Here is a 55502-nt window from a genome sequence, read left to right as displayed (position 1 = left end):
ACCACCTCGGCGATCAGATCGCCGGCATGCACGCCGACGATGCCGCCGCCGACGACGCGCTTGCTGGCGGCATCGAAGATCAGCTTGCTGAAGCCCTCGCTGCGGTCGATGCCCAGCGCGCGCCCCGACGCCGCCCACGGGAAGCGCGCCACTTCGATGGCCAGATTCTTCTCCTTCGCCTCGCGCTCGCTCACGCCCACCCAGGCGATCTCGGGATCGGTGTAGGCCACCGATGGAATCACCCGCGCCAACCATGCGCGCTTCTCGCCGGCGGCGACCTCGGCGGCCAGCTTGGCCTCGTGCGTGGCTTTGTGCGCCAGCATCGGATTGCCGATGATGTCGCCGATGGCGAAGATGTGCGGCACGTTGCTGCGCATCTGCGCGTCCACGGCGATGTAGCCGCGCGCATCCACGGCGATGCCCGCCGCCTCGGCGCCGATGCGCTGGCCGTTGGGCACGCGTCCGACCGCCACCAGCACGCGATCGAACACATCGCGCGCAGGCTTGGATTCGCCCTCGAACACGACATGGATGCCGTCTTTCTTGGCCGAGGCCTGCGCGACTTTGGTCTGCAAGTGAATGCCGGCCAGACGCTTGCTCAAACGCTGCTGCAGCGGCTTGACCAGATCGGCATCGCAGCCCGGCATCAGTTGCTCGGCCAACTCGACCACGGTCACCGCGCTACCCAGCGCCGCGTACACGCAGGCCATCTCCAGACCGATGATGCCGCCGCCGACCACCAGCAGCGACCGGGGAATATCGGCCAGCGCCAACGCATCGGTGGAATCCATCACGCGTGCGTCGTCCCAGGGGAAACCCGGCAGTTTCAGCGCCTGCGAACCGGCCGCGACGATGGCCTGCGCAAAGCGCACGCGCTTGACACCCTCGGGCGTGGCCACGTCCAGCTCATGCGGCGCAACGAACGTACCGGTACCCTGCAGCACGCGCACCTTGCGCTGTCTGGCCATGCCGGCCAGCCCGCCGGTGAGCTTGCCGACCACGCCGTTCTTGAACGCGCGCAGCTTGTCCAGATCCAGTTTGGGCGCGCCGAAGCTGACGCCATGCGCCGCCATGGCTTCGGCCTCCGCGATCACCTCGGCGGTGTGCAGCAGCGCCTTGGACGGAATGCAGCCGACGTTGAGACACACGCCACCGAGATTCGGATAGCGCTCGACCAACACCACATCCATGCCCAGATCGGCGGCGCGGAACGCCGCGGTGTAACCACCGGGGCCGGCGCCCAGCACCAGCAGCGCGCATTCCATATCGGCTTTGCGGCCAGCGGATGCGGCGGCGGCAATGACTGCGGGCGCAGCGACGGGTGGGGATTCGGTCCCACGCACGCTCGCACCCTCACCCCTCTCCCCCCTCCCGGCGGGAGAGGGGAGAGACGCCGCGCTCTTGACTGGAGAGGGGAGTGGTGCGGCTTCTGTCGTTTCGATCAGCGCGATCAGCACGCCCTCGGACACCGCATCGCCCAGCTTGACCTTCAGTTCCTTCACCACGCCCGCGGCCGGAGCCGGCACCTCCATCGTCGCCTTGTCCGATTCCAGCGTCACCAGGCCCTGGTCCCTGGTCACCGTATCGCCGGGCTTTACCAGCAATTCGATCACCGGCACGTCGCGGTAGTTGCCGATATCCGGCACCTGGGCTTCAAGTAGGGTGGGCATGGTGAACTCCTCGAAATGAATGGGTGCGATGAATGCAGCAGCGCTCAACGCGCGGGCGGCGTATCGGCGGGCGGGGCTGCAACATGCGGCACGTCGCGGATGGCGTCGTTGCCGGCGTAAGCGGCGCCCGGCGCGGGCGCGGGCGCTGCAGGCACTGGCGACGCGGCCGGTACGACGCCCAGCAGTTCGGCGATGGCCGCGCGCGCCTGCTCGCCTTCGAGCCCGAACCAGCTGCGCATGCGCAAATCGCGCTGCGGCCATGACAGCTCCAGACCATGCCCGACCAGCGCCGTTTCCAGCGCCCAGTTGTAAGCCGCCAGCGCCGAGGACGGGCGCCGCGTGGCATCGGCATCGAGCCACACCACCAGTTCGAAATTGAGCGTGGAACTGCCGAAGCCGACTAGCCACACCTGCGGCGCATGCGCGCCTTGCAGGCTTTGCGTGAACGGCACCGCGGCGGCGGCCTCCAGCGCGGCCTTCTTCACCAGTTCCTTGGACGAGCCGTAAGCCACGCCAAACGGCACACGCAGGCGCCGCGTGGCTTCCTGCAGGGTCCAGTTGATCAGGCGCCCGCTGACAAATTCCGAGTTGGGCACGAGGATGTCGATGTCGTCGTTGGTGGTGATGCGCGTGGCGCGGATCTTGATGTCGCGCACGGTGCCATGCACGCCCGAGGCCAACTCGACGAAATCGCCCACCTTGAGGCTGCGATCAAACAGCAGGATCAGCCCGGAAATGAAATTGTTGAAGATCGCCTGCAGGCCGAAACCCAACCCGATGCCGATGCCGCCGGCGATCAGTGTCAACTTGCTGACCGGGATGCCGGCCGCGCCCAGCGCCAGCACCACGCCCAGCACCAGAATCGCGTAATGGCTGAGTCGCCCCAGCGTATACAACGCGGCCGGATTGGCGTGCGTGTAACGCGCGCCATAGCCGGCCAGCCCGCGCTGCACCAGCCACGAGGCCAATTTTGAAATCAGCAGGATCAGCAGCGCGCCCAGCAGCATGCCGACGCTGAGGCTGTAACCGCCGCGGCCGAGCGTGACCAGGCGGAAGTCGAGCCCATCCGCAAGCCGCGTCTGCAGCGTTTGCAGCAGCGTCTGCATGGACGCCGTGTGGCTCATGCCGGCGTCGCGTTCAGAGCAGCAGTCGGCGCAGGTCGCCCAGCGCGCGCGCGATGTGGGTGGTGAAGCGTGCCGCCGCGGCGCCGTCGATCACGCGATGGTCATAGCTCAGCGATAGCGGCAGCAGCAGCCGCGGCTCGAAGGCGTTGCCGTTCCACACCGGCCGCAGCGCGCTCTTGCTGACGCCGAGGATCGCCACTTCGGGCGCGTTGATGATCGGCGTGAACGCGGTGCCGCCGATGCCACCCAGCGAGCTGATCGAGAAACACCCGCCGGACATGTCCGCCGGGGTGAGCTTCTTGTCGCGCGCCTTGACCGAGATCGCGCCCAGTTCGCGCGCCAGCTCCAGCAGGCCCTTCTTGTCGCAGTCGCGCAGCACCGGCACCACCAGGCCATCTGGCGTGTCCACGGCGATGCCGATGTGGAAGTATTTTTTCAGCGTCAGCGTGTCGCCGGCCGCGTTGAGGGAGGCATTGAAGGTCGGGAAGGCCTGCAGCGCCGCCACCGCCGCCTTGATCAGGAACACCAGCGGCGTGATCTTGATGTCCTTGTGCTCGCCGCCGAGCTGTTTGCGGAAAGCTTCCATCGCGGTGATATCGGCCTCGTCATGCTGTGTGACGTGCGGGATCAGCGCCCAGTTGCGCGCCAGATTGGCGCCGGTGGCGCGCTTGATCTTGCCCAGCGGCTGCGCCTCGACGGCGCCGAACTTGGCGAAATCGATCTCCGGCCAGGGCAGCAGGTTGAGCCCGTTGCCGCCCGCGGGGCGCGCGCCACTCCCTGCGCTCAAGGCTTGCTTGACGAAAGCCTGCACGTCCTCGCGCACGATGCGCCCGCCCTTGCCGCTGCCCTTGACCTGGGCCAGATCCACGCCCAGCTCGCGTGCGAACAAACGCAGCGCCGGCGTGGCGTAGGGCACCTGATCGGGCATCACCGCGCTGCTGTCGAAGCGCACGGGCGGCGGCGCAGCGACAGTCGCGGCGGGACGCGGGGGTGGTGCGGCGGCTGGCGGTGTAGGCGTTGGCGCCGACACGGCGGCAATGAGCGGCGTTGCGGCGGCAGTCGGCTTGGGCGGCGCAGCAGCGGCCACGCTGTCGGCGGCCTCGATCAGCGCGATCAGCACGCCCTCGGACACCACATCACCCAGCTTGACCTTCAGCTCCTTCACCACGCCTGCGGCCGGCGCTGGAACCTCCATCGTTGCCTTGTCCGACTCCAGCGTCACCAGGCCTTGGTCCCTGGTCACCGTATCGCCGGGTTTCACCAGCAGCTCGATCACCGGCACATCGTGGTAATTGCCGATATCCGGCACCTGGGCTTCGATCAGCGAGGACATGCATGCTCCTGCATTCGGCAATGTGCAAGCGTTGATTGTCGCGCAACGCGCCACGCACGTCATGCCTCGCGCGCGCTTGCTGGCGAATGCAAGGGTCGCAGGTGCGGGCAAGTGGAGTGCCGGTCGATTCCACCAACGCGCGAGCGCAGGCTCGTCATGACTGCGGTTGCGCGGCACGCAGCCAGATGCATGCGATCACTGCGGCGACGGCAATCCATAATGAGATCAATGCACTGCGGGCCGGCAGCCCTGTCCATGCGCTGCAAGCAGACGCAGTGCGAACCCGGTTCTGGGAGAGTGACTGTGCGCGAACGCACCGATGCCCATCGCGCCATTGCTGTAAAAAACCGCGTACTGACTCTTGATGTTTGTTGCTTGGCCAGTTCTCAGGAGAACTCTTGATGAAGCGTTTGTACAAACTTGTCGTACTCGCCGTCGCAGCGCTGGCTCCGCTGTCGGCACTGGCCGCCGATGGCTATGTCAACGGTTACGTGAACCTGCGCGCCGGCCCCGATGTGCGCTACCCGCGCGTCGTCACGCTGCCGCCAGGCACACCGATCGCCGTTTTCGGCTGCACCAATGGCTGGAGCTGGTGCGATGTTCGGGGCGATGGCGCACGCGGCTGGATTTCCGCGAATTACGTCAGTTATCCCTACAACAACCGACGCGTCGTGCTCTCGACTTACGGTGGGCGCATCGGCATTCCGATCGTCAACTTCGTGCTGGATGCGTACTGGGGCAACCATTACCGCAACCGCTCCTGGTATCCGCAACGCGCACAATGGGCGCGGCCCGATTACCGGCGGCAGCCATCGCGTTATCGCCCCCAGCGGCAAGGCCATTACCTGCCGCAGGGCCGTCGCCATTACCATTACCCGCCGCCGCATCCGGGTCAGCGTCATGGCGGCCCGGGGCATGATCCCGGCGGCCCCGGGCATGGTCCCGGCGGGCACAAGCCACCACAACCGCACGGCGGTGGCGGTGGCTGAGCATCGCGAGGACAGCCGCGGTGGCCTGTGCTGCCGCGCGGTACCGCTAACTTCGCGCACGCAATGCGCTGACCCAGTGATCAACGTCTGGATCAGTCTGTGCGCGATGCCACCGGCGCGCGCCGGATCAGCAGTTCGCGCTGCGGGAACGGCATCGAGATACCCGCCACGTCCAGGGTTTCCTTCACCCGGCGCGGCAAGTCCTGTTGCAGCGGCCACCAGTCGGCGCGCTGTGCCCACGCCCACAAGGTGATATTGACCGAACTGTCGCCCAGCGCGGCGACATAAACCGTTGGCGCCGGATCGCTGAGCACGCGCGCATCCGCAGTCAGCATGTCGCGCAGCACCTGCAGCGCACGCTCGACATCATCGCCATAGCCGATCCCCACCTGCACCTCGGCACGGCGCGTGCCGCGGCGGTTGTAGTTGACGATGACATCGGCACCGACCTTGGCGTTCGGGATCACCGCCACGCGGTTGTCGGCCAGCACCAACGTGGTGTGCATCAGGCTGATCGCCTCGACGCTGCCGCTGTAGCCGCCGGCGTCCACCCAATCGCCGGTGCGAAACGGCCGGAACAGGATCAGCAGTACGCCCCAGGCGAGGTTCGACAGCGAGCCCTGCAAGGCCAGACCAATGGCCAGTCCCGCCGCGCCCACCGCCGTCACCAGCGAGGCCGTGGGCACGCCGAGGAAGCCCAGCACCGACACCGCGACCAGCACGATCAGCGCGCCGTACAGACTGTTGCGCAGGAATGGAATCAGCGTCGGCTCGACGCGCGCACGCTTGAGTGCGCGCCGCATCAGGTTGGCCGCGCGCGCCGCCAGCCACAGCCCCAGCGCGAACAGCACGACGCCCAGCAGCAGGCGCAGGCCCAGATGCACGCTGGCGTGCGAGAGATTTAGCAAGTCCAGTCGGCGCAACAATTCCTGCATCGCGATATGCCCCGGCAAAGGCCAAAAGCCTATCAGGATGCTGAAATCCGCTGCGCTGCATTTTCCAATATTGTTCATCCACCCCCGGCAGCAGCGACGCACTTCTCAACACCCTGACTGCAGCATCCCGCCGCGCGCGGCTATCACCATCACCGGGTGGCGCCCATCGCAGCCGGCAAGGTGCTGGCAGAACCTGTCGTACGCATTCAATTTTGCTGTCGCCATGACGCGTGCGCAGGCGAACGGCGATGGTCGCGATCAGAAAAGCGCCGCGCCCGCGTCAACCATTGTCGGGTTTCAGCCTGCCGTCACCGACGCCAGCGCCAGCATCCGCGCAACGCGAGTGTGCGCGTGCGCACGGACGCAGTGTGCGCGCCATCACCACGCTTCACGAACCTTTGCAAAGAGCCGCCGGAAAGAGCTTGCAGCGCACATTCAGCGCATTTGTGCGGGCGCAGCATGGGCTCATGAAAACACGTGCTCCCTCACGCGCAGGATTTTCCCGTCCCGCCATCCTCGTGGTGTTCATGCTGCTGGCCCTGGCCGCAGCACCGGCACCGCGCGCCGCGGAAACGCAGTTGAGCATCCGCATCACGCCGCGCGCCGCGGCGCTGATCGCCGCTCTGCAGCGCGGCATGACGCCAACCGTCGCGCTGGCCAGCCTGCCGGCGCCCGGTTCGAACATGGCCTTCGCGCAATCCTGCAATGCAGCCGGCGGCAACGCCGTCATCGCCAGCACGCCAGACCTCGAGCAACGCGTTTGCATGTAGGCGCGCGGCACTCACGCAGCGCCCCGTTCGACGGATTGCGCTGCAGCGCAATAAACTTAGCGCCTCCCCGTTACCCGAGTACTGCCCATGGGCCTGGATCTGGTTCCCGCCGGACGCGACGTGCCGCACGAAATCAACGTCATCATCGAAATTCCCAAGGACGCCGAACCGGTGAAGTACGAGGTGGACAAGGCCTCGGGCGCGATCTTCGTCGACCGCATCCTGTCCACGCCGATGCGTTACCCGTGCAACTACGGCTATGTGCCGCACACGCTGTACGACGATGGCGACCCGGTCGATGCGCTGGTGATCCTGCCGCTGCCGCTGGTGCCGGGCTCGGTGGTGCGCTGCCGCCCGGTGGGCGTGCTGCGCATGACCGACGAAGCCGGCAAGGACTACAAGATCGTCGCGGTGCCGACTGCCAAGGTGTTCGCCGGTTATGCGCAGGTCGAGGATATCGCGCAGGTGTCCGCACACTGGAAGGAGCGCATCGGCCATTTCTTCGAGCACTACAAGGATCTCGAGAAAGGCAAATGGGTGAAGCTGGACGGCTGGGACGGAGCCGTACAGGCGCGTGCTGAAGTCCTCGCATCAAAACAGCGCTACGACGCCGAACACGGCACCTGACGCCGCCGCGAGTCGGGCCGGTCAGTGTGGGGCGTGCCTGGCCCGCCCCCCGGCAACCTTCACGCCGGCCGGTACACCTCGCCGCCGCCGTCGAGAAACTCGGCGGATTTTTCCTGCATGCCCGCATCCAGCGCGGCGGCGGTGTCCATGCCGTGCTCGCGGGCGTAATCGCGCACGTCCTGGGTGATCTTCATCGAGCAGAACCTGGGTCCGCACATCGAGCAGAAATGCGCGGTCTTGTGCGCGTCCTTGGGCAGGGTTTCGTCGTGGAATTCCCTGGCCTTTTCCGGATCGAGGCCGAGGTTGAACTGGTCGTCCCAGCGGAACTCGAAACGCGCCTTGGACAGCGCGTTGTCGCGCGCCTGCGCGCCGGGGTGACCCTTGGCCAGGTCGGCAGCGTGCGCGGCGATCTTGTAGGTGACGATGCCGTCGCGCACGTCTTTCTTGTCCGGCAAACCGAGGTGTTCTTTTGGCGTGACGTAGCACAGCATGGCGGTGCCGTACCAACCAATCATGGCCGCGCCGATGGCGCTGGTGATGTGGTCGTAGCCGGGCGCGATGTCGGTAGTCAGCGGACCGAGGGTATAGAACGGCGCCTCGTCGCATTTCTCCAACTGGCGCTCCATGTTCTCCTTGATCAGCTGCATGGGCACGTGGCCGGGGCCCTCGATCATCACCTGCACGTCGTGCTTCCATGCCACTTGCGTGAGCTCGCCGAGGGTGTCGAGTTCGGCGAACTGGGCTTCGTCGTTGGCGTCGGCAATGCTGCCGGGGCGCAGGCCGTCGCCCAGGCTGAAGGCCACGTCGTAGGCCTTCATGATGTCGCAGATGTCCTCGAAATGGGCGTAGAGGAAGCTCTCCTTGTGATGCGCCAGGCACCACTTGGCCATGATGCTGCCGCCGCGCGAGACGATGCCGGTGACGCGTTTGGCCGACATCGGAATGAACGGCAAGCGCACGCCGGCGTGGATGGTGAAGTAGTCCACGCCCTGCTCGGCCTGCTCGATCAGAGTGTCGCGGAACAGATCCCAGGTGAGGTCTTCGGCCACGCCGCCGACTTTCTCCAGCGCCTGGTAGATCGGCACGGTGCCGATCGGCACCGGCGAATTGCGCAGGATCCATTCGCGGGTTTCGTGGATGTGCTTGCCGGTGGACAGATCCATCACCGTGTCCGCGCCCCAGCGGATCGCCCAGACCATCTTCTCCACTTCCTCGGCGATGGAGCTGGTCAGCGCCGAGTTGCCGATGTTGGCGTTGATCTTCACCAGGAAGTTACGGCCGATGATCATCGGCTCGGATTCCGGGTGGTTGATGTTGCTGGGAATGATGGCGCGGCCGCGCGCCACTTCAGCGCGCACGAATTCCGGCGTGATGCGCGACTGGATGCTGGCACCGAAACTCTGTCCCGGATGCTGCTTGAGCAGGCCCTTGTCGGCCAGCGATTCCAGACGCCGGTTTTCGCCCAACTCCGCAAGGAGTTGATTCTCACGAATCGCGATGAACTCCATCTCCGGGGTGACTTGCCCCAGGCGCGCGTAATGCATCTGGCTGACGTTGGCGCCGGATCTGGCGCGGCGCGGCAACGGCAGGTTGGGAAAGCGCATCGCGGCCAGCTCCACGGCCTGGGCGTGGCGGCGTGCGAAATCGGAGCTGCGCGCGCCCAGGCTTTCACTGTCAGCGCGCGATTCAATCCATGCCGCGCGCAGCGCCGGCAGGCCAGCGGTCAGATCAATGCGCGCAGCCGGGTCGGTGTATGGCCCCGAGGTGTCGTACAGCGCCAGCGGCGTGTTGACTTCGGCGCCGAACAGCGCCGGCGTATCGGCCAGTTGCACCTCGCGCATCGGCACGCGCAAATCGACACGACTACCCTGCACGTGGATCTTGCGCGATCCGGGAATCGGCGCGGTGACGGCGACGGAGAGCGCGGCGCCTGCGCTCAGCAATTCGGAGACTTGCGCGTTCATGGTTCGTCCTCGTGGGCTGGGACGAAGCGGCGGCACCGGCGTGGCCGGTGAAGCTCCCTACGCCGGTATGAGCCGGGTCAGGTTCGAAGGGTTTTTCTCAGCCGCACGCTCTGCGCGCGCGGCACCCCCGCTTCAACGATGTATTCAAGCACGAAGCACGGGCCGGCGCCCATGCCCGCAAAACTCAACGGGGCGCGTAAGCGCGCAGGAACACTTCCACGGCGGCTTCGGCGTTGCGGCGGATGTCGACTTCCTCGCACACGTTGGCGCACACGAACAGGCGCCGCAGCGGCAGATCACCACGCAGCAGCGCCAGAAACTGGCTCGCCGCCATGGGAATGTCCTTGATCTCAAGCTTGCCGGCCGTCACAGCCTGGGTCAGAAAATGCTCGATCTTCTGCTGCGCGCGGCCCGGACCCACCTCCCACACCAGCCGCCCCAGACGCGGGTCGCCATCGGCGCCGCAATCGCCGAGCACGGCGCGGAACAGCGCCGACAGCTCGGCATTGGCGAGTACGCGCGAATGCGCCAGCGCGATCGCGCTCAGCGCCACGCGCACATCGGCTCCGGCCTGGAAATCGAACACCTGTTCGGGCATCAGCTCGCCACAACAGGTTTGCGCGGCCTCGCGAAACAGGCTGTCCTTGTCGCCGAAGTGGCTGTACACGGTGAGCTTGGAAACCCCCGCCGCCTGCGCGATGGCATCCATGCTGGTGCCCTCGAAACCGGAGCGCGTGAACAGCTTCTGTGCCGCGGCCAGGATGGCGCCGCGCTTCTCCATGTCCTTGGGCCGACCCGGACCCAACGCCCGCGCGTGTGGGCGGACAGACGCGAGAGCTGGCGGGGATGGCTTCACATCGCGACTCATACGCTTTAGTATACTCCAAAGTATAGTATTAGGCCATCCGTCATGTCCATCGCCAGCATCGCCCCATGGAGTCATGCCTATCTGCGCGCGCAGCGCGCGCTTAGCGCATGGATCGAGGCCGAAGGCCGCGCCGCGCGACGCCTTGCTTTTGCGGCACGCAGCGCAATGATGGCACTCGCTGCGCGCGAACGCGCGCAGTTGGCGCGCTGGATGGCGTGGCTGTTGCGCAGCCGCGCACTCGCGGCGCGCGGACTGGAACAGCGTCTGCTGCGTCTGGATGCGCGTCTGGCGCGCGCGGTGTCGGTCGCGGCCGCGCGTCTGCCGGCGCTGCCCGCGGCGCTGACGCAGACCGCACGCAACGCGCGCCCGACACTTGTCAGCCGCGCCGGATGACCTCCGACACTGCACTCTCGCGCCTGCATGCGGCAAACTCGCGATTGTCCCGCATCGACGCAATGCCTATGCTTGCGCGCTTGACCTTTGCCCCGAGTCTGCCCCGATGACGCTGGATTTTGAATTGGCCCGCCAGAACATGGTCAGCAATCAGGTTCGCACGTGGGAAGTGCTGGATGCGCGCGTGCTCGATGTGCTGGCCGCGCTGCGTCGCGAAGATTTCGTGCCCGCGGCATATCGCGATATGGCCTTCGCCGACCTTGGGTTGCCGCTGGGTCACGGCGAGGTGATGATGAAACCCGTGGTCGAGGGCCGCATGCTGCAGGCGCTGGAACTGGCCGCTACCGACAACGTGCTGGAAATCGGCACCGGCAGCGGCTTCATCACCGCATGCCTGGCGCGACTGGCCGGCCACGTGACCAGCCTCGATATCCACGCCGAGTTCACCGCCACCGCGCGCGCGGCCCTGCGCGCTGCCGGCTGCGACAACGCCGAGGCGATCACCACCGAGGCGGTGCGCGAGTTCGCGCCGGCACAGCGCTACGACGCCATCGCCGTCACTGGCGCCGTGGCCACGCTGCCGCAGCGCTGGCTGGGCTGGCTCAAGCCCGGCGGGCGTCTGTTCGTGGTGCAAGGGCGCGCACCGGCCATGCAGGCCACGCTGCTGCGCGTCGCTGCCGGCACCACTGAAATCCTGTTCGAGACCGACCTGCCGTACTTGCAGCATGCCGCGCCTGTTCCGCGGTTCGTGCTCTGAGCCGCGCCGCCTGAACCACGAACTCAATCCCGACGCTCCCCTGACCCCAGGAATCCATCCATGAACCGCACTGCTTCGCCCACGCTGCTCGGCTGCGCCATCGCGCTGGCGTTGATGCCCGCCTTCGCGCATGCCGAGGATCTGCTGCAGGCCTACCAGCAGGCGCGCGCCAGCGACCCGGTGCTGGCCCAAGCCGAGGCCATCAAGCAGGCCACGCATGAAGGTATCGTGCAAGCGCGCGCGCTGCTGCTGCCGCAGTTGAATGCCAGCTACAGCTACTCGCAGTCGCACGGCACCAACAGCAGTTCGCAGCCGTTCAACACCAACGCCGGTTTCCAGATACTCAATTTCACCAGTTCCAACCAAAGCTACGGCACCACGCTGCAGGGCACATTGTCGCAAACGCTGTTCAACTTCTCCGACTGGGCCAACCTGAAAGCTGCCCACGCCAACGCGCGCAGCCAGGACGCCACCTACACTGCAGCCGAGCAGGATCTGTATCTGCGCGTGGCCACGGCCTATTTCGGCGCACTCGCCGCGCAAGACCAGTTGACCTATTCCGAAGCCAACGCCAAGGCGCTGAAGAGTCAGCTCGACCAAGCCAAGCAGCGCTTCCAGGTGGGGCTGGCCGCGATCACCGACGTCAACGCGGCCAAGGCGCAATACGACACCGCCGTGGCCACGGTGATCACGGCGCGCAATTCGCTGGATGATGCGCGCGAGGCGCTGACGCAAATCACCGGCAAGCCGGCCAACGATCTCAGGCCCCTGCGCGAACATATCCCCATGAATGCGCCCACGCCCGACAACCTCCAGTCCTGGGTGGACATGGCGCTGAGCGACAACCCCACGCTGCTGGCTTCCGAACAGCAGGTCCGCTCGGCCAGCGACAGCGTCAAGGCCGCCTATGGCGCGCACCTGCCCACGCTGTCCGCGCAGCTCAGCTACACGCGCAATCCGGGCTGGACTGATCAGAACTCGCGCCTCGGTGGCCTTGGTCGATATCACACCGACAGCCTCAGCCGTGACACCGCCATCGGCGTGGTGCTGAACATCCCCATCTTCAGCGGCTTTGCCACGCAGTCGCGCGTGCGCCAGGCCATTTACAACCGCGAAAGCGCACGGGACGTGCTCGAGCAGAACCGTCGTGCGCTGGTGCGCAGCACGCGCAACGCGTTCCATTCGGTGCTGTCCGGCATAGCCAGCGTCGAGGCCAACAAGGCCGCCGTGGTTTCGTCCAAGAGTTCGCTGGATGCCACCCAGGCTGGCTACGAGGTGGGCACGCAGACCATCGTCGATGTGCTGCTCGCGCAGCAGACGCTGTTCCTGTCGCAAAGCGCCTACTCGCAAGCGCGCTACACACTGCTGCTGAATCGCCTGTTGCTGGCCTACGATGGCGGCAAGCTGGGTTATCCGCAACTGCAGGAAATCAACGCGCTGCTGCAGTAACCGGCGCCGCGCGCGCGGACGCGGCCAACTCGCGTTCGATCGCGGTTTCGATTTCGGCCAGCGCTCCGCGTCCGCGCTCGATCACGCCCAACGCCGCCGCGCCCATGCGCGCGCGCGCCGGCGCATCCTGCAGCAAGGCCAGCACCGCATCACCCAGCGCCGCGGCTTGTGCGATTCGCCACGCCGCGCCGGATGCCAGCAGCGCCTCGGTGATGTCCTGAAAATTGAACGTGTGCGGCCCAACCAGCACCGGCACGCCCAGCGCAGCGGGTTCCAGCGCGTTGTGACCGCCGATCGGCGCCAGGCTGCCACCAACGAAAGCCAGATCGGCCGCCGCGTAATACGTCATCAACTCGCCCAGACTGTCCAGTACGAAGCACTGCGAACGCGACGCCGGTATGTCATCCGAGCTACGTGTGGCCACGCTGAAGCCCGTTGCGCGCGCCGCCTGCGCGACCGCGCGAAAGCGCTCGGGATGGCGCGGCGCGATCAGCAGCAGCGCCTCGGGCAGCGCGCGCAGCACGGCGGCGTGCGCATGCAGCACGGCCTGTTCCTCGGCCTCGTGCGTGCTGGCCGCGATCCATACCGGGCGTGCACTGCCCAGCGCGACACGCACCTGCGCGCCGGCGCCACGCACGCTATTGGCCACGGCCATGTCGAACTTCAGATTGCCGACCACGCGCACGCGCTCGGATCGCGCGCCCAGACGCCGGTAGCGTTCGGCATCCGCCTCGCTTTGCGCCAGTATCTGCACCACGGCCTCCAGCGCGGCGCTGATCAGGCGCACGCCGGGCAGGATGGCGAAGCCGCGCATCGAACGCTCCGACAGGCGCGCGTTGACGATCATCAGCGGCACCCGCTGGCGCCCCGCCGTGGTGTACAGATTCGGCCAGATCTCGGTTTCGGCGATCACCCCCAGGCGCGGTCGCGTGCGCGCGAAAAAACGCCGCACCACGCCGGGCAAGTCGTAGGGCAGGTAGGTGTGGTGCACGCGCTGGCCGAACAACTGACGCACGCGCGCCAAGCCGGTGGGCGTACCCGTGGTCAGGATCAGCGGCACCTCGGGATGCCGCGCCAGCAGCCCCTCGACCAGACGCGCCAGCGCGTTGACCTCGCCCACCGACACCGCGTGCAGCCAGATCGAGCGCGCGCCAGTCAACCGCGGCACATAGCCGAAGCGTTCGCGCCAGCGCCGCAGATAATCGCGATTGCGCAGCCCGCGCAACATCAGGCGCACCAGCATCAGCGGCGCCAGCAGATACAGCAGCAACGTATAGAGCAGACGCGCCAGGACACGGTCCTCCACGAGGGCGCGGCAGTATAGGGCTCCGCGAAAACCTGCTGCGAAGCATCCGCCGGTCAGCGCCCCGCGCGTCGATCTGGAGTGCGCGCAACAACAAGCGACACGAGAGAATTTCGACGCCGGCACAGCGAGAGCCGCACAACGCGAGTGCTACCATGCGCCCCGCATGCCGCCCGCCCGCGACAGAATCCCGCGCCGCCTGCTTGCGCCGCGCCACTGGCCGGCGTGGCTGGGCGGTGCCGCGATCTGGTGCCGGCGCGGCGCCGCGTGGCCGCGCGCAATCTTCAGCTTTGCTTCCCTGAACTCGATGCCGCCGCGCAGCAGGCGCTGCTGCGCGCCAACCTGCGCAACCTGGGCCTGATGCTGGCCGAATTCGCGCTGGGCTGGATGGGCAGTGCGCGCGCGCTGGCGCGCGTACCGGTGCGCTTCGAGGGCTTGCGGCATCTGCACGAAGCGCGGGCCGACGGCCGCGGCGTGCTGCTGGTCGGCGCGCACTTCACCCACCTCGAACTATGCGCGCGCTTGTTGTCCATGCGCGTACCACTGGCCGGCATGTACCGGGTGATGGACAGCGCGGTGTTCGAGCACGTGGTGCTGCGCGCGCGTCTCGGCTACGCCGCGGCCATGTTCACCAAGGATGATCTGCTCGGCACGGTGCGCTACCTGCGCCGCGGTGGCGTGCTGTGGTACGCGCCCGATCAGGACATGCGCGGCAAGGACAGCGTGTTCGCGCCGTTCTTCGGCGTGCCCGCCGCCACCATCACCGCCACCCACCATCTCGCGCGTCTGTCCGGTGCCGCGGTGCTGCCGTTCGCGCACCGCCGCGTGCGCGGTGGCGGCTACGAGATCCGCATCGAACCCGCGCTGCGCGATTTCCCCGGCAACGACGTGCTGGCCGACACCACGCGCGTCAACGCCGCCATCGAGGCCATGGTGCGTGCCGCGCCCGCGCAGTATCTGTGGGTGCACAAGCGCTTCAAGGGCCGTCCTCCAGGCCTGCCGCCGGTGTATTGACGCTGCGCCCCGCGTCTTCGCGCAGCGCGGCCTTGCTACGATGCAGCACATGGAAACAGGGGCAACTTGATGTCGCGACACGCAACCGGGGCGCGCGGAATGCCCGGCCCACATGGGGCGCGCCGCAGCGACAACAAAAGTATCGTCGCGATCATTGCCCCCACCCCCCACTCGCACCTTCGGATCAGCCGTGGTCGCCACCGCGATCGCTGTTGCCGTGCGCAACCTTCGGCGCCGTTGCGCCAACCGGCAACGCGCGCGCGTTGGGCCAACCGGCCAGCTGAAGCGCCGCCTCGGCATGACCCAGCGCGATCATTTCCTCGGCGCGGTAAAACTCGTACACGGCGCAGCAATCGCCCGGCAATTCGATGAGCAGGTCGGGGCGGTACGCGGCCAGACGCAAGCGCGCAAGGTTGCCCTGCATCATGTCCATCGTCTGGCCCATCAGGTTGATCCAATTTGGCTCACGCGCGGGCTTGGGTCCGGGCTCGACCGGAGCGTGGTGGCCGGCGATGTGCTGCACGAAGCTGGTGAAGCGCTGCCGGTACGGGCCGCGCGGCGCGGGCTCGGCGACCGGCTTGCTGTTGCCGCGACGCGGGCCGTCCAGGCTCACGGCGATCAGATAGTCGTAGCTCTCGCGCAGCAGCGGCGTCACCGGCACCGGGTTGAGCAGGCCGCCATCGACCAGGCGCCTGCCGTCGATCTCGTAGGGATGAAACACGGTGGGGATGGCGATGGAGGCGCGGATGGCATCGAACAGCGGTCCGCGCGAGATCCACACCTCGCGCTGGCGTTCCAGATCGGTGGCGACGGCGGTGTAGCCGATGGGCAGGTTTTCAATGTCGGATTCGCCGACCAGATCGCGCACCGTGGCAATGATGCGCTCCCCCTTGATCAGCCCCGCGCCGGTGAGCGTCCAGTCGACCAGACGCAGCACATCGAGCTTGTCCAGCGAGCACACCCAGTCGCGGTACACGGCGAGCTTGCCCAGCGCGTAGATGCCGCCGACCAGTGCGCCGATCGAGCTGCCGGCGATGGCACTGATCTCGAAACCAGCCTCTTCCAGCGCGGCGATCACACCGATGTGCGCCATCCCCTTGGCGCTGCCTGAGCCCAGCGCCAGCGCCACGCGCGGACGCGCCACGGGAGTCGCCGCGGCACTCATGCGCGCGGCTCGCGCTGGTAGGTCCGCTGCGCCAGCGCCAGCAGCGATTTCATTTCCTCGCGCAGCGGCAGCGGCGCGACCACCTCGGCATCGGGGCCGTACTTGAGCACGTCCATCAGCAGCTCGCGCGAGTTGGCGTAGGGCACCTTCAACTCGTAGCGACCATCCGCCAGAAAGCGCCCTTCCTGCTGCGAGTGCCAGTGCGTGTCGGCCACCCAGCGCGCGGCGTGCGCGGAGAAACGCAGCACCGCGATGGCGCGCGGCGCGCCGGAAAAAATGCCATAGCCCGCGGCCAGTACGGCATCCAGTTCGGCATCGGGCACATCGCGCGCGCGCGCGCCGGGAGTTTCGACCTGGCGCATGCGATCCACGGCGAAGCTGCGCAGCGCATCCTTGTCCTCGTCCCAGGCGTCCAGATACCAGTTGTCGCGGTAGTGCACCATGCGCTGCGGCGACACCACGCGCCGCGTTTCATTGCCGGTGGAGCGCGCGCGATAAAAAAAGCGCAGTTGCTGCCGCGCCAGCACGCTGGCGGCGACGCTGCGGAACACGTGCTCGTCGAGGCGGCGCACGCCCTGCGTCAGCACGCGGATGCGCTCCAGCGGCGGCGCCAGGCCACCGGCGTGCTCGGTCAGCAGGCGCTCGATGCGCGCGCGAAACGGCGCCAACGCGCTGGACAACACGCCCGGATCGGCGCGCGCGACCACGGCATGCAGCGCCAGCAGCGCGGCCAGTTCCTCGCTGTTGAACCAAAAACCGGGCAGCTCGAAGCTGGCGGCCTCGGCGTAGCGGAAACTGGCGGCCTCGCCGCCACCGGTTTCGATCGGTGCGCCCAGCGCGTCGCGCAGATAGGCGACGTCGCGATACACGGTGGCGCGCGAACAGCCCAGCTCGTCGATCAGCCGCGCCAAGGGCACGGGCCGGCGCGCACCACGCAACAGGCGATGCAACAGCACGATGCGCTCGTAGCGATCCATACAGGGACTTCGGGTGGCTTCGCGCTAGCATGCGTGCGCGGCGCGGCCGCGGCAAGCCTTGGAACTTTCCGCGCTGGCGTGCGGTCGCTTTATGCAAGGCCTGAACACGTTCAGGCCTTGCGCGAGCCGCGGATGGCTTGCCGCGCAGCGCCGCCGCCACCCTCACCATTTCACACCACGAGTTTTCAATGACGCCCCGAATCATCGTTCGCATCATCTGCGCCACGCTGCTGCTGGCGCCCAGCCTGCCCGCTCTGGCCGCTGGCAGCGCATCAGGCGGCTCGACATCCGGCACCGATCCGCTGGGCTGGTCCGGCAGTGGACAGTTGGGCCTGGCCGCGACCACCGGCAACACGCGCTCGCAAAACCTCAACGCCGGGTTTGATCTGAAGTTTCAGTCCAATAACTGGATCTACCACTTCGACGGCAGCGCCCTGCGCAGCCAAGGTGTGATCAGCGTGAGCCTGCCCGGTCCAGGTGGCACGCCGGTCAACGTGCAGCAATACCGCGTCACCGCCAACCGCTACACGCTGGGCGGCAGCGCCGCGCTGGTGCTGAACCCGGAAAACCGTCTGGTCAGCACCATGCGCTACGACCACGACAACTTCTCGGCCTACCGCTACCAGGCCGCGATAGCGGTGAGCTGGGGCCACGTGCTGATCAAAAACGCCAGCACCAACCTCGATTTCGAGCTGGGTCCGGGCGTGAAGCGCTACCGCGTCGAGGGCGCCACGGCCAACCACACGGCGGCAATCGTGCGCGGTGCGCTGAACTACAGCCAGCATCTGACCGCCAACACGCACATCGAGAACCACCTGCTGATCGAAGCGGCCAGCTTCGATACCTTCGCCGAGGACACGACCAGTCTGGTGGTGCAGATAAACAAACGCCTGGCGCTGAAGGTGAGCTACCAGATCCGCCACAACTCCAAGCTCAACAATGTGCTGCTGCTGAATCCTTACGGCGGCGTCGCCAAGACCGACACACTGCTGACCACCAATCTGGTCTACAACTTCTGAGTGGGGCCGGGGCGGGGAACCGGAAATCATCGCGATCTCTGCTGGCTTGTCGTCCGCAACGGCGCGAAGGATCCCGGCGCGTGAATGTGCGTGGCGTTGGCTGCATCAATGCGGCCATGCATGCCGAGATGCTTCGTTGCGCTCGGCATGACACGCGAAAAACATTCGCCCGCGGCCATGCTGATTAACGCGAGGCACACGCCGGTTCTCCCCTCCCCACTTCCCCGTTCCACTCCTGCCTCCTGCCGGGTCCACGGGTGCGCTGTCTTGGCGCCGAAAGTCGCGGGCAAGGGGCCGCATGCGGCATGCTTGCGTCATGGCTACCCAACAACACATCGAACTTCTACCCGCGGTCGAGATCGCCAGTGGCCCGGCGCCGCGGCACAGCATCGTGTGGCTGCACGGTCTTGGCGCCGACGGCAACGATTTCGCGCCGATCGTGCCCGAGCTGACACACGGTCTGCCACCGCTGCGTTTCGTGTTTCCGCACGCGCCGCAGCGCGCGGTGACCCTCAACGGCGGCCTGCGCATGCGCGCGTGGTACGACATCCGCAGCTTCGATCTGGGCAGCCGCGCCGATGAGGGCGGCCTGCGCGAATCGATGGCGCAAGTACAGGCGCTGATCGCGCGCGAGCAGAGCGCGCATGGCATCGCGGCGGACAAGGTTTTCCTGGCCGGCTTTTCGCAGGGCGGCGCGGTGGCGCTGTGCGCGGCGCTACGCCACGCGCAGCCACTGGCCGGGGTGATCGCGCTTTCCACGTACTTGCCGCTGGCCGATCAGCTCGCCGGCGAGCGTAGCGCGGCCAATGCGCGCATTCCGGTGTTCATGGGCCACGGCAGCCTCGATCCGGTGGTGCCGCAGATGCTGGGCGCCGCCGCGCGCGACGTGCTCACCGCGCTCGGTCATCGCGTGGACTGGCACAGCTATCCGATGGCGCACGCCGTGCTGCCGCAGGAGATCGCCGATCTGCGCGCGTGGCTGGCGCGGCGGATGGGCGACTGAGCATGCGCGTGCCGCGCCGCGCGCTGCCCGACTTCTGCCACGGCGGCGAGCTGCTGGCGTTGGCCGTGGTCGCGCTGCTGGTGGCGGTGGTGATGCAGCTCGCGCCCAGCGCCGATGCGCATCTGCGCGCGTGGTCGCTGAGCCTGTTGTTCGCGGCGTGGCTGGCGCTGCTGCTGGGCGTCACGTTGTGCAAGTCGCGACCGTTGCTGCAGCGCCTGCCCGGCGCCTGGCCGTGGGCCGGCGCGTGGCTGCTCAGCGTGCTGCTGGTGCTGGTCGCCGCCAGCGTGGTGTGGCGGCTCGATCACGCGCTGGGCACCGGCTTGACCGCGCGCGATGCGCCGCGCTTCGTGTTCGGCAGCACCGCGGCCACCGCGCTGGTCGGCGCCGCGCTGCTGCGTTATCTGTGGGTGCTGGACGACTGGCGCGAGCGCCGCGACGCGCTGGCGCGAGCGCAACTGGAGGCGCTGCAGGCACGCATCCGTCCGCACTTTCTGTTCAACAGTCTCAATACCGCGCTGGCGCTGGTGTCGATCGATCCGCAAGCCGCCGAGCGCACGTTGGAGAATCTGTCCGATCTGTTCCGCGCCGCGCTGGATGACCCGCGCGAGGGCACGCTCGGCGAGGAGCTCGATCTGATCGATCGCTATCTGGCCATCGAGCAATTGCGTCTGGGCGCGCGCCTGCGCATCGCGCGCGACTGGGACGATTTGCCGCGCGAGCTGCCGCTGCCGCGCCTGCTGCTGCAACCACTGGTGGAAAACGCCGTCCACCACGGCATCGCCGCGTGCGCCGAGGGCGGCACGCTGGAGCTGCGCGGGCGACGCAATGGCAATGCGCTGGAGATCAGCGTGCGCAATCCGCTGCCGCACGCACCGGCACGCGCCGGCACCGGCCACGGCCTGGCCAATGTGCGTGCGCGCATCGGCTACCATTTCGGCGCGCGCGCGGCGCTGGAAGCCGGTGCCGTGGACGCGCACTGGCAAGTAACCCTGCGGCTGCCCGATGCGCGTACTGATCGCCGATGACGAACCGCTGGCGCGCGCGCGTCTGCAAGCGCTGCTGCACGATTGCAACGGCGCCGAGCTGGTCGGCAGCGTCGACAGCGCGCGCGCGGCGCTGGAAGCGCTGCCCGTGCTCAAGCCCACGGTATTGCTGCTGGACATCGAGATGCCCGGCGTCGATGGCCTCGCGCTGGCCGAGCGCATCGCGCGGCTGACGCCGCCGCCGCAGGTGATTTTCTGCACCGCCTACGCGCAGCACGCGCTGCGTGCCTACGAGCTGAAAGCCGCCGATTACCTGCTCAAGCCGGTGCGCATCGAGCGCTTGCGCGAGGCGCTGGAACGCGCGCGGCGCCTGCACGCCGAAAGCGCCGCGGCGCGTCCGCACCTCAGTGGCATGGTGCGCGGCATGCGCCAGCGCGTGCCGCTGGACGAGATCATCGCGCTGCTCGCCGACGACAAGTACGTGACCGTGCACCACAGCGGCGGCACGCTGCTGATCGAGGATTCGCTGCGCACGCTGGAGCAGACGCATCCCGAGCGCTGGCTGCGCCTGCACCGCAGTTGCCTGGTGCCGCGCGAGCGCCTGCTCGGCCTGAACACATTGCCCGACGGACGCATCGTCGCGCAGCTCGCCGGCAGCACCCTGCAACCCGAAGTCAGTCGCCGCAATCTGGCCAGCGTGCGCGCCTGGCTGCGCAACCCGTGAGGCATCCATGAGTTCATTAGCGCTGCGCATCGCCACCCGGCAAAGCGCGCTCGCCCTGTGGCAAGCCGGGCACGTCGCGCAGCGTTTGCGCCAGGCGCACAGTGGCCTGGTCGTGGAGCTGGTGCCGATGACCACGCGCGGCGATCAGGTGCTGGATCGCCCGCTGGCCGAGATTGGCGGCAAGGGACTGTTCCTCAAGGAACTGGAAGTGGCGCTGCTGGAACAGCGCGCCGACCTCGCCGTGCACTCGCTCAAGGATGTGCCCGCCGAACTGGAGCCTGGCTTCGCGCTGATCGCGGTGCTGGCGCGCGCCGACTCCGCCGATGCCCTGGTCAGCAACACGCACGCCACGCTGGCTGCGCTGCCGCGGCACGCGCGCGTGGGCACGTCGTCGCTGCGGCGTCAGGCGCAGTTGCGCGCGCTGCGGCCGGACCTTGAGTTGCTGGATTTGCGCGGCAACGTCAACACGCGTATGGCCAGGCTCGATGCCGGCCACTACGACGCCATCGTGCTGGCCGCGGCCGGACTGGAGCGGCTGGGTCTGGCGGCGCGCATCCGCAGCCGCCTCACCGCCCCCGACTGGCTGCCGGCGCCGGGACAGGCCGCGATCGCGGTTGAGGCGCGCGCCGGCGATGCGCGCGTGGCGGCTCTGCTGGCGCCGCTGCACGACGCCGAAACCGATGTGGTGGTGCGCGCCGAGCGCGCCTTCAATGCCGCGCTCGGCGGCAGTTGCACGCTGCCGGTGGCGGCCTGGGCCGTGCTTGGCGAACGCGAATTGCACCTGTACGGATTGGTCGGCGACGCCATGCGCGGCACCTTGCTGCGCGGCGAATTCAGCGGCACCGCGCAGGCACCCGAAGCCCTCGGCCAGGCCCTGGGCGCGATGCTGTTGCGCGAGGGCGCGGCAGCGCTGATGGCGGGACGGAGATAGCGAATGGAAAGTCGATAGTGGGAAGTCGAAATTGGGTGTGGATGCTTTCGGCTTGTCATCCTGGGCGTCGCGAAGCATCTCGGTGCGTGAGCGCGCGTCATGGTCTGTGCGAGCGCAGCGCGGTGATGTTCGCGTGGTTCCCGATCAGGCTGGGCGGACTGATTGTGGGCGATCTCGCCCGCGTCACGCAGTCGCTCTCGCAAGATCAATTCATGCCGCAACCGGCCACGCAACGGCAGCAGGCGCAGATCGAGGCGCGGCAGCACGCGCAACGGCAGGCCGTGGAAGCGCGCGAGCAGGCACGCCAAGTCAAGCATGTCTGCCTCGGTTGCGAGCATTCGCTGGATCTCAACGATCCGGCGCGCGATTTCCGCATGCACTGCGGCATCACGCTGTTCGACACCTGCCCCGCCTGCGGCACGCGCAAGAGTGCGTTCGGGCACTTCTGCCATCACTGCGGGCACGACTGCAACCGGTCGCACGAGCCTGCCGCCGTGGCGACACCGTGAACGCCTTGCGCCTGCCGCGCATGCGCGCCCTGTCCGTGCTGGTGCTGCTGGCGGGCACCGCGCTGGTGGCGCCCGTGCATGCGCAACTGGCGCCGCTGCTTCGCGCCCATGCCAGCGCGGACCTGGCCACGCTCTCCGCCCGCCAAGCCGCCGTTCAACGCTGGCTCCAGCAATTGGCCGTGCAGCTCGCGCATCAGCCAGACGACGCCAATGCGCAGTTGCTGCTCGGCATGCTGACCAGTGCACAGGATCGCCGCCAGGTCTACTTCGCGCGCGCCCACGCCCTCGCACCGCAATCTCCCGCCCTGGCCTGGATGTATGCGGAGACCTGCGACTACGAGCAAGACCACTGCGCGCAGCGCTTCCAGCCGTTGCAGCAGCTCGCGCCCGACAACGCCGCGGCGTGGCTGCCGGAGCTGGCCATCATCCCGACCGGCGCGCCTGCGCGACTGCTGCCGGGGTTCGCCGCGCAGCGCGCGCGGATCATCGAGCAGATCGCGGCCAAGCCGCGCTTCGACACCTACCGCATCGCCCTGATCCACCGCCTGCTCGCCGCACTGCACGGCGCGCCGGCCTCTCTGGTGCTCCTGCAAGGCAGCGCGGCATTCACGCGCTGGTTCATGGCCACGACGTTTTACACGGCTTGGGCCACGCCGCCGTTTCAGGGCGTCGCGCTGGCCTGCGAGCCGCGCCCGGCGGATACGCGCCTGCGGCAGGCCTGCTACCGCCTGGGTGAAACCATGGCGCTGCGCGGCGATACGCTGATGGCCAACCTGATCGGCAGCAGCGTGGCCATTGCCAATGCACCGGATGCAGGCGCGCGCAAGGCCGCGCAGGCGCGGCGCCGCGAGCTGCTGTGGCTGAACGATGCCTTGCAGCAGGCCGGCAAGCAGCCCGGATTCACGGCGCGATTCCTCGCGCTGTGGGACCGTGACCCGCGCGAAGCCGACGATGTGCGCGCGATCATCGCAGCGGCAGGTTTGCCGACGACGCCACGGCCGGGTTGGCAACCGCCGGCGCGGCGTTAGTCGCGTCCGGCGCTGCCTGCGTCACGGAACTGCGGCGCACGCGCAGCACCAGACCCAGCTCGACGCGGTCGCCGATGATGAAGCGATGCCCGCGCATGCCGAAGCGGCTGCGCTCGATATAACCGCGCGCCAGCACGCGGCAGGTGCCCCGGTCCGCCGGCGCGGTGGCGGCCTGCGTCGCGGCGACGGCGGGCGCCGTGCCGGCCGCGCCGCGCGCCGACGCAGCCAGTGCCGGCGCGGTTGTCGCGACCGCGGGCGCCGCGCTGCCGGCCGCGGCCGGCGTATCGGTCGTGCTCGCGCCGCTCGTGTCTGCGAACAAGGCGCAAGGCTGCGGCAGCAGATCGAAACGCACCGTGTGGGTGATGCCGCGCAGGGTCAGCGCGCCCTCGACCGGACCGCCCGTGCCGAGGTGCTTGACCGGAAACGGGACCGAACGGAAGTCGATGACCGGATACCGCGCGCTGTCGAAAAACCCGGGGCCGCTGGCGAAGGCTTCGTAGTCGGTGTTGGGCATGCGCAGCGAGCGCGTGTCGACCACGACATCGACGCGCGCTTGTCCGTTCGTGTCGATGCGCACGCGACCATGCAACGCATCGAGGCGACCAACGACCTTGCCAAACCACAGCACGTGCACGCCGAACTCGGCATGCGAATGCGTCGAATCGATGCGCAGCGACGCAGTGGCGCCGGCAGCCGGCAACGCGCAAACGCAACACAGTGCCGTCAGCAGCCAACGCCATGCGCGCGTCATGTCACGGTTGCCACGACTCGATCAGACGGGCCGTGCCGTCCGCTTCGCGGCGCAGGCGCAGCAGTCCGCAGGTGGGCAGCGCGCGCGGCGCCGACCAGCCGCACAGCGCATTGGCGAATTGCTCCAGACCCGGATTGTGGGCCAGCAGCAGCGCTCGACCGACCGCAGGAATTTCGTTGGCGATACGCTGCAGGGTGCCGGCATCAGCCAGGTACAGATCGGGCAGCAGACGCGCATCCAGCGCATGAAACGGCAGCACGCTGGCCAACGTGCTGCGCGTACGCGCCGCGGGCGAGCAATAAACCAGATCGAATATCCATTCCTGCTGACGTAGCCAGGTGCCGAGGCGCTCGGCGTCAGCCTCGCCACGCGCGCTGAGCACGCGATCGAAATCGTCCTGCTTGCCGCGCGGCGCGCGCGCCTCGGCGTGGCGCAGCAGGATCAGCTCGTGGGTGTCGGTGGTCATGGGCAGACTCCGTGACGAATGCCGCTGGCGGAAGCGCTCAACTGTTGCGCTTGATCCAGCGCAGCAGCGGTACCCAATCCTGCTGATGGCTGCGCACCTGCTCGGAGTTGAAATCGAACAAGCCCTTGCCGAGGCCGGCCAGCAGCACATAGGCCTGACTGTCGCGCAGCTCGGCCACCAACGGCACGCCAAAGCCGCGCAGGGTTTCCAGCGCCTGCTGACTGACGTTGGTCCACGGCTTGAGACGATTGGCCACCAGGCCCACGGCCAGCTTGCCGCGCTTGATGCGCGGCACCTGGGCCAGCTCGTGCAGCAGCGGCAGCGTGGCTTCCAGGTCGATCACCGAGGGCAGCACCGGCACCAGCAGCGCATCGACCGCATCCAGCCACGGCGCCAACTGCGCGGCGCCGACGCCGGCCGGGCTGTCGATCAGCAGGCGCTCACTATTGTGCGGCACCTGCGCCAGCGCGTTGCGTCGCGTGCCGTCGATGCCGAGCACGCCAGGCAGCGATTCGGGCCGGCGCGCGCACCAGCGCAGGCTGGAGCCCTGCGGATCGGCGTCGATCAGCACCGTGCGCTTGCCGCCTTGCGCATACGCCGTGGCGAGATTGGTCACCAGCGTGGTCTTGCCCACGCCACCCTTGCGATTGACCACCAGCAGCTTGCGCATGAGGCCTCCGGTCCGCGGCGCAAGAACGCCGCGCCGCGCAAGACTAGCAAGCCCGCGTGAAAGCGGCATGGTGCCGCGCGGCATCTACGGCGTTCGAATAGAGAGCAGAGCGCTCAGATTTTCCGTGTGGTTCATACGGAATCCTGATTCGCGTCGAAGTTCAGTAGCTAAAAGCCCCTCTCCCGCCGGGAGAGGGGTTGGGGTGAGGGTTCGGCGCCGAGCACATCGTCACCATGGATCCGGCAACGTCATGCAGCCATCGTGAACCCTCATCCGGCCCTTCGGGCCACCTTCTCCCGGGGGGAGAAGGGCCTGTCCTAAGCCTGTCACGATACAGCCTTCCACCAAGGCTCCCGAGACAGACGTTGCGCCAAGACTTTCCGGTTGCCTTGAGGTACGTGCCCATACGAAGGGTGGGGCATGAGAACGACAAGTCGCCCAGATGGGGCCTTGTGGACCAAGATTGTCCTGGCTGAGTCTAGCTGTTCGCACTCCGCAGTGTTGATGCGAAAAGCATGAGGTACAGCGTAACGCTTCCAGGCGGTTGATCCGAAAAAGATCATGGCCCGGAGCCCTGGAAGACTGTCGAAGAAGTATTTCAGCTCCGGTATGCGACATTCTCGTACTGCTTGAACGTAATCCTTCTGCTGCATTCCTCCATGATCCCCTCCTGTGGAGGGGCGCGGAAGCGGCGCCATATTGGCAAGCATTACCCGCTCCCAAATGCATTGACTGGTGGTGTCCCCTCGGTTGCAATCCGCGTGCTTCAGAATCTCCTCAACCATCGTCCAGGTCGGACTTCGATCCTCTTTTGAAGGCTTAGGGTCGTAGTAAAGCTTCCGGGAGGCATTGCCTTGCAGCGACCACTTTTCCGAGATCTGCGGAGGTCCGCATGCAGCCGGGCCGCCAGGCTCAATACCGACAAACCATAACTGCGCTTCGGGATTTCCATATCCAAGGAAGTCAAACCACTTGGACACGTCGTTGTCAGTAAGTTTCATTGCGTAACTCTGCTTGCATGATTCTGTTCACAGCGCTGCGTAGCGTGCTGGCGATCTCGGCCTTCAGGTTTGCAGGCGAAATCACTTCCACCTGCCCCCCAAACCCCAGAATCCACCAGCGCAACTGCGAAGTCAGATTCACCGTGGCGTGGATGCGCACATGGTCCGGCCCATCGTCGTCGATGCGCTGGTCGGCGCTCAGCGGCGTCTCGTACAAATGCTGCGCGGCGGGGCGCTGCATGCGCAGCACCAGGGCGATGGGGCCTTCATCGAGAAAGCCGAACGCACCCGAGCGCGCGTAGGTTGGCAGGTCGAAGCCGCCCGGATGCGTGGCGGCTTCATCGAGAATCTCAGCCGCGCGGATGCGGTGCAGCGCGAACTGGCGCGGATCGTCGTAGGGCACGATGGTCGCCACCAGGTAGCCGACCGCGCCGCGGTACACCAGGCCCAGCGGGTTCACCGTGTAGTGCAGCGTCTGCTGCTGGCTGCGGCTGTCGTAGGTCAGGCGCAGGCGTTGGCCGCAGTCGAGCGCGACATGCACGGTTTCCAGCACGCCGCCGTCGATGGTCGGCGGCAGCAGCGGCTGCGTCGGCTCGACCATGGCTACATGGCGATCCCAGTCGAAGCGGTGGCCGTCGCGACCCACGCCGGCAAGCACCTGGTCGGCCTGACGGAAATACGGCTGCAAAGCCTCATCGAGATGCGCCGGCAGCAGTCGCCCGAGATGACTGCGTGCCAGCCGCAGCACGATGGCCTGCAATGGCGACATGCCCGGCAGCGAGAAGCCAGCCGCTTCGGCGGCGTAGCTCCAGCCATAGGGCTTGGCGCGTTCGTCGGCTTGCAGCGGAAAGATCGACGACAACGCGATCAGATCGCGCTCGACGGTGCGCTTGGTGGCGTCCTGTCCCTCCGCGTGCAGACGTTCGACGATCTCGCGCGCGCTGACCTTGCGCGGCGCGCGCGGAATCATCTGCAGCACCAGCCACTGCCGGTACAGCGTCTGCGTGTGTCCGGCCATGCGACGGTCCTGGGCAGGAAGCGCCCGATGCTGCAGCAGCGGCGGCGGCCAGGCAAGCATCAGGCCACGAAGCCGATGCGCCGCGCGGGCGGGGCCTTGTAGCGACACTCCATCGCCAGCGCCGCGAGCAGATCGGTCAGCTTCGGCGCCACAGTGGTGAGCTGCAGATGCCGCAACGCCGCTGTCAGGTCGCCGGGTGTGAGGCCGGACAGTTGCGATTGCGCGCGCTGCGCGGCGGTCTCGGCCTGCACGTCCCAGGTGATGCCGAGCGTCACGGCTGCCTGTTGAATCAGGTGCAGGCGCTGCGCGGGCGTGAGAGCGGCAAAGCCCACCTTCAAATCGAAGCGACGCAACACGGCCGGATCGAGGTGTTCCAGCCGGTTGGTGGTGCAGATGAACAGGCCCTCGAAGGCTTCCATCTGCGTCAGTAGCTCGTTGGTCTGCGCCGTCTCCCAGCGCGCGTGCTGCGCGCTGCGTTCGCCCAGGAAACTGTCGGCCTCGTCCAGCAGCAGCACGTCGCCGTCGCGCCCGGCATCACGGAACATGGCGGCCAGGTTCGCTTCGGTCTGGCCGACATAAGGCGCGAGCAGGTCCGAGGCGCGCTTGAGCAGCAGCTCCCTGCCGATGTGCTCGGCCAGATGCTGCGCCAGCGCCGTCTTGCCGGTGCCGGGCGGACCATGAAACAACAAGCGCCCGGCGGGCTTGGCGCGCAATCGCGCCAACAGCTGCTCGACGGGTACATCGCATTGCAACGCCGCGGTGGTGAAGGGCAAACCTGCGTACGCAGGCGCGAGCGCGGGCAAGTCCTTGCCTTCCGCCGCACGCACATAGTGCCGGCGCAACAAGTCGACGGCGTGTTGCAGGCGTCCGGGTTCGTCCAATGCGCTGTCGGCCAGGGTGCGCCCGATGCGCGCCAGCACGCCCGGCGTCAGCGCGCGCGGTGACACGGCGCGCGCCAGCCAGGCCGGATCGATGGTCGCGCTGGCCGGCAGGTGCTCGCGCAGCACCTTCACCTTGTGGCGTCGGTCGGGCGACGTGACCTCGAGGATCACATCGAAGCGGCGCAGGAAGGCGGTATCGATGTGGTCGACGCGATTGGTCAACCACAGCGCCGGCACCGGGTTTTGCTCCAGCGTCTCGTTGAGCAGCGCCTTGCTGGGCTGATCGTCCCGCCTGTCCCAGGCCAGGGGAAACAAATCCTCGGTCTCATCCAGCAACAGCAACGCGGGGCCGGCCACGCGCAGGATGCCTTGCGCGAAGCGGTATTCGAGGAGACGGTTCTCCGGGCTCAGCGGATTCTCGTGGCGATGATCGCGTGCCTGGATGGCATACAGCGGCACGCCCAACGTCTGCGCGAGCAGCCGCGCCAATTCGGTCTTGCCCGTTCCCGGCACGCCGTGCAACAGCACGTTGATCGATGCCGCACGCTTCTGCAGACCGCTGCGCAGGCGCATCAGGATCAATTCAATCGGTTCCGCCAAATGCGGAAAATCGGCCAGGCTCAGCATGGTCGCCGGTGCGCGAAACACCAAACGCTCCACGGCCTCGTGCGCCGAGGTCATGGGCTGCAGCAGAGCGCCCAACAAGCCTTGCGGAATATGCAGACGCGCTTCCAGCGGCCCGCCGATGCCAAACCGGCGCATCAGCAGGCCCGAGCGCGCGAGCGCGCCATCGCGCGCCAGCAGCTGCTCGGCGCGGCCGTTGGGCAGGCCCAGGATGCCATCCAGCCGTGCGCTAAAGATCGGATCGAGACAATCCAGCAGCAGCGGCGCGAGTGCTTCGGCCAGCGCGGGTTCCAAACGGAACACGATACGCAGCAACAGCAGGTGCAGCGCACCCCGCTCCAGCCCCAATGGACGACCGAGTATCTGCAGATTGTCGAGTAGCACACCACCGCGCGTCGGGCGCGCCGTGAGTTGCGTGACAAAATTTGCAGCCGCATCGAGCTGGGCTTGGACATCGTCTTCGATATCGATGCCCAGAAAGCGCCGCACGCTCGACGGCATTTGCGGCGGCGCGGGTGCTTTGTCGCGTTGCTGTTGCTCGCGCGGCAGGCCATACACACCCAGCATCAGGCAGGCACGGCACGCCCACAGCTTCGGCAGATTGCCCCACAGCGCATCACCCCACAACGGTGGCAGGGCGACGTGCGGTGTCGCGCATGTCTCGGCGGCGTCCGGCAAATCGATGCGGGTGAACGCGTCCACGGCAGGCTCCTGATCAGGATGGAGCCCTTAGCATCCACGGCGCTGCGACAACCCGTGTCGCAGCCACTCGCAGGTGCTGACGACAACCGGAATCCAGTGCCTTTATGACCGAGTCACTGGATGACCAGCTTCGCTGTTGTAAGGCGCTTCCGGCCTGCGCCGGGATGGCGACTTGCTCAAATCACTTGCGGTGGCCTGCCGGCGCAGCCGACGCCTTGCAGGTCTCGCCGCAGTCGCCGGCGACCTGGCGCTGGAAGAAATCCGCGATCAGGTGGAACACGTGCTTGCGCTGCGCGGGCGAGCTGAGGCCGTGCTTGGCGCCGGGGTAGGTCATCAGGCGGAACTGCGTGCCCTGATTCTGCAGCGCGCTCATCAGCTCGACCGAATTCTGGAATAGCACGTTGTCGTCGGCCATGCCGTGCACCAGCAGCAACTTGTGGCTGGGCAGGTTCTTGATCCAGGGGAACACGCTGCTGAGTTGGTAGCCCTCGGGGTTCTGCTGCGGCGTGCCCAGATAGCGCTCGGTGTAGGCGGTGTCGTAGAGCTTCCAGTTGGTCACCGGCGCCACCGCCACGCCGCCGGCGAGCTGCGCGGCGTCGTGGCTGAGCAGCATCACCGTCATGTAGCCGCCGTAGCTCCAGCCGAAGGCGCCGATGCGCGCCGGGTCCACCCAGGGCTGCCGGCGCAGCCAGTCGATGCCGGTTTCCTGGTCCTGCACCTCGACCTTGCCGAACTGGTGATACACGGCATCGGCGAAGACGCGCCCGCGCCGCGCCATGCCGCGGTTGTCCAGGGTGAACACGACGAAGCCGTGCTGCGCCATGTATTCGTTGAACAGGTCGGGCCAGGTGTCGGTGACGCTCTGCGCGCGCGGGCCGCCGTAAAAGGTATCGAATACCGGATAGCGCTTGCGTGGATCGAAGTGCAGTGGCTTGTACACGCGGTAGTACAAGGTCTGGCCATCGGCGGCCTGCAGCGTGCCGAACTCGGGCTTGATGTGGTCTTTCAGGTACGGCCAGTACGGATGCGCGGCGTCCAGCTTGTTCTCCTCGATCCACGCCAAACGCTGGCCGTCGGCGGCGTGCACGCTGACTTGCGGCGGCTGCTCGGGGCTGTTGAAGGTATCCACGTAGAAGCTGCCGTCCGGCGCGAAGCTGGCCACGTGCGTGCCGGCGCGCCGGCTGATGCGGATCGGTGCATCGGCCGTGCTGCCGTCGAGCTTGAGCGCGTAAATCTCGCGATCGGGCACGAAATCGCGGTTGGAGCTGACGTACACCAGGCCTTTCTTTTCGTCCACTCCCAACACGCCATCGATATGCCACGCGCCGGTGCTGATCGGGTGCAGCAGGCGGCCATCGTCGGCATACAGGTACAGCATGTTCCAGCCGCTGCGCTGCGAGCCCCAGATGAACTCGGGCTTGCCCTTGAGAAAGCGCAGGTCGCTGTTGACGTCCACCCAGGTTTTCGAGGTTTCGGTCAGCAGCGTCGTTTGCGCCAGCGTGGCGGCATTGACCTTGACCAGTTCCAGCTTCTTCTGGTCGCGCGCCAGCCACTGATAGGTCAGCGCCTTGGCGTCGGGCAGCCAGTTCACGCGCGCCAGGTACTCGGCTTGCGCGGGCACATCGATGAAACGCGGCGCGCCGCCCTCCGGGCTGATCAGGCCGAGCTGCCAGATCACGTTGGGATCGCCGGCGTAGGGATAGCGCTGCTTGACCACCTCGGTGTGGTCGGCATAAATCTCGAAACGCTCGGCGATCGGCACCGGTGCGTCGTTGTAGCGCTCGAAGGCGATGGCCGAATCATCCGGCGCCCACCAGTAGCCGGTGTGGCGATCGAGTTCCTCCTGCGCGACGAACTCGGCCTCGCCGTCGTGGATGGTGCCGTCATCGTCGGTCAGCTCGCGCAGCTTGCCGTCGCGCAGGTCGTACACCCACAGGTTCTGCTCGCGAATAAAAGACACGTAGCGACCCAGCGGCGAGATTTTTGGATCGAGCGCGAAGCCCGCGCCGATGGGCAACTCCTGCACGGCCTTGTCGGCGGGCGCAGCGAGCCGGTACAGGTACAGCTTGCCGTTGAGCGGAAACAGGATAGCCTTGCCGTCCGGCGCCCAGTGGTAGTCGAGGATGCCGCTGTACATGGCGGTGCGCTCACGCTCGCGGCGCGCGCGTTCGGCGGCATCCAGGTACTCGCCGTGCGGCTCCAACGCGGCCGCGGACACCAGCAGCTTGAGCTTGCCGTCCTTGCGGTCGTACTCCCACAGATCCATGCGGTACTGGTCGTCGCTGCTGCCACGCAGGAAGGTGACGCGCGAGCCGTCCGGGGCGATCTTCAGCCCCATCACGGTGGGGCCGGACAGGGACGGACTGTCGTAGATGCGGTCGATGCTGAGTTTTTCGGCCATGGCGGGGGCGGTCGTGCCAAGCAGTGCGGCGAACAGGAGCGCAGTGGTCAGACGCATGCGGGCAGACCGGCATTGGGGACAGCCTGCGATTAGACCCGCGCGCGCGCCGCGGCGCCAGCCGGGGATGGGGCTTGCACGACGATCCATCATCGCAGGTGATCAATCTTCGGAGACCAGCGCGGGCGTGTACCGCGCTGCGCCGCGTTGAAAATGCGCAGGAACTCTCTTTCTTCGATATCCTGCCCGTTCCATACGCGAGCGGATGCTTGCCAGCACCGGCACCCGCACCTACCCTGCCGCGATTGCGTCCCGGAAACCACCCCATGTTCAAGACCCCGCTGCGCGCCTTGCTGCTGACGCTCGCGCTGCTGGCCTTGGCCGCCTGCTCGCGCCACGCCGAGGAAGTGACCCCCGGCGGCGGCACCCCGCAGGCCGCCGTGGCCGACGGCTACAAGCTGCTGCGCGACAACGACATCGATGGGCTGTACCGACACGCCCTGCCCCCGGCCGACTACGCGGCAATGCGCGCGCGCTGGAGCCGGGATCGCAATCTGAGCCAGTTCTCGCCGGCCGACCGCGCGCAATTCGCCAGGATGATGACCCTGCTCAGCGCCCCCGGTGCCCAGCAATTGCTGTGGGTCGAGATGAAGCCCAGGCTGCTGCGGGCGCGCCAGCGATATCAGGCACGACTGCCGGCGATGCTGGGCATGCTGCGCACCATGGCTGATACCGGCGTGCAGCGCTCGACCCAGCTTACGGCTGCGGAGAAGGCGCAGGCGCTCACGGCGCTGGGCGTGCTCAGCGCGTGGGCCGAGAAGACCGACTGGCTGAGCCCGGACAAGGTCTACCAAGCGTTGGGCGTGCTCACCGCCACGGCGCAGAAAATGAGCTTCCGCACCCTGAACGAAGCACTGTCGATGCCCTATCCCGAGGCCATGAAAGACGTCGGTCACCTGTGGAGCGGCGTCAAGCAGGTGCTGGACGTGTATGGCCTTTCGATCGACACCATCCTGGATACCGCGCAAATCAAGGTGCTGTCCGACGACGGCAACGTGGCCGTGGTGCGGACCACCTTCGATGTGCTGGGCACGCCGGTCACGCGCGACAGCACGCTGATTCGCCAGGACGGTCGCTGGTACGACCGCGACACCTTGCTGCATTGGCGCGCGGTGCTGGCCGAACCGGCCGCGGCCGCCAGCGTGGCCAAGCCGGCCCGCACCGCGGCTCCGGCCAGCGCCGCCAGCGTGCATCGGGTCGCGACACCGGCCGTGGCCGCCAGCGCGCACGCGCGCAAGCCCTGATCCGCCGATGGCCGCACGCCGCATTCCCGAGGGCCGCGCACCCTGGACGCTGAGCCTGCTCGGCGCGCTGCTGCGGCCGTGGCTGAAGATCAAGCGCGACCCGGCCGAGCCGGCGCAGTTGCTCGATCCCGAGCAGCCGGTGCTGTACGTGATCGAGCGCCGCGGCATCTCCGACACGCTGATTCTCGATCAGGCCTGTCTGGAAGCCGGCCTGCCCTCGCCGCTGCGCGCCGGGCGCCGCCTGGCCGCGCGGCGCCGACGCGCGCTGCTGGCGCTGGAGCCGCAGCACGGCCTGTTCGGGCCGCGCCGCCGCCACGCCGCGCGCGACGGCCTGCTGGCGCAATTGCGCGCACTGCAGGCGCAGCCCGGGCGCGACGTGCAACTGGTGCCGGTGTCGATCTATGTCGGTCGCGCGCCCAACCGCGAAAGCGGCTGGTTCCGCGTGCTGTTCAGCGAAAACTGGGCCGTGGTCGGCCGCTTCCGCCGCCTGCTGGCGCTGCTGTTGAACGGGCGCGACACCATCGTGCATTTCTCGCCGCCGGTGTCCTTGCGCAAGCTGCTCGCCGAGGCCGAGGGCGAAGCGCCGCCGCGGCTCGCGCTCAAGCTCAGCCGCGTGCTGCGCGCGCACTTCCGGCGCGTGCGCGTGGCGGTGATCGGCCCCGATCTCTCGCACCGGCGCACCCTGGTCGATGCGCTGCTGGCCAGCGAGCCGGTGCGCCTGGCCATCGTGCAGAGCGCGCTGAAGGAAAAGACCAGCCGTGCCTCGGCCCTGCGCCGCGCGCGCGGCTACGCGATGGAGATCGCCGCGGATTATTCGCACCCGGTGGTGCGCTCGGCCTCGTTCCTGCTTTCGGGCTTCTGGAACAAGCTGTTCGACGGCATTTCCATGCACCACTTCGAATCGCTGCGCGCGATCGCGCCCGGCCACGAGGTGATTTATGTGCCCAGCCATCGCAGTCACGCCGACTATCTGCTGCTGAGCTATCAGCTCTACAAGAGCGGCCTGGTACCGCCGCACATCGCCGCCGGCGTCAACCTCAACCTGCCGCTGGTCGGCCCGCTGCTGCGCCGCGGCGGCGCGTTTTTCCTGCGCCGCAGCTTCAAGGCCAACGCGCTGTATTCCAGTGTGTTCGCCGCCTATGTCGATCAGTTGCTACAGCGTGGCGTGGCCATGGAGTACTTCATCGAAGGCGGACGCTCGCGCACCGGACGCCTGCTGCCGCCGCGCGCCGGCATGCTGGCGATCACGCTGCGCGCGTTCCTGCGCACGCCGCGCCGGCCCGTGGTGTTCCAGCCGGTGTACATCGGTTACGAAAAGTTGATGGAAGGCGACAGCTACCTCGACGAGCTCAGCGGCCGCCCCAAGCAGAAGGAATCGCTGCTCGGCGTGCTGCGCGGCTTCGGCGTGCTGCGCCAGCGCTACGGCCGCGTCACCCTCAACTTCGGCGAGCCGATCCTGCTCGAACGCGTGCTCGAACAGCACGCGCCTGACTGGCGCGGCACGCGCGGCAGCGAGGACGAACGCCCGAACTGGTTTCCCAAGGTCGTCGACCAACTCGCCGAGCGCATCCACGTCGAGATCAACCGCGCCGCGCACGTCAATCCGATCAACCTGCTGGCGGTATGCCTGCTGGCCACGCCCAAGCACGCGCTGGCCGAGCAGGATCTGCGCAACCAGCTCGCGCTGTACAAGACCCTGCTGACCGAACTGCCCTACTCGGCGCGCGTCACCATCACCCCGGCCGCGCCCGATGAAATCATCGCCTACGGCGAGCGCATGGGCTGGATCCGGCGCATCAAGCATCCGCTCGGCGATGTGCTGGTGACCGAGGGCGACCCGGCGGTGCTGCTGAGTTATTTCCGCAACAACGTGCTGCACCTGTTCGCGCCGGCCGCGTGGGTGGCGGCGTGTTTCCTCAACAACCGGCGCATGGCGCGCGCCTCGGTGCTGCGCATGGGGCGGATGGTGTACCCGTTCATCCGCAGCGAACTGTTTCTGCCCTGGGATGACAACGGCTTCGGCGAGCGTCTCGGTGAGACCGTCGAGCTGTTCGTGCGCCACGGCCTGCTGCAGACCGTGGGCGATGCGCGTCTGCTGGAGCGCGGCGCCGGCCAGGACGATGAGGCCTACCAGTTGCGTGTGCTCGCGCACAGCCTGTTGCAGACCTTCGAGCGCTACTACATCGCCATCGCCACGCTGGTGAAAGCCGGACCCGGCGTCTTCACCGCCGCCGAGCTGGAACAAACCTGCGTGCTCACCGCGCAGCGCCTGTCGCTGCTGCAGCAGTTGACCGCGCCGGAGTTCTTCGACAAGGCCTTGTTCCGCGGCTTCATCCAGCAACTGCGCGAGCAGGGCGCGGTGCGCAGCAACGCCGAGAACAAGCTGGAGTTCGATGCCGAGCTCGCCGCCGTGGTGCGCGATGCGCGCCTGATTCTCTCGCGTGGCGTGCGCGAAACCGTGCTCAAACTGGTGCCGAGCGGCGACGCGACGCCCGCCGCCGCGGGCTGAAACCACGCGCGCGAACGCGCGCTACCACAGCCCCGGCACGAAGCGCCGCGTACGCGCGCGATACGCCGCGTACTCGGGCCAGCGCGCCAGCAGCAGGCGTTCCTCAAGTGCAGCCTTGGCGTTGAGCACCAGCAACAGCGCCAGCACGATCAGCGCGCGCCCGCTACCGCCGGCGCACAGCGCCCAACCTGCTGCGCCCAGCAGCACGGTCACATACATCGGATGCCGCATCCAGCGATACGGTCCGTCGGTGACCAGGTGCCCCTGCGCGCGCGGCTGCGGACGCACGTTGAAATTGCCGGGCCGGTTATGCAGCAACGTCCACGCGCCCAGCAAAACCGCCAGCAGCAGCAGTACGACACCCGCCGGCTGCCACGCCCAGTGCCACGGCGGCACCAGCAGCAGCGCAGCGAGCAGGCCAAACTGGGCCAGCACGAACAACCAGGCGAGGGTGGCGGTGCGCAGTGTGGCCTTCTTCACAAGACCAGAGTAGCGCGTCATGCGCGCACCCGCTCTTTGCAGAGCGGGCGACCCTGATATTACTGCTACGGCATTGGAGATAATTATGTTTCAATCCGCGCCCGCTCTTTGCAGAGCGGGCGACGTGAGCTTTTGTTCGTCGGGGAAATCTCCGATGTGTTTCAATCCGCGCCCGCTCTTTGCAGAGCGGGCGACGCGCAGGCCACGTTCGCGGCGAACGCCGAGCACTGGTTTCAATCCGCGCCCGCTCTTTGCAGAGCGGGCGACTCGTCCCCACTGCGCCCTCGGGCGCCTCGCTGGGGTTTCAATCCGCGCCCGCTCTTTGCAGAGCGGGCGACCGGCGATGTGCATTGGGCTGCAGGCGGCGGTGTAGTTTCAATCCGCGCCCGCTCTTTGCAGAGCGGGCGACGAGCCATCCTGCGCGGCCATGCGCTTGATCTCATCGTTTCAATCCGCGCCCGCTCTTTGCAGAGCGGGCGACACATGCTCGCGATCCCATTGACCAGGGGCTGCAGGTTTCAATCCGCGCCCGCTCTTTGCAGAGCGGGCGACCTCCGCATCGTTGCCGTTGCCGGCGACATGCAAGCGGTTTCAATCCGCGCCCGCTCTTTGCAGAGCGGGCGACCCTCGTCACCCATCTGCTCGAGCGAGTTGAAAGTGTTTCAATCCGCGCCCGCTCTTTGCAGAGCGGGCGACCGGGCACCAGGAGTCGAACCCGGCTCAGCAGCTTGGTTTCAATCCGCGCCCGCTCTTTGCAGAGCGGGCGACGCCGCGGCTATGCAGCGGTGGCGCTTGCTCCGGTGTTTCAATCCGCGCCCGCTCTTTGCAGAGCGGGCGACCAATGCTAGGCGCACTTTGCAGCCTCAATTGTTAAGTTTCAATCCGCGCCCGCTCTTTGCAGAGCGGGCGACGGCTGCTCAACTGCACATACCCATCGGGAGGGAGTTTCAATCCGCGCCCGCTCTTTGCAGAGCGGGCGACTCCACCTCGTCAACTTGCTGATGGGAAGCATGAAATTTGCTTCCTGCCGCGAACCGTGGAGCGTGACTGCAATTTTGCACTGCCGGGGCAACACTTGATAGCCCGGCATCATGCGCAGCAAGACCTGCGCCAGCGCGCGAACCCGCCGGGTTTGCGACTGCGATCAGGGTTCGCGCATCAGACCACGAGCGGGCCATCGAAATCGATGGAGCGGAAAGCCCCATATTGTTTGACGCGCAACTCGGCGGGTTCGGTGATGCGGTAAAAACGCAGATTGTCTTCATCTTGATTGATCTCAGCCAGCAGTTCGCGCTCCAGCGCTTCGTACCGCATCTCGTTGACCTGGCATTCGAACACGGATTTTTGCACGCGCTGGCCGACGCGCTCGCAGGCTTTGGCCACACGGCGCAGGCGCTTGCGGCCAGCGGCGGTTTCTGTGGAGACATCGTAGGCGACGATGATGAGCATGACGCACGCACCTCAGCGAGCCAGATACGGCAGATAACCATCCATCTCGCCACGCACCGCGCGCGCGAGCAACCGCGCCTGCACGAAGGGCAGCAGGCCGATGGGCATTTTCTGTTCCAGCAGCGGATGGGTGATTTCCTCCTGTTTGCGCTCCTGCCATGCGGCGACGACTTTGCGTCGGCCCTTGTCGCCCAGCAACACGGCGCCGCCTTCACGCGGATCGAAGTCGGCTTCGGTGAGCTGGCCGCGGTTGATCAGGGTGAGGGCGAGACGATCGCAGAGCACGGCGCGGAATTCTTCCTGAAGATCAAGCGCCAATGCCGCGCGACCGGGGCGCACGGCATGCAGGAAGCCGAGCTGCGGGTCGAGCCCGGTGGCTTCCAGCGCGGAGCGGCAGTCGTTCATGAGCATGGCGTACAGGAACGAGATCAGCGCATTGAATCGGTCCAGCGGCGGGCGGCGGGTGCGGCCGTCGAGCTGGAATTGCGCGCGCAGTGCGGGCTTGACGATGTGGTTGAGCGCGGCGAAGTAGCCGCGCGCGGCCTCGCCTTCGACGCCGCGCAGGGCGTCGAGCGTGGTCGCCACCGCCGTGGCGCGTAGCGAGGCGGCCAGATCGGCGGCGCAGCGGTCGAGCAGGGCGGTGTCGCCGGCATCCGCGGTTTCGCGGGCGCCGCGCTGCACCAGAGTGCGGCTGTTGCGAATCTTGCCGGCGATGCAGGCGCGCGCCAGTTCCAGCGTGACAACCGGATCTTGCGCGGCGCGGTGTTGCGCGAGGCGCAACAGGATATTGCCCGACACCGGCCCTTCCATGCGCGCCTTGAAGCGGCCGGAATCGTCCAGCAGCACCAGCGCCTTGCCCTCGTCCGCCAGCCGGTGCACCAGTGCGGGCGAGACCATGATGTTTCCAAAACACACCAGCGCACCGACATGATGCAACGGCACTTGCAAACGTTTTTCGCGTTCCACGTCCACGCGCAAGGTGGCGTTGTCCAAGTGGACGTAGGCCAGCGGGGTCATGATGTAGAGCGTGTTTTGCAGGGTGATCATGTGGATGCCGGATCGAACAAGCGCGCGCGTTGCTCGCGCTGTTTGTCGCGAGCCGCCAGCGCCTCGGGCTGGCAGATCTCCTTGAGCGAGCATTCCTTGCAACGCGCGTCGTTCACCGGCGGCGGCAGTTGGCCGGCGGCGAGCATGGCGCGGATGGCAGCGACGGTCTCGATGACCAGCGCTCGCAGCGCCGGGGTGATGTCCACCTCGCGCCGGCGGTGGCTGCTGGCGTGATAGATGGCGCCGCGCGGCACGGGGCGATCGAGCATGTCTTGCAGGCACATGGCTTGCGCCGCCAACTGGATGTCGTCATGCGCTTTTTGACGCTTGCGGCCGTGCTTGAACTCCACGGGGAACACCGTGCCGTCGGGGTGGAACTCCACCATATCGGCCTTGCCGATCAGCCCCAGTCGTTCCGACCACAACGGCAGCGCCCGCTCGACCTTCACGCCATGCCGCACTTCGTAGCCGGGCGTGTCCACCAGATGGTGCACCGCCTGCCCGCGCGCGGTGTGGATGTTGTCGACGAACTGCTGCTCCAGATGGATCAGCCCACACTGTCGCGGGCAGTAGACCCAGTGCTGCAGGGCAGATAGCGCAATCGGTTCGGCTTCGATCACGGTGCTAGCATGCCAACAAGCAAGCGGATTCGGAGTGCATCATGGCCGCCGTACTGAAAGATATCGAAGCGCAAGCCTTGCTGCTTTCGCTCAAGGAACGCGGTGAACTCATCCATCGCCTGATCGTGAGCCTGGAAGGGCCAGTGGAAGACACGCCCGAAGCCATCGCTCAAGCCTGGGACGAAGAAATCGCCCGGCGCGTGGCCGACATGGAAGCGGGGCGCACACAGTGGATTCCGGCAGACGAGGCCATGTCCAGAATCCGCGCCCGCATTGGCGCGGCCAAAGCCGCCCATGCGGATTAGTCTTTCTGACGAGGCATTGGCCGATTTCGAAGCGGCCACCGACTGGTATTTGACAGAACTGGCGTTTACCGCAGCGGACGACTTCGCTGACGAATTCGAACACGCGTTGACGTTACTCCAGGCGTTCCCGGAACTGGGTGTTGCAAGCCAATACAAAACGCGCGCGTTCACTCTGCCAAAGTTTCCCTATTCGCTGATCTACCAGGTGTTTCCCAATCACATTCGCATCATCGCGGTTGCCAACCACAGCCGCCGCCCAGGGTATTGGGCCGGGCGGCGGTAGGGTTTTCAAACCTTGCGCGACAGCGAAACACCTGCAGGCAGGCTCGCCTCGCTCACCCTCACGTCGTAATCCGCAAAGCTGCGTGACACGTCCACACCCGACTTTCGAGCGACCGCTATGCGCTCGAACAAAGCGTGGGCAGGCGCGTTGCCCAGTTCCGAATCGTGCTTGAACACATACAGCCCGCGAGTGGACATTTCGCCCCGGGCAGCGGAGCGGTCGTGTTCGAACATCTGCGCCAGCGCCTGCCAGAGCAGTTCCAGATCGTCTTCGCCAAAGCCGGTTTGCTTGGCAAGAAAGCTGGAGACGAAACCATGCGCGACGTAGAGGCCGTAAGGCACGGTGTGCTTGCGGCCCATGGTGCGGTTGTCGCCACTCTGCTTTTCGGCTTCGGCTTCGGTCGCCACGGCCATGCGGGTGATGGAATGTTCCTGCGCGACGATGGGATCGACCGAGCGCGCAAAGGTGAGCTGCACCGGGCCGCGCACCTGGCCGCAGTTGGTGCTGGTGGACATGACGGCGCCGAAGGTGCGCACATCGAAGAAATTCTGGCACATCCAGTCGCGCGCCTTGTTCACATCGTCGCCGCTGCCTTTGCGCTTCTTGTCCTTGGCGGGTTTTTTGGCTTCGCTGGTTTTCTCGATGCCCTCATCGGGCGCGGACTCGGCAAGCTCGGCATCCAGCTTGAGCGCGGAGTAGGCGCGCTGATGCTGCTGGTTGAGGATGGCTTTTTCGCGCACGTAAATCTCGAAACGTTTTTCGCCAGCTTGCGGATCACGCATGTCTTGCTCGCGCGTCATGGCGACGAAATTCCGCACCTTGCGCTTGAGCGCCACATCGGTGACCAGCCCGTGGCCGGTTTCGGCATCCAGGCGCGGCAGGTTGCCGGCGTCCGGGTCGCCGTTGGGGTTGCCGTCTTTCACGTCGAAGAGCAGCACGAAATCGTAGCGGTTGGAAAGGCTCATGGGGTTTGCTCCTGGGTCTTGGACTCGGATTTGGTGAAAAAGGCCTGGCGCTGCTGGTAGTAGCCCAGCGCGAACCGCGCCTGATCGGGCAAGGGCAGAATGCGCGGCGGAAAGGTGGCGGCGTCGAAGCCGTCCATGACCTCGCCGATCAAGCGTTCGCGGGTGATGGCCAGGCCCGGCGACAACTTGCCCAGGTGGTGCTTGCTCAGACGCAGCAGGGTGGGAAATACGGCGGCTGGCGTGCTGGATGCGGCGCCGTAGTAGCGATCGCGGATGGTGGCGTTGAGGCCGGGACTGGCGTCTTCCTGGATTTTTTCCAGCGCGGCGAACAGGCGCCCCAGCCGGTAAGCCGGGTTGGTGTTGGCGGGATCGAGCATGGGTGTGAACTCCTTCTCTGGGCTGTTGCGAAAGCGAATGAAGCGGTTGAAGCTGGCCTTGATGGCGGCGGCGCGGGCATAGGTGGGTTTTTGCTCGGCGCGGCAACGTTGCACGGCGAGATTGAGCAGCGTGGCCGGATACGGCAGCCCTTCGAGGATGGCGCGCATGACTTCGCCGCCGAGATTGGGCGGGATGTTGTCGGCCTTGTTCAGCAGCGCCACGCCGGTGAGCAGACGGAACAACGACAGGTGTGTGGGGTCGTGCGGCGCATGGGTGATGGTGATGTCGTCGAAGTGCTGGGCGATGCGTTTCGCCAGATCCGCGGCGGTCGCGGTTTCCCAGAAACGGATGCTGATGCGCGCGGCATTGGGCGCAAGGCCGAGGACATGAAAGCGCGTATCCTTGCCGCCAACGCTGAACTGGCCGGATGCAATGGCTGCGTACAGCGCCTTGATCGCATCGGTGTTTTTGTCGGGGTTGTCCTTGGGCGGGTCGCCGAACAGATCGACCATCGTGTTTTCAAGGTCGTGCGCTTCCTCGGCCCAGAACACCGTGGAGGAATCACCGACCTGGATGCGCTGACGCGAATCACGGGCGAGCAAGTGGTTCAGGGCCGTGGTGTAGGCGAAAGCGGCGGGCTTGCCTACGGGAGACGTGTAGCCCTGTTGCTTTCCATAGGAGGCAAAAGCAGGTGTTTGACCACCGTTGCTCCCACCCTCGTTTTTATTATTGATGGAAACAATGTTTTTATTAACCGTTGCGCCGGGTTTGTCCCACACGCCTTTGACCGGTGCATGTAGCCGCTCGATGGCGGCGGGCTGCCCGCTGACGAGACACGCGCCGTCGGGTGCGTCCTCGTTCTGCACCGCCGTGGCGACAACCACTGCCGGGCGCTGGCAGACCAGCCCGAGATCGCCGTGCAGACGAAAACTCAGGATGGGATTACCCGCTTCGATGTCGGCCAGCGCGGCAAAGCCCGCGAGCGTTTCCGGGGTGAGACCGTCGAGAAACGCCAGTACTGCGCGGATGCCATCGTCCGCTTGCACCGTGTCGGGCAAGTCAGTAATGACTTCGCGGAATTTCTGCCGCATCGTCAGCAGGCGGGCAAGGTAATCGGCTTCTTTGTTCTCTGCGCGGCTTTTTTCGAGCTTCTTGGCGTCCGGGATACCGAGCACATATTCGGCGTTGTCCCACAGCAGGTTCGCCATCACGCCCGAGGTTTTCTTGGCGCCTTGCGGCACCAGAAAGCGCTGGCCGATTTTCTTTTTGCCGTCATCACTGCGGGTGTCGGCAATGTTCAACAATTTGCCGTCGGCGTCGATTTCCAGAACGAAAGGGATTTCCTTGTCTTCCAGCCCGAAGGCGGGCAGTCGCTTGGCCGGGTCGGGGTCGGCCTGTTTGCGACGGTAGTAGGCGTCGAGCGCTTGCAGAATCATCCGCGCACCTCCGCGCTGTCCCAGGCGGGCACCTGCACCACGCCGTGCTCCATGCGTGCGCGGAAGAAGCGCGGCTGCGGGTCGGAGGGGTTGGAGAAGTCCAGATCGTGCAGCATGAAACCCAGGTCGCGGGATTCATCAATGGGCTGCGGCTCGGTCGCGGCATCGTCAATCAGGCGGAACTGCGCCGCGAACTCGCGCGTGCCGAGGTAGGGTTGGTTGACGCATTGCCCCTTGCGCGCGCGGCGCTCGAACATCTCCTGATATTTCGCGGGACTGGCGTCGGGATCGCGCTCGCGCAGGAACTCCAGATCGGCATGCACGCGATAGGCCACGTCGCGCAGAAATAGCCCGGCGCGCTGTTGGCGGTCGTCCTCGACATACAGCGCGAGATCGCCATGGCCATTTTTCATCGCGGTCTCGACGTTGCGCGTGGAGACCACGCTGGCCACCTCGTTGCGGCGCAGGTTGATCCAGCGGATGGCTTTGAGCACCTCGATGCGGCGCACATGCCAGCGGATCGCCGGCTTCCACAGAATGGCCTCGAAGCAGGCGCGCGCGGCGGAAGGAGTCATCACGTCGTAGCTCACACGCTCGACTTTCATTTCCGGGCGGGTGAAACAGGCCCATGGGCCGGAGAGTTCCAGGCAGTAGGTTTTCATGTCATCCCTTCTGTAGGTCAGGCGGCAAGCACCTGGGCATACCCCGCCTTGCCGTAATCCCGGATCTTGTGGTCAGCCGTCACCAGACACAGGGTGTGGACGCGGGCGGCGGCGATGAGGAAGCGGTCGGCGGGGTCGCCGTGAGGATTGCCCGGGAGCTGGGTGCTTTCAAAAGCGGTTTCCGCGTCCAGCGCCAGCAGTCGCAAGCCCGGCATTGCGGTGGCGCGACGCACCCACTCGCGGGTGGGTGCCGAGAGGCTGATTTTTTCCTTGGCGCACAGCATCCCGATTTCCCACACGCTGATCGCCGAGACATGCAGGCGATGCTCCCGTCGAGCACGATCGATGGCGACAAGCGTTGCAGCGGATAGCCGCCGTGGACTGCCTTCAGCGAACCAGAGCCAGACATGGGTATCGAGCAGCAAGGATGGGCTCATTTTTGGTCTTCGCCTGGCTGCAAACCGGCATAGAGATCATCTTCGTCGCCGCTTTCCGCCGACCAGACCTCGCCCGATGGGGCAACGATGTCGCCGTGGATGGTGACTGTGCCCTTCATGTAGCCGAACATGCTTTTGGGTGTTTCATCGACGATTGGCACCAGTTTGACCAGCGGCTTGCCGCGTTTGCTGATCACCAGCGGCTCGCGCGTCGCGGCAACCTCGTCGATCAGTTTCAGGCACTTGGCCTTGAATTCGGCGGCGTTGATGTTCATGGGCGACTCCAAGTGACTATATGAAGTGGTCATGTTAGACCTGCCCGTCGCTGCCGACAATCCAACTGCTTGCGGGCACTGCTGGAGCGCCTTCGCCCACCCGCAGACCGAGCAGCGGGTGGTACAGCAGATCGTTGGTCTGCGCGTACAGGCCGGGGATGATTTGCGCGATGTCGCCTTGACGTAGAAATTTTTCGGCCTCGTGCCGATGAATGTTCACGGTATAGCGCTGCAGCTTGCGCATCAGCCAGCGTTCGGGGCCATCTTTGCGCAGGATGTCGAGCCACTGTTCGATGCTGCCGTCCGCGCCGTCAGCGCCCCGGTAGAGCACGATGATGGGCGCGCTGTCCTCGTCCTCGATCAGCTTGAAATGCTCGGCGGCGGTGCGGAAATTGACGGCCAGCTCAAAACCGTCGAGGGCGTTGCCGGCCATGCACAAGTCGGCGCAAATGCCTTTCTTGTCGAGATCGCAGGCGTGGTACAGGCGCTCGAAGTAACGTGCGAAACGTTCGCGCGCGAGCGGGTGCTCGGTGACGCCGTGCAGCACATCGCGGCAGGTGTCCTCGCCACGCCGCAGCAAACCCGGTGGCGCGGGTTTGGGAGGCACGAAGACAACCACCTCGCCCGGCTCAGCTAGCCGGCCTTCGCGGTTGCAGCGGCCTGCCGCCTGGGCGATGGAATCGAGCCCGGCCAGCGCGCGATAGACCACGGGAAAGTCCACATCCACGCCCGCTTCGACCAATTGCGTGCTGACCACGCGCGTGGGAATGCGCGCCTGCAGTCGCGCCCGGATATCGGCGATGACCTGCGAGCGGTGCGCACCGCACATCAGCGCGGACAGATGCAGGGCGCCGGGGGCGCGTTGTTGCAACTGTTCCCACAAGGCGCGGGCATCCTTGCGTGTGTTGACGATGGCGAGGGCGGAGTCGCGCGCCGTCAACGCATCCGCGAGCGTCGGCCAGTCGGTGGGCGCGTGCCAGTCTGGCGGCAAGTGCACATGAATCCGCTCCAGCGCCGCGTAGAGCGCATCGGGGTCATCGATGAGTTCGCGCACGTTGTCGAGGCCACGCAAGTTCTGACGGGCGTCGAAGTATTCGCGAGTGCTCAAGGCGGGCTGGGTGGCGGTGGACAACACCACGCTCACGCCGTAGTGCCGGCTCAGCAGGTTGAGCACATCGAGCATGGGCTGCAGGAATTCGGGCGGCAGCAGTTGCGCTTCGTCGAGGATGACGACGCTGTCCACCAGGTTGTGCAGCTTGCGGCAGCGCGAGGTGCGCGCGGCGAACAGCGACTCGAAGAACTGCACATTGGTGGTGACGACGATGGGTGCGTCCCAGTTCTCGCAGGCCAGGCGCGAGGCGGATGTTTCTGCATCAGGCGCGGACTCGGCGTTGCTGTGGTGCTCGATGACGGACTCGCCGAAGATGTCGCGGAAGATGTCGGCGGTCTGCTCGATGATGCTGGTGTAGGGGATGACGTGGATGACGCGGCGCTTGCCGTGGATGCGCGCATGCTCCAGCGCGAACGCCATGCCGGAGAGCGTCTTGCCGCCGCCGGTTGGCACGGTCAGCGAGAACAGTCCCGGCGCGAGCGCGGCTTTCCCGCGGCACTGGCGCAGGATGTCGGCGCGCAGGGTGTTGACGGTGGTGGCGGGCGCTGCCGCCGCCATCCGGGCCATATGCGCGTCGAACAGCGGCGCGAGTTCGGCGAGGGTGGGCCACTGGTTGCGCCGCGCGAACTTGTCCGCGTCCATGTAGCGCTCGGTATCGAGAAAATCCGCATCGACCAGTGCCGAGAACAACATGCGCACCCACAGCGCGAAACCGTTTTTGCCACCCGGAATGGCGCGCAAATCAGGCTTGAAATCGCCCGCATCGATCACGTCGGCGGGGGGATTGACCGCCAGGGACTCTTCCAACTCTGCACGGCTGTCGGCGCTGGTGAGTCGCACTTCCAGCCCGCCGAACCAGTCCGCCAAACCGGCGTGGTGCCCCGCAATGAGATAGGCCAGCACGCGGCCCGCATTGCCGAATCCCGCCTGTTTGAAGTGCTCTTTGGCCAGCATCGCACCGGCGGTCGAATGCGGCGCCTTGCCGCCTACCTCACCTTTGATGTGGGCATCGGCTTCGAAACCGCTAGCCTGGCGAATGTAATGTTGGAAGCGCGGGCGGTACTTGCCGAGATCGTGCCAGCGCCCAGCCAGACGCGCCCATTCGGCACCGTAGTGCTGCGCAAAATCGCCCGCAAGCCGGCCGACTTGCGTCAGATGCTCAGCCAGATCGTGCGGCGCGCGCCAAGTGCCGTCCGGTGCCCGCGCTGCATGCGCGATGGGTCGGTTGCTGCTCCCAGTCATACGCGCCCCCTCGGTTGGGCACCTTACGCCATCGGCGAGAATGAGGGCGTAGATTCCTCGCCGCATGTCGCAAATCCTGCGACGAATGGCGCCGGTTTGCTCATCGTCGCGCGCGGCTTTGCATGTCGCTGCGCAACGCCTGCCGCAGGAGCGGGCTGGCGAGACCGCCCTCGACGCGCGCCTGGATGCGACCGTCGGCGCCGATCAGCACTTGCGTGGGGGTGACGTGCACGCCGCCGAAGGCCGCGGCGATGCGGCCATCGCGGTCCCACACCAGTGGGTAGGTGATGCCGGCGCGCGCGGCGATGGCGCGCAGTGCATCGGGATCGCTGTAGCTCATGGCCACGCCGATCAGGGTGAAGCGCCCCGCATCGGTACGCGCGAGGCGTTCCAGCACCGGCAGTTCAGCCACGCAGGGCGCGCAATCGGGCGCCCAGAAATCGATCAGCACGGGCCGACCGCGCAACCGCGCGAGATCGATGTTGCCGCCGCCCAGCAGGGGCATCACCAGTGCCGGCGCCAGTGTGCCGGCACGGTGACGCCACGCTGGCGCCAGTGTCCACCACAGCGCCGCCCCGGCCGCGAGGGCCAGGGCGAGCGCGAGAACCGCCTTGCGCCCAGCCATCAGCGCGTCAGCGGCAGGCTCCAGATGTGCCCGTTCACCGACACCAGTTGCAGCGTGTACGGCCCATTGGGCAGGCTGAGGCCGCTCTGGGTCGGACGCAGCTCGACCATGGCCTCCGCACCCACCGGGCCGATGAGGCCAAACTTGCCGCTGTGGATTTTCTGGTACGGGAAGTCGTTCTTGAACGCTTGCTTGGGCGTGCGCGCCAGCAGCATGCCGTCCCATTCCTCGACGATCTGCCCGCCGTTGCTGATCAGCGAGGCGCGCAGCACGTTGGACGGCTCGGCCGGGGTGCCGGCATCGACATAAGCGTGGAAGCGCACCGTGCCGTTGGCCGCAAGCTGGCCCTGACTGAGCGTCCAGTGGTGCTTGGACGGGCTGGTGGGACCACCGTGGAAGGGCGTGACCACCGAGCCGCGGTAGTAGTTGTAGGTCAGCACGATGAAGGCCACGCTGATCCAGAACAGCACCAGCGCCAGACGCTTGAAGGCGCGCTCGGAGATCGGCAGCAAACTGGCGCCGCCGATCCAGTTGAACCAGCCGCTGCCGGCCAGCTTGGGTTTGCGCCTGGCCAGCCAACTGTCCACCGAGTAGGCGCCGCCGCCAGCGAGGAACAGGGTAATGCCGATGGCGAAGTTGGCCGCGGCCATGGTCCATTCGTCGATACACGTCGCCCCTTGCCAGCCGAACAACAGCATCAGCGCGATGGACAGGCCAATCGTGGCGACCGCGGCGATGCGCGTGAACAGACCGATGATGAGCATGGCGCCGGCGATCATCTCGACCGCGCTGAACACCACGATGCCGATGTACAGGAAAGCGAAGTGCTGCAGCAGCCAGGCGACGAGGTGATCGGTGCCCAACAGCGCGCCGGGCATCGCGGTCTGGAACTTGTAGGCCATCCAGTGGCCGGCGGTGTCGAGCTTGGACGGCGCGTAGATGAAGCGGCGCGTGCCGCCACTCCAGTAGATCCAGCCTTGCACGAAGCGCACGGCCAGCAGGGCGATGGCCGCCATGCGCCAGCCGCGCGCGGCGTCCGGGCTGGCGAGGGTTTGCGGGGTACTCATGGTGGGGACTCCTTGGGGTTGCGTTGTGCTGGGGGGAACTTGAGAAACCGGGTCAGTCGCGTAGCGGCGCAGCGGCCGCACCGCGCGCCTGCATCATGTGCTCGACCGTGCTGCCGCCGGTGACGCCCACGCCCGCGCCGAGCCGGTGGCCCTGCACGGTGCGGCCATAGGTTTCGTAGGGGCCATCGTGAAACGCCACGCGCGTGGCCTCGATGGAGCCTTGGTAGCGCGGATCCTGCGGGCGTTCGTGGCTGTCGATGTAATAGGCCACGTCCCACGCCTGCTGATCGCTGAGGTTGTTGCCGTTGCCCAGTGGCATGTTGGCCTTGATGAAGCCGGCAGCCAGATCCAGCCGCGACATGCCCGCGCCCCAGTTGTACGACTGCGGCCCCCACAGCGGCGGGAACCACGGTTTCGCATCCACCCGCCTGCCCTGCCCGTCGGCGCCATGGCACAGCGCGCAGTGCTCGCGATACACCGATTCGCCGCGCGCGTAATCCCAGCCCTGCGCCGGCTTGGCCAGTGTGGGGTAGCCGGCGCCGATCAGTCGGGTGCCGGTCGGCGCGCCCTGCGCCATCCAGTAGGAATAAGTCTCTAGCGCCACCAGCTCGGGGGCGCCCAGCGGCGGCGACTTGCCGTTCATGCTGAACTTGAAGCAACCCTGCAGGCGCTCTTGAAACGTGTTGACGCGCTTGTTCTTGCCGCGATACGCGGGATAGCTGACCCACGCGGCCCACATCGGCGCGCTGTCGGCGAGGCGCCCGGCGTCGAGGTGGCAGTTCTGGCAGGTCAGGGTGTTGCCCACGTACTGCGGCGCGTTGGCGGCGGTATTGCGGAACAACGCCTCGCCTTTGCGCACCTCGGCGCCGAAGGCATCGTCGGGAATCGCGCGCAGCGGTGGTGGCGTGAAGGCGACCGCCGCGGGCTTGCCCGGCTTGGCGGCGACGGCGGGCGCTGCGCTGTTCTGCGGCGGCGCGGAATGCTCGCAGGCTGACAGCGCGAGCGCGGCTAGCGGAAGCATGGCCAGGCTGCGCACGCAGGCGCGGGGACGCATGACGGCGCTCATGGCTTGGCCTCCGTCGCACTGGCCACCACCAGCGTCGGCTGCGCGGCAAAATACTGGCTGACCGCGGTGATCTCGGCGACGCTGAGGTGCTTGGCGATGGCGCCCATCAGGCCATCCAGCCCGGGCGGTCGCTGGCCCTGTTTCCAGGCCTTGAGCTGGCGCTCGATATACACCGCCGGCTGTCCGGCGATGGGCGGAAACGCGGCGCTGAGCGCGCCTCCCAGCCCGCGCCCGCCGGGACCGTGACAGGTGATGCAGGCCGGCACTGCGTCGCGCCCTTGCAGCGCAAGCTCGGCACCCAGCGCTGGCGGCGGCGTGGCTGGCGGCATGATCGGCGGCGGCACCTGCTGCGAAAAATACGTGGCCAGCGCGTCGATCTGGGTGGACGTCAGCTTGTGCGCGATCGCCTGCATGCTCGGGTTGTCGCGCGCCAATACATCGAAGTGCTGCAACTGGCGCACCAGGTAACCCCTGGGCAGCCCGGCCAGATGCGGAAACGCGGCCTTGATCTGCCCCTGCCCCTGCTCACCGTGGCAGGTGGCGCAAGCGTGAGCGCCCTGCGGGCTACCGTGCAGCACGATCCGCCGCGCCAGCGCCATCTGCGCGGCGGCCGCGCCGGCATCGGCTGCGGCGGGTGGCGCGGCTGGCTGCGAGGACTGTGCCGCGGCCACCCCCAGCAGCAGCGCGATACCCAGCGATGCCAGGCATGTGAACTTCATCCCCTACTCCCGCAGGGCTGTCTGCCAGCCCCAATGCCGGAAAATCGCCTGCCCCTGCGTGCCCTTGAGAAACGCCACGAACTCACGCGCCGCAGCGCTGGCCTTGCCGCGCATCGTCAAACCCACGCCGCAATCGCGATACAAACGGTCATGCGGCTCCAGCGGGACGATTTGTGCCACGCCCGGATGCGCGATCGCCCAGATGTTGTAAATCAGCCATGCCTGGATCGCAGGGTCATCCTGCCAGTGCTTGAGCGCCCGTGCGCTGTTGGGCGCCGCATAAACGATATTGCGGCGGAACGCGCGCAGCGTGGCGATGCGCCCGTCGCGTCCGGCGATGTCTTCCCACAAGCCCACTTGGCCGGCGCCGTTGACCACCATCACTTTCATGCCCGGTTTGAGCAGGCTGCGGAAGCCGGTGATGTGATCGGGATTGCCGGGTCGCACCAGGATCACCGCGGGGCGCAGATACAGCGGCTCGATGGTGGCCGCATCCAGCACACCGGCGAGGTCGCGCTGGAAGTCGGCCATCATCGCCTCGGAGCCGGAATAGATCACATCGCCGGTGGCGCGCGCCGCATCCAACCATTGCGGCGTCGGCCCGGCCGTCACCCGCACGCTGACGCCTGAATGCAGTTTGTCGAAAGCCGCGGCCGCGGCATGCATCGCCGGAGCGGGGCCACCGGGACCGAACACGCGCACCACCGTGGCCGCCATGGCGCCGCTGCTGAGCAGGATCAGGCCCAGCAACAGCAATGACCGCCACGGGCGCATGCGTTTACTCCTTGGTGGCGTTGGCTGGCGCCGCCTTGAAGCCGTAGCGCTCGAAGATCTTCAGCGCCGTTGGCGAACGCAGGAATTCGATCCAGAGCTTGCCCGCTGCAGGATGCGGCGCGTCCTTGACCAGCGCCGCGCCGTACACCGCCGTGGTGTTGAACTGCGCGGGGATGTCGACGTGGCTGATCGGATGCCCGGCCTGCTCCTGAAAGATCGCTTCCGACTTCCATGTGATGCCCGCCACGCCCAGGCCCTGCATCAGGAACAGCGGCGTCTGGCGATGGTGGATGTGGGTGAGGAGGGTCTGACCGTTCCTGACCTTGGTGCCGTAGACCGTTTCTTCCAGCGCCGCGCCGCCGGCCTTGCGCAGACTGGCTTCGATCTGCCGCGCCACGCCTTCCCACGCCGGGTTGGGCATGACCAGACGCACGCCGGGCTTGCCCAGATCGGCCAGTCCGGTGATGTGGCCGGGATTGCCCTTGGGCACCATGATGGTCAGATCATTGGTCGCATACGGCACCGCCGGCGCCACCAGCTTGCCGGCCGCGATCTGCTCCTTGACCTTTTTCAGGCCCGCGGCATAGACATCCGGCGCGGCGGTGAAGGTCATGTTGCCCGAGGTGAAGGTGTTGCCGTCATCCATGGCCTTGATCAGCAGGCCGGGCGGGATGGTCACGTAGAAAATCTTGCCGCGCAGTTCGGGGTGCTCGGCCTCGAAGGCTTTCACCAGCGGCGCCATGGCGAAGTAGTAGTTGCCGCCGACGTAGATCACCAGCTTGGGGTCGTTGACGCTGCCGTGGAAATCGGGCATCGAATCGACTTCGGGGATGGTGAACTCCAGACCCTTGTGCAGGGCCGGATCGTTTTCACCGTGCGACCACGGCGGATACAGGGTTTCGTTGTACTTGGGCGCGGTCACCGGCTTGCCGGTGTCATTGGCCTGGACGACGCCAAAACTGGCCGCGCCCAGTACGCACAACACAGCCGCCAGCCAGGGCTTGCGATGCAGGCTCATGGAAACTCCTTGACGATCAGATGCAGGCAAAAGCGCGCGGCCGAACCATGCAGGCGCCACCGCGCGCCGGAGTGTTGCAACGACTTACATGCGCATCAGCGCATAACCCTGGTTCTGCTGGATGATCAGCGTGGACAGCGCCGACAGCGCCACCTTGATGTCCGGATTGACCTCGGCCGGGGTGAATCCCATGTCGCCCAGCGCGTTGCCGCACACCATCACGTTGACGCCTGCCTTCCTCAGATCCGCGATCACCGCGAGGTTGGGGTTGGCGTGGCCGAACTTGGCCATGTAGGCCTTCTCGCCCAGCGCGATCGGCGTGGCACCGCCGTGGATGATCACATCAAACTTCAGATGACTGAGCGGCACACCGGCGGCGGCAAACGTATTGACCGCGCGCGCGATGTGATCGAGGCCCGGATTGACCTTGTCAGCGGCAGGCTTGCCCTGGGTCACGTCAAACAGCGCCTTGTAGGTCGCGGCGGGGCTGGGGCGGTCGATGGCCTCGGGCCAGATATGCACCGGGCCGTAAGCCGCAATCGCGGGCTTGACCCAGAAACCGGCTGGCTGGGCGGCAAAAGCCGAAGCGGACAGCGCCATGGCCGCGACCAGGGCGATCAGACGGGAATGCATTTTCATAACAGCCTCCGTGATGGAACAGGGTTGGGTTGGAACGGATTAGCCCACAGACCTTACGCCGCGATTGCAGCCAGCACCAGTCGAATTTCGGGATGCCGAATATAAGCCGCATTTATGATTTGGTTGCACATGTTGCAACGCACAAATAGGCTTCGTGCTTGCTTCCTCGCATAACCTTCAGCCGCCCCTTTTGACGGGGGCGATCATGGCGAGGAAATCGGGTCGTGCGGCGTTGGTGCTCACGCAGGCGCGGACGGCAACGCTCAAGGCATTGGCTGGATCGAGAACGGCAGCCCAGCGCGAGGTCGAGCGCGCCAAGGTGCTGCTGGGACCACCCGGGCACCGTGCTGGTCTCAGCGATGCTGATCGATGCGCGCAGCACCGCGCGCGGCATTGAACGCGCCTACGCCTGGGCCTGCGCGCCGGATCTGCCGCAGCGCCTGCGCGGCGGCCACTTCGCGGCGCCACGCCTGCCCGCATCGGCGGCGCGCGGCGCGCAGTGCATCGGCAATCTGGTCGGTTGCGCGAACTTGCAGGCGCTGGTGCAGCGCGCGCCACTGCGCGCCAACATCCAGCGCCGCGAAACCTTCCTCGCGCAACAAGCCACGCTGCGTCAGTGGCTGTGGTTGCGCGCGCATGCGCCGGCAAACACGGCAGATTGGGCCAGCGTCTACACGCGCTTGCCCGCGTCGCCGGCGCTGCCGGATGGCGCGGTGCGCCTTGTCGGCGATACCTTGGTGTTGCGCACACCACAAGCACGGCAGCCACCCTGGCGGTTGCCGCTGCCTGTATCCCGAGCAACTGCGGAGCACGGCACAGCCGCGCCAACCGCACGCAGCCACTGAGCGATTGCCACGTCGATTCAGCGTGTGGCCGCGGCATGCGCCAGCAGCAGGGCCCGCTCGCGCGCGTTGCCGGCGAGCAAGGCGGCGCGCTCGAACTCGGCGCGCGCCGTATCGTTCCGGCCGAGCTTGAGCAGCAGGTCGCCACGCACGGCGGGCAGCAGGTGGTAGTGCGCCAGGCTGGGCTCGGCCAGCAGGCCGTCGACCAGCTCCAGCCCGGCGGCGGGGCCGAAGGCCATGGCCACCGCGACGGCGCGGTTGAGCGCGACCACGGGTGATGGCGCGGTCTGCATCAGCGCGTCGTACAGCGCGGCGATGCGCGGCCAGTCGGTGACCTCGGCGCTGGCGGCGCGAGCGTGGCAGGCGGCGATGGCCGCCGCAACAGGTCGTCGCCGATGTTGTCGTCGAGCCGCGCGTCGATCATTTCGCTGAACTCGCGCGCGGCGATGGCATGCTGCAAGTCGGTCTCGTGGCCGAGCTGGACATGGCGCGGTTCGGCCAGCTTCCGGTGGCGCAGTTGGTCGAGCACGCGGCGCTTGGCGGCGGTTATCAGCCACGCGCCGGGACGCTCGGGAATGCCAAGTTCGGGCCAGTGTTCGAGTGCCGCCACCAGCGCGTCCTGCGCGCAGTCCTCGGCCAGACCGAGGTCATGCGTGATGCGCGCCACGCGCGCCACCACCTTGGCCGACTCGATGCGCCAGATCGCGGCGATGCTGCGCGCGGCGGCGGCGGGGTCGGGCTTGTGCATGGCGTGGTGGGGGCATGCTGTCTCAGCGCCTGGACATGCCGCGCATCACAACTGCACGATGGGCTTGAAGCCGCCCCAAAACATACGCCTGGCATCGAATGGCAGGGTTTTCAGATCGTGCATGCCCGCCAGCCGCGGATCGACCATCGCCTTGGCATTGACGCGGTCGCGCTCCCTGCGCGAGCGATACACGATCCACGACAACACCACCGTCTCGCCATCTTTCAGCCTCACGCTTTGCGGAAACGGGGTGAGCTTGCCGGGCTTGACGTCGTCGGCCACGCACTCGGTCACCGCCAGCGCGCCATGCTCGATCCACACCTTGCCTGCCTTGTGCGCCAGGCGCCGATACGCGGCCAGCTTGGCCAGCGGCACCGGCAGCACATAACCATCGATGTACGGCATGGGGTCTCCTTGCGTTGTTTGCAGTTGCAGCGTCCAGATCACTTTGGGTTTGACGATGATCATGTAACGCATGGGGGTCTCCTCGAGATACTGGTTCGGCGCTATGCCTGCGCATCGGTACGACGCGCGGCGCGGTTCAAAATCGACATCGGCATGCGCCTGCACGTCTCGGCTACCATGCGCGCATGAGCGAATCCACCACCCACTTCGGCTACCGCGAGGTGCCGGTCGCCGAGAAGCAACGTCTAGTCGGCCAGGTATTCACCTCGGTCGCACGCAACTACGACCTGATGAACGACCTGATGTCGTTTGGCATTCATCGCCTGTGGAAGCGCTTTTTCGTCGCCACCAGTGGCGTGCGCGGCGGCGATCACGTGCTGGATCTGGCCGGCGGCACCGGCGACATCGCCGCGCTGCTGCTGCCGATGGTCGGCGCCGCGGGACAGATCGTGATCGGCGACATCAACGACGCCATGCTACGCGTGGGCCGTGATCGTCTGCTCGATCGCGGCCTGGTGCAAGGCCTGGCCTTTGGCCGCGTCAATGCCGAGGCGCTGCCTTTCGCCGACGCCAGCTTCGATGCGGTGACCATCGCCTTCGGCCTGCGCAACGTCACCGACAAGGACGCCGCGCTGCGCGAGATGCAGCGCGTGCTCAAGCCCGGCGGACGCGCGCTGGTGCTGGAGTTCTCGCGGGTGACGCAGGATTGGCTGCGGCCGCTGTACGACCTGCATTCGTTCAAGGTGCTGCCGCGCCTCGGGCGCCTGTTCGCGCACGATGCTGAAAGCTACCAGTACCTCGCCGAGTCGATCCGCAAGCATCCCGATCAGGCCACGCTGAAAGCGATGATGGAGCAGGCCGGCTTGCAATCGGTCAGCGTGCATAACCTCAGCGCCGGCATCGTCGCCATCCACCGCGGCTACAAGCTTTGATCGATGCGTCGGGATCGCCTGCGCGACACTGGATCAGTTTGCAAAACCGGGCATCCTGCCGCGGTTAGCAAACAAACGGGCGCGGCAGAGCCGCGCCACCTTTGTCGCGACGAGCACT

At 66.8% G+C, this 55502-nt stretch carries 55 protein-coding genes, 1 pseudogene, 1 CRISPR repeat array and 1 riboswitch (1 of these 58 running past the window's edge); of the genes and pseudogenes, 21 read left to right on the top strand and 35 right to left on the bottom strand.

The window, feature by feature from the left end; all coding sequences use genetic code 11:
* The 3 genes in view from lpdA to aceF are tightly spaced (at most 44 nt apart) and all read right to left on the bottom strand, a layout consistent with a single transcriptional unit that may run on beyond the window.
* A protein-coding gene (gene lpdA / locus ACYDAT_RS05435) for a dihydrolipoyl dehydrogenase (RefSeq protein WP_461448883.1) crosses the window boundary here: on the bottom strand, positions 1-1670 show its 5' portion. The gene continues 142 nt to the left of window position 1, outside the view; only the first 1670 of its 1812 coding nucleotides appear in the window; its start codon is at positions 1668-1670; the stop codon falls past the left edge of the window.
* A 44-nt stretch (positions 1671-1714) separates the two neighbouring features.
* Positions 1715-2794: a mechanosensitive ion channel family protein gene (locus ACYDAT_RS05430; protein WP_461448881.1), complete on the bottom strand. Its 1080-nt coding sequence runs from the start codon at positions 2792-2794 to the stop codon at positions 1715-1717.
* Positions 2795-2807: 13 nt separating this feature from the next.
* Positions 2808-4238, bottom strand: coding sequence for a dihydrolipoyllysine-residue acetyltransferase (aceF, locus tag ACYDAT_RS05425; RefSeq protein ID WP_461448879.1), 1431 nt, complete (start codon positions 4236-4238; stop codon positions 2808-2810).
* 290 nt (positions 4239-4528) lie between these two features.
* Between aceF and ACYDAT_RS05420 the strand changes: the two genes are divergently transcribed.
* On the top strand, positions 4529-5116 hold the full coding sequence (locus ACYDAT_RS05420) for an SH3 domain-containing protein (RefSeq protein WP_461439871.1): 588 nt from the start codon (positions 4529-4531) through the stop codon (positions 5114-5116).
* A 92-nt stretch (positions 5117-5208) separates the two neighbouring features.
* Here ACYDAT_RS05420 and ACYDAT_RS05415 read toward each other — a convergent pair whose 3' ends face one another.
* Entirely contained in the window at positions 5209-6051 is an 843-nt protein-coding gene (locus tag ACYDAT_RS05415; protein ID WP_461439872.1) for a mechanosensitive ion channel family protein, read from the bottom strand.
* Positions 6052-6518: 467 nt separating this feature from the next.
* Between ACYDAT_RS05415 and ACYDAT_RS05410 the strand changes: the two genes are divergently transcribed.
* Together ACYDAT_RS05410 and ppa are read left to right on the top strand one after the other, a co-directional pair.
* A complete protein-coding gene (locus ACYDAT_RS05410; protein ID WP_461439873.1) occupies positions 6519-6821 on the top strand; it encodes a hypothetical protein in 303 nt (100 codons plus the stop codon).
* 87 nt (positions 6822-6908) lie between these two features.
* Positions 6909-7448: an inorganic diphosphatase gene (gene ppa / locus ACYDAT_RS05405; protein WP_297902889.1), complete on the top strand. Its 540-nt coding sequence runs from the start codon at positions 6909-6911 to the stop codon at positions 7446-7448.
* A gap of 59 nt (positions 7449-7507) precedes the next feature.
* Here ppa and thiC read toward each other — a convergent pair whose 3' ends face one another.
* Both thiC and ACYDAT_RS05395 read right to left on the bottom strand, forming a co-directional pair.
* Positions 7508-9412, bottom strand: a complete 1905-nt coding sequence (gene thiC, locus ACYDAT_RS05400) for a phosphomethylpyrimidine synthase ThiC (protein WP_461448877.1) — start codon at positions 9410-9412, stop codon at positions 7508-7510.
* A 37-nt stretch (positions 9413-9449) separates the two neighbouring features.
* Positions 9450-9551, bottom strand: a riboswitch (TPP riboswitch).
* A 45-nt stretch (positions 9552-9596) separates the two neighbouring features.
* On the bottom strand, positions 9597-10193 hold the full coding sequence (locus tag ACYDAT_RS05395; RefSeq protein ID WP_461439875.1) for a TetR/AcrR family transcriptional regulator: 597 nt from the start codon (positions 10191-10193) through the stop codon (positions 9597-9599).
* A 129-nt stretch (positions 10194-10322) separates the two neighbouring features.
* Between ACYDAT_RS05395 and ACYDAT_RS05390 the strand changes: the two genes are divergently transcribed.
* From ACYDAT_RS05390 to ACYDAT_RS05380, 3 genes are all read left to right on the top strand, one after another.
* On the top strand, positions 10323-10673 hold the full coding sequence (locus tag ACYDAT_RS05390; protein WP_461448875.1) for a hypothetical protein: 351 nt from the start codon (positions 10323-10325) through the stop codon (positions 10671-10673).
* A 106-nt stretch (positions 10674-10779) separates the two neighbouring features.
* Positions 10780-11430, top strand: a complete 651-nt coding sequence (locus ACYDAT_RS05385; RefSeq protein WP_461448873.1) for a protein-L-isoaspartate O-methyltransferase family protein — start codon at positions 10780-10782, stop codon at positions 11428-11430.
* A gap of 60 nt (positions 11431-11490) precedes the next feature.
* Positions 11491-12879 (top strand): TolC family outer membrane protein, encoded by a 1389-nt coding sequence (locus ACYDAT_RS05380; RefSeq protein WP_461448871.1) that lies wholly within the window; start codon positions 11491-11493, stop codon positions 12877-12879.
* On the opposite strand, the gene waaA is transcribed toward ACYDAT_RS05380, so the two are convergent.
* Positions 12860-14185, bottom strand: coding sequence for a lipid IV(A) 3-deoxy-D-manno-octulosonic acid transferase (gene waaA / locus ACYDAT_RS05375; RefSeq protein ID WP_461440591.1), 1326 nt, complete (start codon positions 14183-14185; stop codon positions 12860-12862). The two genes, ACYDAT_RS05380 and waaA, sit on opposite strands and share 20 nt — an antisense overlap.
* Positions 14186-14407: 222 nt before the next feature.
* Between waaA and ACYDAT_RS05370 the strand changes: the two genes are divergently transcribed.
* A complete protein-coding gene (locus ACYDAT_RS05370; RefSeq protein ID WP_461448869.1) occupies positions 14408-15196 on the top strand; it encodes an LpxL/LpxP family acyltransferase in 789 nt (262 codons plus the stop codon).
* 184 nt (positions 15197-15380) lie between these two features.
* Here ACYDAT_RS05370 and ACYDAT_RS05365 read toward each other — a convergent pair whose 3' ends face one another.
* Positions 15381-16361, bottom strand: coding sequence for a patatin-like phospholipase family protein (locus tag ACYDAT_RS05365; protein WP_461448867.1), 981 nt, complete (start codon positions 16359-16361; stop codon positions 15381-15383).
* Positions 16358-17338, bottom strand: a complete 981-nt coding sequence (locus ACYDAT_RS05360; RefSeq protein ID WP_461448865.1) for a helix-turn-helix transcriptional regulator — start codon at positions 17336-17338, stop codon at positions 16358-16360. Before ACYDAT_RS05360 ends, ACYDAT_RS05365 begins: the two co-directional genes overlap by 4 nt.
* A 188-nt stretch (positions 17339-17526) precedes the next feature.
* Between ACYDAT_RS05360 and ACYDAT_RS05355 the strand changes: the two genes are divergently transcribed.
* The 7 genes from ACYDAT_RS05355 (at position 17527) to ACYDAT_RS05325 (ending at position 23535) form a co-directional block, all read left to right on the top strand.
* Positions 17527-18357 (top strand): DUF481 domain-containing protein, encoded by an 831-nt coding sequence (locus ACYDAT_RS05355; protein WP_461448863.1) that lies wholly within the window; start codon positions 17527-17529, stop codon positions 18355-18357.
* 316 nt (positions 18358-18673) lie between these two features.
* A complete protein-coding gene (locus ACYDAT_RS05350; RefSeq protein ID WP_461448861.1) occupies positions 18674-19360 on the top strand; it encodes an alpha/beta hydrolase in 687 nt (228 codons plus the stop codon).
* A 2-nt stretch (positions 19361-19362) separates the two neighbouring features.
* Entirely contained in the window at positions 19363-20385 is a 1023-nt protein-coding gene (locus tag ACYDAT_RS05345; RefSeq protein WP_461440686.1) for a sensor histidine kinase, read from the top strand.
* Complete coding sequence (locus ACYDAT_RS05340) at positions 20363-21067, top strand: LytR/AlgR family response regulator transcription factor (RefSeq protein WP_461448859.1); 705 nt, start codon at positions 20363-20365, stop codon at positions 21065-21067. The genes ACYDAT_RS05345 and ACYDAT_RS05340 overlap by 23 nt, the downstream gene beginning before the upstream one ends.
* Positions 21068-21074: 7 nt before the next feature.
* Positions 21075-21998: a hydroxymethylbilane synthase gene (hemC, locus tag ACYDAT_RS05335; protein ID WP_461448857.1), complete on the top strand. Its 924-nt coding sequence runs from the start codon at positions 21075-21077 to the stop codon at positions 21996-21998.
* Between the two features lie 86 nt (positions 21999-22084).
* Positions 22085-22507, top strand: coding sequence for a hypothetical protein (locus ACYDAT_RS05330; RefSeq protein ID WP_461448855.1), 423 nt, complete (start codon positions 22085-22087; stop codon positions 22505-22507).
* A complete protein-coding gene (locus ACYDAT_RS05325) occupies positions 22504-23535 on the top strand; it encodes a hypothetical protein (RefSeq protein ID WP_461448853.1) in 1032 nt (343 codons plus the stop codon). Before ACYDAT_RS05330 ends, ACYDAT_RS05325 begins: the two co-directional genes overlap by 4 nt.
* Here ACYDAT_RS05325 and ACYDAT_RS05320 read toward each other — a convergent pair.
* From ACYDAT_RS05320 to ACYDAT_RS05295, 6 genes are all read right to left on the bottom strand, one after another.
* On the bottom strand, positions 23471-24286 hold the full coding sequence (locus tag ACYDAT_RS05320; protein WP_461448851.1) for a YceI family protein: 816 nt from the start codon (positions 24284-24286) through the stop codon (positions 23471-23473). The two genes, ACYDAT_RS05325 and ACYDAT_RS05320, sit on opposite strands and share 65 nt — an antisense overlap.
* 1 nt (position 24287) lies before the next feature.
* A complete protein-coding gene (locus ACYDAT_RS05315; protein ID WP_461439957.1) occupies positions 24288-24752 on the bottom strand; it encodes a SixA phosphatase family protein in 465 nt (154 codons plus the stop codon).
* Between the two features lie 37 nt (positions 24753-24789).
* Positions 24790-25422: a nucleotide-binding protein gene (locus tag ACYDAT_RS05310; RefSeq protein ID WP_461448849.1), complete on the bottom strand. Its 633-nt coding sequence runs from the start codon at positions 25420-25422 to the stop codon at positions 24790-24792.
* Positions 25423-26409: 987 nt separating this feature from the next.
* Positions 26410-27441 (bottom strand): helix-turn-helix transcriptional regulator, encoded by a 1032-nt coding sequence (locus ACYDAT_RS05305; protein ID WP_461448847.1) that lies wholly within the window; start codon positions 27439-27441, stop codon positions 26410-26412.
* Between the two features lie 59 nt (positions 27442-27500).
* Positions 27501-29648, bottom strand: a complete 2148-nt coding sequence (locus ACYDAT_RS05300; RefSeq protein WP_461448845.1) for an AAA family ATPase — start codon at positions 29646-29648, stop codon at positions 27501-27503.
* A gap of 181 nt (positions 29649-29829) precedes the next feature.
* The gene (locus ACYDAT_RS05295) at positions 29830-32100 is read right to left on the bottom strand and encodes a S9 family peptidase (RefSeq protein ID WP_461448922.1); all 2271 of its coding nucleotides are present in this window, start codon (positions 32098-32100) and stop codon (positions 29830-29832) included.
* Between the two features lie 272 nt (positions 32101-32372).
* On the opposite strand from ACYDAT_RS05295, the gene ACYDAT_RS05290 reads away from it, so the two are divergent.
* Both ACYDAT_RS05290 and plsB read left to right on the top strand, forming a co-directional pair.
* On the top strand, positions 32373-33350 hold the full coding sequence (locus ACYDAT_RS05290; protein ID WP_461448843.1) for a hypothetical protein: 978 nt from the start codon (positions 32373-32375) through the stop codon (positions 33348-33350).
* Between the two features lie 7 nt (positions 33351-33357).
* Positions 33358-35859: a glycerol-3-phosphate 1-O-acyltransferase PlsB gene (gene plsB / locus ACYDAT_RS05285; RefSeq protein WP_461442037.1), complete on the top strand. Its 2502-nt coding sequence runs from the start codon at positions 33358-33360 to the stop codon at positions 35857-35859.
* Between the two features lie 21 nt (positions 35860-35880).
* On the opposite strand, the gene ACYDAT_RS05280 is transcribed toward plsB, so the two are convergent.
* From ACYDAT_RS05280 to cas4, 4 genes are all read right to left on the bottom strand, one after another.
* Entirely contained in the window at positions 35881-36360 is a 480-nt protein-coding gene (locus ACYDAT_RS05280; RefSeq protein ID WP_461448841.1) for a methyltransferase family protein, read from the bottom strand.
* 66 nt (positions 36361-36426) lie between these two features.
* A CRISPR array of direct repeats spans positions 36427-37320; the repeat unit is 37 nt; unit sequence GTTTCAATCCGCGCCCGCTCTTTGCAGAGCGGGCGAC.
* A 177-nt stretch (positions 37321-37497) separates the two neighbouring features.
* Positions 37498-37788 carry a CRISPR-associated endonuclease Cas2 gene (gene cas2 / locus ACYDAT_RS05275; protein ID WP_461440249.1) on the bottom strand — a complete coding sequence of 97 codons (291 nt, stop codon included), beginning with the start codon at positions 37786-37788 and terminating at the stop codon, positions 37498-37500.
* 12 nt (positions 37789-37800) lie between these two features.
* A complete protein-coding gene (gene cas1c, locus ACYDAT_RS05270; protein WP_461448839.1) occupies positions 37801-38835 on the bottom strand; it encodes a type I-C CRISPR-associated endonuclease Cas1c in 1035 nt (344 codons plus the stop codon).
* Positions 38832-39455, bottom strand: a complete 624-nt coding sequence (gene cas4 / locus ACYDAT_RS05265) for a CRISPR-associated protein Cas4 (protein WP_461448837.1) — start codon at positions 39453-39455, stop codon at positions 38832-38834. The genes cas1c and cas4 overlap by 4 nt, the downstream gene beginning before the upstream one ends.
* Before the next feature lie 41 nt (positions 39456-39496).
* On the opposite strand from cas4, the gene ACYDAT_RS05260 reads away from it, so the two are divergent.
* Complete coding sequence (locus ACYDAT_RS05260; RefSeq protein ID WP_461440252.1) at positions 39497-39760, top strand: addiction module protein; 264 nt, start codon at positions 39497-39499, stop codon at positions 39758-39760.
* Positions 39750-40043 carry a type II toxin-antitoxin system RelE/ParE family toxin gene (locus tag ACYDAT_RS05255; protein WP_461448835.1) on the top strand — a complete coding sequence of 98 codons (294 nt, stop codon included), beginning with the start codon at positions 39750-39752 and terminating at the stop codon, positions 40041-40043. The genes ACYDAT_RS05260 and ACYDAT_RS05255 overlap by 11 nt, the downstream gene beginning before the upstream one ends.
* Before the next feature lie 5 nt (positions 40044-40048).
* On the opposite strand, the gene cas7c is transcribed toward ACYDAT_RS05255, so the two are convergent.
* The 13 genes from cas7c to ACYDAT_RS05190 all read right to left on the bottom strand — a co-directional run bounded on the left by cas7c (position 40049) and on the right by ACYDAT_RS05190 (position 52457).
* A complete protein-coding gene (gene cas7c / locus ACYDAT_RS05250; protein ID WP_461448833.1) occupies positions 40049-41008 on the bottom strand; it encodes a type I-C CRISPR-associated protein Cas7/Csd2 in 960 nt (319 codons plus the stop codon).
* Positions 41005-42822 carry a type I-C CRISPR-associated protein Cas8c/Csd1 gene (cas8c, locus tag ACYDAT_RS05245; RefSeq protein ID WP_461448831.1) on the bottom strand — a complete coding sequence of 606 codons (1818 nt, stop codon included), beginning with the start codon at positions 42820-42822 and terminating at the stop codon, positions 41005-41007. Before cas8c ends, cas7c begins: the two co-directional genes overlap by 4 nt.
* On the bottom strand, positions 42819-43484 hold the full coding sequence (gene cas5c / locus ACYDAT_RS05240) for a type I-C CRISPR-associated protein Cas5c (protein WP_461448830.1): 666 nt from the start codon (positions 43482-43484) through the stop codon (positions 42819-42821). The genes cas8c and cas5c overlap by 4 nt, the downstream gene beginning before the upstream one ends.
* Before the next feature lie 17 nt (positions 43485-43501).
* On the bottom strand, positions 43502-43909 hold the full coding sequence (locus tag ACYDAT_RS05235) for a type II toxin-antitoxin system VapC family toxin (protein WP_461448828.1): 408 nt from the start codon (positions 43907-43909) through the stop codon (positions 43502-43504).
* A gap of 8 nt (positions 43910-43917) precedes the next feature.
* Positions 43918-44196 (bottom strand): type II toxin-antitoxin system Phd/YefM family antitoxin, encoded by a 279-nt coding sequence (locus tag ACYDAT_RS05230; protein ID WP_461439102.1) that lies wholly within the window; start codon positions 44194-44196, stop codon positions 43918-43920.
* Between the two features lie 34 nt (positions 44197-44230).
* Positions 44231-46549 carry a CRISPR-associated helicase Cas3' gene (gene cas3, locus ACYDAT_RS05225; protein ID WP_461448826.1) on the bottom strand — a complete coding sequence of 773 codons (2319 nt, stop codon included), beginning with the start codon at positions 46547-46549 and terminating at the stop codon, positions 44231-44233.
* Between the two features lie 100 nt (positions 46550-46649).
* A complete protein-coding gene (locus ACYDAT_RS05220) occupies positions 46650-47174 on the bottom strand; it encodes a TlpA family protein disulfide reductase (RefSeq protein WP_461448824.1) in 525 nt (174 codons plus the stop codon).
* Complete coding sequence (locus ACYDAT_RS05215) at positions 47174-48241, bottom strand: TQO small subunit DoxD (RefSeq protein WP_461439099.1); 1068 nt, start codon at positions 48239-48241, stop codon at positions 47174-47176. Before ACYDAT_RS05215 ends, ACYDAT_RS05220 begins: the two co-directional genes overlap by 1 nt.
* A gap of 52 nt (positions 48242-48293) precedes the next feature.
* Positions 48294-49307, bottom strand: coding sequence for a c-type cytochrome (locus ACYDAT_RS05210; protein WP_461439098.1), 1014 nt, complete (start codon positions 49305-49307; stop codon positions 48294-48296).
* Complete coding sequence (locus ACYDAT_RS05205; RefSeq protein ID WP_461448822.1) at positions 49304-50026, bottom strand: c-type cytochrome; 723 nt, start codon at positions 50024-50026, stop codon at positions 49304-49306. Before ACYDAT_RS05205 ends, ACYDAT_RS05210 begins: the two co-directional genes overlap by 4 nt.
* A gap of 3 nt (positions 50027-50029) precedes the next feature.
* Positions 50030-50800: a substrate-binding domain-containing protein gene (locus ACYDAT_RS05200; RefSeq protein ID WP_461448820.1), complete on the bottom strand. Its 771-nt coding sequence runs from the start codon at positions 50798-50800 to the stop codon at positions 50030-50032.
* Between the two features lie 4 nt (positions 50801-50804).
* On the bottom strand, positions 50805-51818 hold the full coding sequence (locus tag ACYDAT_RS05195) for a substrate-binding domain-containing protein (protein WP_461439095.1): 1014 nt from the start codon (positions 51816-51818) through the stop codon (positions 50805-50807).
* A gap of 84 nt (positions 51819-51902) precedes the next feature.
* Positions 51903-52457 carry a DsrE family protein gene (locus tag ACYDAT_RS05190; RefSeq protein ID WP_461439094.1) on the bottom strand — a complete coding sequence of 185 codons (555 nt, stop codon included), beginning with the start codon at positions 52455-52457 and terminating at the stop codon, positions 51903-51905.
* Between the two features lie 205 nt (positions 52458-52662).
* On the opposite strand from ACYDAT_RS05190, the pseudogene ACYDAT_RS05185 reads away from it, so the two are divergent.
* Positions 52663-52785: pseudogene (locus ACYDAT_RS05185) on the top strand (IS630-like element ISCARN21 family transposase); the annotation flags it as partial.
* Positions 52786-52801: 16 nt separating this feature from the next.
* Entirely contained in the window at positions 52802-53302 is a 501-nt protein-coding gene (locus ACYDAT_RS05180) for a hypothetical protein (protein ID WP_461448924.1), read from the top strand.
* 17 nt (positions 53303-53319) lie between these two features.
* Here ACYDAT_RS05180 and ACYDAT_RS05175 read toward each other — a convergent pair whose 3' ends face one another.
* The 3 genes from ACYDAT_RS05175 to ACYDAT_RS05165 are packed head-to-tail and all read right to left on the bottom strand — an operon-like array spanning position 53320 to position 54524.
* Positions 53320-53592 carry a hypothetical protein gene (locus ACYDAT_RS05175; protein ID WP_461448818.1) on the bottom strand — a complete coding sequence of 91 codons (273 nt, stop codon included), beginning with the start codon at positions 53590-53592 and terminating at the stop codon, positions 53320-53322.
* Positions 53592-54047: a sigma factor gene (locus tag ACYDAT_RS05170; protein WP_461448816.1), complete on the bottom strand. Its 456-nt coding sequence runs from the start codon at positions 54045-54047 to the stop codon at positions 53592-53594. The genes ACYDAT_RS05175 and ACYDAT_RS05170 overlap by 1 nt, the downstream gene beginning before the upstream one ends.
* A 45-nt stretch (positions 54048-54092) precedes the next feature.
* Positions 54093-54524 carry a DUF1428 domain-containing protein gene (locus tag ACYDAT_RS05165; RefSeq protein ID WP_461448814.1) on the bottom strand — a complete coding sequence of 144 codons (432 nt, stop codon included), beginning with the start codon at positions 54522-54524 and terminating at the stop codon, positions 54093-54095.
* Between the two features lie 113 nt (positions 54525-54637).
* On the opposite strand from ACYDAT_RS05165, the gene ubiE reads away from it, so the two are divergent.
* A complete protein-coding gene (gene ubiE / locus ACYDAT_RS05160) occupies positions 54638-55384 on the top strand; it encodes a bifunctional demethylmenaquinone methyltransferase/2-methoxy-6-polyprenyl-1,4-benzoquinol methylase UbiE (protein WP_461448812.1) in 747 nt (248 codons plus the stop codon).
* Positions 55385-55502 lie beyond the last annotated feature (118 nt).

This window comes from Metallibacterium sp. (assembly GCF_054637675.1).
Note: the sequence above shows the minus strand (reverse complement) of the source record. Positions and strands in the feature narration are given on the sequence as shown.

Coding starts and splice junctions, on each gene's coding strand:
- ACYDAT_RS05190 (WP_461439094.1), bottom strand. CDS start 52,457: ATGAAAATGCATTCCCGTCTGATCGCCCTGGTCGCGGCCATGGCGCTG.
- ACYDAT_RS05320 (WP_461448851.1), bottom strand. CDS start 24,286: ATGACGCGCGCATGGCGTTGGCTGCTGACGGCACTGTGTTGCGTTTGC.
- ACYDAT_RS05385 (WP_461448873.1), top strand. CDS start 10,780: ATGACGCTGGATTTTGAATTGGCCCGCCAGAACATGGTCAGCAATCAG.
- ACYDAT_RS05195 (WP_461439095.1), bottom strand. CDS start 51,818: ATGAGCCTGCATCGCAAGCCCTGGCTGGCGGCTGTGTTGTGCGTACTG.
- ACYDAT_RS05310 (WP_461448849.1), bottom strand. CDS start 25,422: ATGCGCAAGCTGCTGGTGGTCAATCGCAAGGGTGGCGTGGGCAAGACC.
- ACYDAT_RS05415 (WP_461439872.1), bottom strand. CDS start 6,051: ATGCAGGAATTGTTGCGCCGACTGGACTTGCTAAATCTCTCGCACGCC.
- ACYDAT_RS05350 (WP_461448861.1), top strand. CDS start 18,674: ATGGCTACCCAACAACACATCGAACTTCTACCCGCGGTCGAGATCGCC.
- ACYDAT_RS05305 (WP_461448847.1), bottom strand. CDS start 27,441: ATGGCCGGACACACGCAGACGCTGTACCGGCAGTGGCTGGTGCTGCAG.
- ACYDAT_RS05175 (WP_461448818.1), bottom strand. CDS start 53,592: ATGCAGACCGCGCCATCACCCGTGGTCGCGCTCAACCGCGCCGTCGCG.
- cas8c (WP_461448831.1), bottom strand. CDS start 42,822: ATGATTCTGCAAGCGCTCGACGCCTACTACCGTCGCAAACAGGCCGAC.
- ACYDAT_RS05170 (WP_461448816.1), bottom strand. CDS start 54,047: ATGCACAAGCCCGACCCCGCCGCCGCCGCGCGCAGCATCGCCGCGATC.
- ACYDAT_RS05200 (WP_461448820.1), bottom strand. CDS start 50,800: ATGCGCCCGTGGCGGTCATTGCTGTTGCTGGGCCTGATCCTGCTCAGC.
- cas5c (WP_461448830.1), bottom strand. CDS start 43,484: ATGAAAACCTACTGCCTGGAACTCTCCGGCCCATGGGCCTGTTTCACC.
- ACYDAT_RS05355 (WP_461448863.1), top strand. CDS start 17,527: ATGACGCCCCGAATCATCGTTCGCATCATCTGCGCCACGCTGCTGCTG.
- thiC (WP_461448877.1), bottom strand. CDS start 9,412: ATGAACGCGCAAGTCTCCGAATTGCTGAGCGCAGGCGCCGCGCTCTCC.
- cas1c (WP_461448839.1), bottom strand. CDS start 38,835: ATGATCACCCTGCAAAACACGCTCTACATCATGACCCCGCTGGCCTAC.
- cas2 (WP_461440249.1), bottom strand. CDS start 37,788: ATGCTCATCATCGTCGCCTACGATGTCTCCACAGAAACCGCCGCTGGC.
- plsB (WP_461442037.1), top strand. CDS start 33,358: ATGGCCGCACGCCGCATTCCCGAGGGCCGCGCACCCTGGACGCTGAGC.
- ACYDAT_RS05165 (WP_461448814.1), bottom strand. CDS start 54,524: ATGCGTTACATGATCATCGTCAAACCCAAAGTGATCTGGACGCTGCAA.
- ACYDAT_RS05395 (WP_461439875.1), bottom strand. CDS start 10,193: ATGGAGAAGCGCGGCGCCATCCTGGCCGCGGCACAGAAGCTGTTCACG.
- ACYDAT_RS05365 (WP_461448867.1), bottom strand. CDS start 16,361: ATGAGTGCCGCGGCGACTCCCGTGGCGCGTCCGCGCGTGGCGCTGGCG.
- ACYDAT_RS05345 (WP_461440686.1), top strand. CDS start 19,363: ATGCGCGTGCCGCGCCGCGCGCTGCCCGACTTCTGCCACGGCGGCGAG.
- ACYDAT_RS05210 (WP_461439098.1), bottom strand. CDS start 49,307: ATGAGCGCCGTCATGCGTCCCCGCGCCTGCGTGCGCAGCCTGGCCATG.
- cas7c (WP_461448833.1), bottom strand. CDS start 41,008: ATGAGCCTTTCCAACCGCTACGATTTCGTGCTGCTCTTCGACGTGAAA.
- ACYDAT_RS05205 (WP_461448822.1), bottom strand. CDS start 50,026: ATGAAGTTCACATGCCTGGCATCGCTGGGTATCGCGCTGCTGCTGGGG.
- ACYDAT_RS05260 (WP_461440252.1), top strand. CDS start 39,497: ATGGCCGCCGTACTGAAAGATATCGAAGCGCAAGCCTTGCTGCTTTCG.
- ACYDAT_RS05390 (WP_461448875.1), top strand. CDS start 10,323: ATGTCCATCGCCAGCATCGCCCCATGGAGTCATGCCTATCTGCGCGCG.
- ppa (WP_297902889.1), top strand. CDS start 6,909: ATGGGCCTGGATCTGGTTCCCGCCGGACGCGACGTGCCGCACGAAATC.
- ACYDAT_RS05430 (WP_461448881.1), bottom strand. CDS start 2,794: ATGAGCCACACGGCGTCCATGCAGACGCTGCTGCAAACGCTGCAGACG.
- ACYDAT_RS05360 (WP_461448865.1), bottom strand. CDS start 17,338: ATGGATCGCTACGAGCGCATCGTGCTGTTGCATCGCCTGTTGCGTGGT.
- hemC (WP_461448857.1), top strand. CDS start 21,075: ATGAGTTCATTAGCGCTGCGCATCGCCACCCGGCAAAGCGCGCTCGCC.
- ACYDAT_RS05410 (WP_461439873.1), top strand. CDS start 6,519: ATGAAAACACGTGCTCCCTCACGCGCAGGATTTTCCCGTCCCGCCATC.
- ACYDAT_RS05380 (WP_461448871.1), top strand. CDS start 11,491: ATGAACCGCACTGCTTCGCCCACGCTGCTCGGCTGCGCCATCGCGCTG.
- ACYDAT_RS05215 (WP_461439099.1), bottom strand. CDS start 48,241: ATGAGTACCCCGCAAACCCTCGCCAGCCCGGACGCCGCGCGCGGCTGG.
- ACYDAT_RS05420 (WP_461439871.1), top strand. CDS start 4,529: ATGAAGCGTTTGTACAAACTTGTCGTACTCGCCGTCGCAGCGCTGGCT.
- ACYDAT_RS05340 (WP_461448859.1), top strand. CDS start 20,363: ATGCGCGTACTGATCGCCGATGACGAACCGCTGGCGCGCGCGCGTCTG.
- ACYDAT_RS05290 (WP_461448843.1), top strand. CDS start 32,373: ATGTTCAAGACCCCGCTGCGCGCCTTGCTGCTGACGCTCGCGCTGCTG.
- cas3 (WP_461448826.1), bottom strand. CDS start 46,549: ATGACTGGGAGCAGCAACCGACCCATCGCGCATGCAGCGCGGGCACCG.
- ubiE (WP_461448812.1), top strand. CDS start 54,638: ATGAGCGAATCCACCACCCACTTCGGCTACCGCGAGGTGCCGGTCGCC.
- ACYDAT_RS05315 (WP_461439957.1), bottom strand. CDS start 24,752: ATGACCACCGACACCCACGAGCTGATCCTGCTGCGCCACGCCGAGGCG.
- ACYDAT_RS05255 (WP_461448835.1), top strand. CDS start 39,750: ATGCGGATTAGTCTTTCTGACGAGGCATTGGCCGATTTCGAAGCGGCC.
- ACYDAT_RS05220 (WP_461448824.1), bottom strand. CDS start 47,174: ATGGCTGGGCGCAAGGCGGTTCTCGCGCTCGCCCTGGCCCTCGCGGCC.
- ACYDAT_RS05230 (WP_461439102.1), bottom strand. CDS start 44,196: ATGAACATCAACGCCGCCGAATTCAAGGCCAAGTGCCTGAAACTGATC.
- ACYDAT_RS05280 (WP_461448841.1), bottom strand. CDS start 36,360: ATGACGCGCTACTCTGGTCTTGTGAAGAAGGCCACACTGCGCACCGCC.